The 55,634-nt window shown below is 70.9% G+C and carries 50 protein-coding genes and 15 pseudogenes (1 of these 65 running past the window's edge); 26 read left to right on the forward strand and 39 right to left on the reverse strand.

Annotated elements, in window-relative coordinates; genetic code table 11:
- The 3 genes and pseudogenes from WJ438_RS00870 to WJ438_RS00880 form a co-directional block, all read left to right on the forward strand.
- On the forward strand, positions 1–2,016 hold the 3' portion of the coding sequence (locus WJ438_RS00870; protein ID WP_406723521.1) for a heavy metal translocating P-type ATPase. The gene continues 255 nt to the left of window position 1, outside the view; only the last 2,016 of its 2,271 coding nucleotides appear in the window; its start codon lies beyond the left edge, outside the window; its stop codon occupies positions 2,014–2,016.
- 85 nt (positions 2,017–2,101) lie between these two features.
- Positions 2,102–2,239, forward strand: coding sequence for a hypothetical protein (locus tag WJ438_RS00875; RefSeq protein ID WP_406723522.1), 138 nt, complete (start codon positions 2,102–2,104; stop codon positions 2,237–2,239).
- Between the two features lie 74 nt (positions 2,240–2,313).
- Positions 2,314–2,463: pseudogene (locus tag WJ438_RS00880) on the forward strand (helix-turn-helix domain-containing protein); the annotation flags it as partial.
- A gap of 35 nt (positions 2,464–2,498) precedes the next feature.
- On the opposite strand, the gene WJ438_RS00885 reads toward WJ438_RS00880, so the two are convergent.
- The 11 genes and pseudogenes from WJ438_RS00885 to WJ438_RS00935 form a co-directional block, all read right to left on the reverse strand.
- Entirely contained in the window at positions 2,499–3,014 is a 516-nt protein-coding gene (locus WJ438_RS00885; RefSeq protein WP_406729965.1) for a hypothetical protein, read from the reverse strand.
- Positions 3,011–3,679 carry an ATP-binding cassette domain-containing protein gene (locus WJ438_RS00890; RefSeq protein ID WP_406723523.1) on the reverse strand — a complete coding sequence of 223 codons (669 nt, stop codon included), beginning with the start codon at positions 3,677–3,679 and terminating at the stop codon, positions 3,011–3,013. Before WJ438_RS00890 ends, WJ438_RS00885 begins: the two co-directional genes overlap by 4 nt.
- A 35-nt stretch (positions 3,680–3,714) precedes the next feature.
- A complete protein-coding gene (gene pspAB / locus WJ438_RS00895; protein WP_406723524.1) occupies positions 3,715–4,293 on the reverse strand; it encodes a PspA-associated protein PspAB in 579 nt (192 codons plus the stop codon).
- A 17-nt stretch (positions 4,294–4,310) separates the two neighbouring features.
- On the reverse strand, positions 4,311–5,225 hold the full coding sequence (gene htpX / locus WJ438_RS00900) for a zinc metalloprotease HtpX (protein WP_406723525.1): 915 nt from the start codon (positions 5,223–5,225) through the stop codon (positions 4,311–4,313).
- A gap of 7 nt (positions 5,226–5,232) precedes the next feature.
- Entirely contained in the window at positions 5,233–5,511 is a 279-nt protein-coding gene (gene pspAA / locus WJ438_RS00905) for a PspA-associated protein PspAA (RefSeq protein WP_406723526.1), read from the reverse strand.
- A pseudogene (locus WJ438_RS00910) lies at positions 5,508–6,284 on the reverse strand (PspA/IM30 family protein). The gene pspAA and the pseudogene WJ438_RS00910 overlap by 4 nt, the downstream one beginning before the upstream one ends.
- Before the next feature lie 361 nt (positions 6,285–6,645).
- Positions 6,646–6,792 carry a hypothetical protein gene (locus WJ438_RS00915; RefSeq protein ID WP_406723527.1) on the reverse strand — a complete coding sequence of 49 codons (147 nt, stop codon included), beginning with the start codon at positions 6,790–6,792 and terminating at the stop codon, positions 6,646–6,648.
- 5 nt (positions 6,793–6,797) lie between these two features.
- Complete coding sequence (locus WJ438_RS00920; RefSeq protein WP_406723528.1) at positions 6,798–6,923, reverse strand: hypothetical protein; 126 nt, start codon at positions 6,921–6,923, stop codon at positions 6,798–6,800.
- Positions 6,924–7,081: 158 nt separating this feature from the next.
- Entirely contained in the window at positions 7,082–7,363 is a 282-nt protein-coding gene (locus WJ438_RS00925; protein ID WP_406723529.1) for a hypothetical protein, read from the reverse strand.
- A gap of 31 nt (positions 7,364–7,394) precedes the next feature.
- Positions 7,395–7,679 carry a DUF2933 domain-containing protein gene (locus WJ438_RS00930; RefSeq protein ID WP_406723530.1) on the reverse strand — a complete coding sequence of 95 codons (285 nt, stop codon included), beginning with the start codon at positions 7,677–7,679 and terminating at the stop codon, positions 7,395–7,397.
- A 55-nt stretch (positions 7,680–7,734) separates the two neighbouring features.
- Complete coding sequence (locus WJ438_RS00935) at positions 7,735–7,998, reverse strand: SHOCT domain-containing protein (RefSeq protein WP_406723531.1); 264 nt, start codon at positions 7,996–7,998, stop codon at positions 7,735–7,737.
- A 207-nt stretch (positions 7,999–8,205) separates the two neighbouring features.
- On the opposite strand from WJ438_RS00935, the gene WJ438_RS00940 reads away from it, so the two are divergent.
- Positions 8,206–11,022: a heavy metal translocating P-type ATPase gene (locus WJ438_RS00940; RefSeq protein WP_406723532.1), complete on the forward strand. Its 2,817-nt coding sequence runs from the start codon at positions 8,206–8,208 to the stop codon at positions 11,020–11,022.
- Positions 11,019–11,342, forward strand: coding sequence for a metal-sensitive transcriptional regulator (locus WJ438_RS00945; RefSeq protein ID WP_406723533.1), 324 nt, complete (start codon positions 11,019–11,021; stop codon positions 11,340–11,342). Before WJ438_RS00940 ends, WJ438_RS00945 begins: the two co-directional genes overlap by 4 nt.
- A 528-nt stretch (positions 11,343–11,870) precedes the next feature.
- Here WJ438_RS00945 and WJ438_RS00950 read toward each other — a convergent pair.
- The 5 genes and pseudogenes from WJ438_RS00950 to WJ438_RS00970 form a co-directional block, all read right to left on the reverse strand.
- Positions 11,871–12,014: pseudogene (locus WJ438_RS00950) on the reverse strand (IS5/IS1182 family transposase); the annotation flags it as partial.
- A 172-nt stretch (positions 12,015–12,186) separates the two neighbouring features.
- Entirely contained in the window at positions 12,187–12,942 is a 756-nt protein-coding gene (locus tag WJ438_RS00955) for a cytochrome c biogenesis CcdA family protein (RefSeq protein ID WP_406723534.1), read from the reverse strand.
- 3 nt (positions 12,943–12,945) lie between these two features.
- On the reverse strand, positions 12,946–13,485 hold the full coding sequence (locus WJ438_RS00960; protein ID WP_406723535.1) for a TlpA family protein disulfide reductase: 540 nt from the start codon (positions 13,483–13,485) through the stop codon (positions 12,946–12,948).
- A gap of 213 nt (positions 13,486–13,698) precedes the next feature.
- Positions 13,699–15,279 (reverse strand): multicopper oxidase family protein, encoded by a 1,581-nt coding sequence (locus WJ438_RS00965; RefSeq protein ID WP_406723536.1) that lies wholly within the window; start codon positions 15,277–15,279, stop codon positions 13,699–13,701.
- A gap of 81 nt (positions 15,280–15,360) precedes the next feature.
- A complete protein-coding gene (locus WJ438_RS00970; RefSeq protein ID WP_406723537.1) occupies positions 15,361–15,768 on the reverse strand; it encodes a hypothetical protein in 408 nt (135 codons plus the stop codon).
- Between the two features lie 823 nt (positions 15,769–16,591).
- On the opposite strand from WJ438_RS00970, the gene WJ438_RS00975 reads away from it, so the two are divergent.
- Together WJ438_RS00975 and WJ438_RS00980 are read left to right on the forward strand one after the other, a co-directional pair.
- Complete coding sequence (locus tag WJ438_RS00975) at positions 16,592–17,002, forward strand: four-helix bundle copper-binding protein (protein WP_406723538.1); 411 nt, start codon at positions 16,592–16,594, stop codon at positions 17,000–17,002.
- Between the two features lie 738 nt (positions 17,003–17,740).
- Complete coding sequence (locus tag WJ438_RS00980; RefSeq protein WP_406723539.1) at positions 17,741–18,619, forward strand: F510_1955 family glycosylhydrolase; 879 nt, start codon at positions 17,741–17,743, stop codon at positions 18,617–18,619.
- 133 nt (positions 18,620–18,752) lie between these two features.
- On the opposite strand, the gene WJ438_RS00985 is transcribed toward WJ438_RS00980, so the two are convergent.
- From WJ438_RS00985 to WJ438_RS01005, 5 genes and pseudogenes are all read right to left on the reverse strand, one after another.
- The gene (locus WJ438_RS00985) at positions 18,753–19,034 is read right to left on the reverse strand and encodes a DUF305 domain-containing protein (protein ID WP_406729549.1); all 282 of its coding nucleotides are present in this window, start codon (positions 19,032–19,034) and stop codon (positions 18,753–18,755) included.
- A gap of 582 nt (positions 19,035–19,616) precedes the next feature.
- A pseudogene (locus WJ438_RS00990) lies at positions 19,617–21,552 on the reverse strand (phosphoketolase); the annotation flags it as partial.
- A 21-nt stretch (positions 21,553–21,573) separates the two neighbouring features.
- Positions 21,574–22,790 (reverse strand): IS3 family transposase gene (locus WJ438_RS00995; RefSeq protein ID WP_406729550.1). Its coding sequence is split into 2 segments (ribosomal slippage): positions 21,574–22,475 and positions 22,475–22,790, totalling 1,218 coding nucleotides; the frame shifts between segments, so codons are not numbered across the junction.
- Between the two features lie 72 nt (positions 22,791–22,862).
- Positions 22,863–23,315: pseudogene (locus tag WJ438_RS01000) on the reverse strand (phosphoketolase); the annotation flags it as partial.
- Positions 23,316–23,562: 247 nt separating this feature from the next.
- On the reverse strand, positions 23,563–25,644 hold the full coding sequence (locus WJ438_RS01005; RefSeq protein ID WP_406723540.1) for a copper-translocating P-type ATPase: 2,082 nt from the start codon (positions 25,642–25,644) through the stop codon (positions 23,563–23,565).
- On the opposite strand from WJ438_RS01005, the gene WJ438_RS01010 reads away from it, so the two are divergent.
- On the forward strand, positions 25,636–25,887 hold the full coding sequence (locus WJ438_RS01010; protein WP_406729966.1) for a hypothetical protein: 252 nt from the start codon (positions 25,636–25,638) through the stop codon (positions 25,885–25,887). The genes WJ438_RS01005 and WJ438_RS01010 overlap by 9 nt on opposite strands.
- Before the next feature lie 53 nt (positions 25,888–25,940).
- On the opposite strand, the pseudogene WJ438_RS01015 reads toward WJ438_RS01010, so the two are convergent.
- From WJ438_RS01015 to WJ438_RS01025, 3 genes and pseudogenes are all read right to left on the reverse strand, one after another.
- Positions 25,941–26,048 (reverse strand): annotated as a pseudogene (locus WJ438_RS01015) (hypothetical protein); the annotation flags it as partial.
- A gap of 331 nt (positions 26,049–26,379) precedes the next feature.
- Entirely contained in the window at positions 26,380–27,297 is a 918-nt protein-coding gene (locus tag WJ438_RS01020) for a M56 family metallopeptidase (protein ID WP_406723541.1), read from the reverse strand.
- On the reverse strand, positions 27,294–27,662 hold the full coding sequence (locus WJ438_RS01025; protein ID WP_384669769.1) for a BlaI/MecI/CopY family transcriptional regulator: 369 nt from the start codon (positions 27,660–27,662) through the stop codon (positions 27,294–27,296). Before WJ438_RS01025 ends, WJ438_RS01020 begins: the two co-directional genes overlap by 4 nt.
- 386 nt (positions 27,663–28,048) lie before the next feature.
- Between WJ438_RS01025 and WJ438_RS01030 the strand changes: the two genes are divergently transcribed.
- Both WJ438_RS01030 and WJ438_RS01035 read left to right on the forward strand, forming a co-directional pair.
- Positions 28,049–29,086: an NlpC/P60 family protein gene (locus WJ438_RS01030; protein ID WP_406723542.1), complete on the forward strand. Its 1,038-nt coding sequence runs from the start codon at positions 28,049–28,051 to the stop codon at positions 29,084–29,086.
- Between the two features lie 542 nt (positions 29,087–29,628).
- Positions 29,629–29,919, forward strand: coding sequence for a hypothetical protein (locus WJ438_RS01035; RefSeq protein ID WP_406723543.1), 291 nt, complete (start codon positions 29,629–29,631; stop codon positions 29,917–29,919).
- Between the two features lie 45 nt (positions 29,920–29,964).
- Here the strand turns inward: WJ438_RS01035 and WJ438_RS01040 are convergent, their stop codons facing one another.
- The 5 genes from WJ438_RS01040 to WJ438_RS01060 all read right to left on the reverse strand — a co-directional run bounded on the left by WJ438_RS01040 (position 29,965) and on the right by WJ438_RS01060 (position 32,874).
- On the reverse strand, positions 29,965–30,396 hold the full coding sequence (locus WJ438_RS01040) for a WD40/YVTN/BNR-like repeat-containing protein (RefSeq protein WP_406723544.1): 432 nt from the start codon (positions 30,394–30,396) through the stop codon (positions 29,965–29,967).
- Between the two features lie 119 nt (positions 30,397–30,515).
- Entirely contained in the window at positions 30,516–30,860 is a 345-nt protein-coding gene (locus WJ438_RS01045; protein ID WP_406723545.1) for a hypothetical protein, read from the reverse strand.
- Positions 30,861–30,952: 92 nt separating this feature from the next.
- Positions 30,953–31,594: a DUF305 domain-containing protein gene (locus tag WJ438_RS01050; protein ID WP_406723546.1), complete on the reverse strand. Its 642-nt coding sequence runs from the start codon at positions 31,592–31,594 to the stop codon at positions 30,953–30,955.
- Positions 31,595–31,717: 123 nt separating this feature from the next.
- On the reverse strand, positions 31,718–32,119 hold the full coding sequence (locus WJ438_RS01055) for a DUF6153 family protein (RefSeq protein ID WP_406723547.1): 402 nt from the start codon (positions 32,117–32,119) through the stop codon (positions 31,718–31,720).
- 146 nt (positions 32,120–32,265) lie between these two features.
- Positions 32,266–32,874 (reverse strand): TetR/AcrR family transcriptional regulator, encoded by a 609-nt coding sequence (locus tag WJ438_RS01060; protein ID WP_406723548.1) that lies wholly within the window; start codon positions 32,872–32,874, stop codon positions 32,266–32,268.
- Between the two features lie 105 nt (positions 32,875–32,979).
- Between WJ438_RS01060 and WJ438_RS01065 the strand changes: the two genes are divergently transcribed.
- The 3 genes and pseudogenes from WJ438_RS01065 to WJ438_RS01075 form a co-directional block, all read left to right on the forward strand.
- Positions 32,980–33,657: an MFS transporter gene (locus WJ438_RS01065; protein ID WP_406723549.1), complete on the forward strand. Its 678-nt coding sequence runs from the start codon at positions 32,980–32,982 to the stop codon at positions 33,655–33,657.
- A complete protein-coding gene (locus WJ438_RS01070; RefSeq protein WP_406723550.1) occupies positions 33,603–34,376 on the forward strand; it encodes an MFS transporter in 774 nt (257 codons plus the stop codon). The genes WJ438_RS01065 and WJ438_RS01070 overlap by 55 nt, the downstream gene beginning before the upstream one ends.
- A gap of 153 nt (positions 34,377–34,529) precedes the next feature.
- Positions 34,530–34,769: pseudogene (locus WJ438_RS01075) on the forward strand (transposase); the annotation flags it as partial.
- 76 nt (positions 34,770–34,845) lie between these two features.
- Here the strand turns inward: WJ438_RS01075 and WJ438_RS01080 are convergent.
- Positions 34,846–35,565: an IS6 family transposase gene (locus WJ438_RS01080; protein WP_406723551.1), complete on the reverse strand. Its 720-nt coding sequence runs from the start codon at positions 35,563–35,565 to the stop codon at positions 34,846–34,848.
- A gap of 283 nt (positions 35,566–35,848) precedes the next feature.
- On the opposite strand from WJ438_RS01080, the gene WJ438_RS01085 reads away from it, so the two are divergent.
- Positions 35,849–36,313: a transposase gene (locus WJ438_RS01085; protein ID WP_406723552.1), complete on the forward strand. Its 465-nt coding sequence runs from the start codon at positions 35,849–35,851 to the stop codon at positions 36,311–36,313.
- A 279-nt stretch (positions 36,314–36,592) separates the two neighbouring features.
- Positions 36,593–36,958, forward strand: a pseudogene (locus tag WJ438_RS01090) (transposase); the annotation flags it as partial.
- Positions 36,959–37,131: 173 nt separating this feature from the next.
- Here WJ438_RS01090 and WJ438_RS01095 read toward each other — a convergent pair.
- The 4 genes and pseudogenes from WJ438_RS01095 to tpg form a co-directional block, all read right to left on the reverse strand.
- Entirely contained in the window at positions 37,132–38,001 is an 870-nt protein-coding gene (locus tag WJ438_RS01095) for an alpha/beta fold hydrolase (RefSeq protein ID WP_406723553.1), read from the reverse strand.
- A gap of 234 nt (positions 38,002–38,235) precedes the next feature.
- Entirely contained in the window at positions 38,236–38,499 is a 264-nt protein-coding gene (locus WJ438_RS01100; RefSeq protein ID WP_406723554.1) for a hypothetical protein, read from the reverse strand.
- On the reverse strand, positions 38,496–38,801 hold the full coding sequence (locus WJ438_RS01105; protein WP_406723555.1) for a DUF6247 family protein: 306 nt from the start codon (positions 38,799–38,801) through the stop codon (positions 38,496–38,498). The genes WJ438_RS01100 and WJ438_RS01105 overlap by 4 nt, the downstream gene beginning before the upstream one ends.
- A gap of 163 nt (positions 38,802–38,964) precedes the next feature.
- Positions 38,965–39,186 (reverse strand): annotated as a pseudogene (gene tpg / locus WJ438_RS01110) (telomere-protecting terminal protein Tpg); the annotation flags it as partial.
- 11 nt (positions 39,187–39,197) lie between these two features.
- On the opposite strand from tpg, the gene WJ438_RS01115 reads away from it, so the two are divergent.
- The 3 genes from WJ438_RS01115 to WJ438_RS01125 are packed head-to-tail and all read left to right on the forward strand — an operon-like array spanning position 39,198 to position 41,021.
- Positions 39,198–40,031 carry a transposase gene (locus tag WJ438_RS01115; protein ID WP_406723556.1) on the forward strand — a complete coding sequence of 278 codons (834 nt, stop codon included), beginning with the start codon at positions 39,198–39,200 and terminating at the stop codon, positions 40,029–40,031.
- Between the two features lie 54 nt (positions 40,032–40,085).
- A complete protein-coding gene (locus WJ438_RS01120; RefSeq protein WP_406729551.1) occupies positions 40,086–40,448 on the forward strand; it encodes a transposase in 363 nt (120 codons plus the stop codon).
- Between the two features lie 42 nt (positions 40,449–40,490).
- Entirely contained in the window at positions 40,491–41,021 is a 531-nt protein-coding gene (locus tag WJ438_RS01125; protein ID WP_406723557.1) for a transposase, read from the forward strand.
- 403 nt (positions 41,022–41,424) lie between these two features.
- Here WJ438_RS01125 and WJ438_RS01130 read toward each other — a convergent pair whose 3' ends face one another.
- Positions 41,425–42,552, reverse strand: a complete 1,128-nt coding sequence (locus tag WJ438_RS01130; RefSeq protein ID WP_406723558.1) for a TerC family protein — start codon at positions 42,550–42,552, stop codon at positions 41,425–41,427.
- Positions 42,553–42,753: 201 nt separating this feature from the next.
- Positions 42,754–43,297: pseudogene (locus tag WJ438_RS01135) on the reverse strand (Tn3 family transposase); the annotation flags it as partial.
- Positions 43,298–43,390: 93 nt separating this feature from the next.
- On the opposite strand from WJ438_RS01135, the gene WJ438_RS01140 reads away from it, so the two are divergent.
- The 7 genes and pseudogenes from WJ438_RS01140 to WJ438_RS01170 all read left to right on the forward strand — a co-directional run bounded on the left by WJ438_RS01140 (position 43,391) and on the right by WJ438_RS01170 (position 52,346).
- Entirely contained in the window at positions 43,391–44,899 is a 1,509-nt protein-coding gene (locus WJ438_RS01140) for an ISL3 family transposase (protein ID WP_406729552.1), read from the forward strand.
- Between the two features lie 164 nt (positions 44,900–45,063).
- A pseudogene (locus WJ438_RS01145) lies at positions 45,064–45,567 on the forward strand (transposase); the annotation flags it as partial.
- 217 nt (positions 45,568–45,784) lie between these two features.
- Positions 45,785–47,191: pseudogene (locus WJ438_RS01150) on the forward strand (ISL3 family transposase); the annotation flags it as partial.
- A gap of 88 nt (positions 47,192–47,279) precedes the next feature.
- A protein-coding gene (locus tag WJ438_RS01155; RefSeq protein ID WP_406723559.1) for an IS3 family transposase occupies positions 47,280–48,511 on the forward strand; the annotation gives its coding sequence in 2 pieces (ribosomal slippage) (positions 47,280–47,601 and positions 47,601–48,511; 1,233 coding nt in all).
- 227 nt (positions 48,512–48,738) lie between these two features.
- Positions 48,739–49,935, forward strand: coding sequence for an IS110 family transposase (locus WJ438_RS01160; RefSeq protein WP_406723560.1), 1,197 nt, complete (start codon positions 48,739–48,741; stop codon positions 49,933–49,935).
- Positions 49,936–49,951: 16 nt separating this feature from the next.
- A pseudogene (locus WJ438_RS01165) lies at positions 49,952–50,317 on the forward strand (IS6 family transposase); the annotation flags it as partial.
- Positions 50,318–50,735: 418 nt separating this feature from the next.
- Positions 50,736–52,346, forward strand: a complete 1,611-nt coding sequence (locus WJ438_RS01170) for a metallophosphoesterase family protein (RefSeq protein WP_406723561.1) — start codon at positions 50,736–50,738, stop codon at positions 52,344–52,346.
- A 244-nt stretch (positions 52,347–52,590) separates the two neighbouring features.
- On the opposite strand, the pseudogene WJ438_RS01175 reads toward WJ438_RS01170, so the two are convergent.
- Positions 52,591–53,309 (reverse strand): annotated as a pseudogene (locus WJ438_RS01175) (IS6 family transposase).
- Between the two features lie 67 nt (positions 53,310–53,376).
- On the opposite strand from WJ438_RS01175, the pseudogene WJ438_RS01180 reads away from it, so the two are divergent.
- Positions 53,377–53,874 (forward strand): annotated as a pseudogene (locus WJ438_RS01180) (hypothetical protein); the annotation flags it as partial.
- Positions 53,875–53,950: 76 nt separating this feature from the next.
- Here the strand turns inward: WJ438_RS01180 and WJ438_RS01185 are convergent.
- Entirely contained in the window at positions 53,951–55,051 is a 1,101-nt protein-coding gene (locus WJ438_RS01185; RefSeq protein WP_406723562.1) for an NAD(P)-dependent alcohol dehydrogenase, read from the reverse strand.
- Between the two features lie 64 nt (positions 55,052–55,115).
- Positions 55,116–55,295 carry a hypothetical protein gene (locus tag WJ438_RS01190; protein WP_406723563.1) on the reverse strand — a complete coding sequence of 60 codons (180 nt, stop codon included), beginning with the start codon at positions 55,293–55,295 and terminating at the stop codon, positions 55,116–55,118.
- Between the last annotated feature and the right edge of the window lie 339 nt (positions 55,296–55,634).

Below are 55,634 nucleotides of genomic sequence, written 5' to 3' on the forward strand. Positions count from 1 at the left end.
GGCGGTCAGGGCGGCGCGCCGGGCCAGGAGACGCAAGGCGATGAGCTGCGGCCGCTGCGGCAGCGGCTGGTCACGGCCGTGGTGCTCGCCGTCCCGGTGATCGCGATGGCGATGGTGCCGGCCTGGCAGTTCGAGTACTGGCAGTGGCTCTCGCTCACCCTGGCGGCGCCCGTGGTGACGTACGCCGCCTGGCCCTTCCACCGTGCCGCGTTCACCAACGCGCGGCACGGCGCGGCCACCATGGACACGCTGATCTCGGTCGGTACGTCGGCGGCGTTCCTGTGGTCGCTGTGGGCGCTGTTCTTCGGCACCGCCGGCACCCCCGGCATGACCCACCCGTTCGAGCTGACCATCGCCCGCAGCGACGGCGCGGGCAACATCTACCTCGAGGCCGCCGCCGGCGTGACCGCCTTCATCCTGGCCGGCCGCTACTTCGAGGCCCGTTCCAAGCGCAAGGCCGGCGCCGCCCTGCGGGCCCTGCTCCAGCTGGGTGCGAAGGACGTCACCGTCCTGCGGGGCGGCCGGGAGGAGCAGATCCCGGTGGGCGAGCTGAGGGTCGGGGACCTGTTCCTGGTCCGGCCGGGCGAGAAGATCGCCACCGACGGCGCCGTCGTCGAGGGCACCTCCGCCGTGGACGCCTCCATGCTCACCGGCGAGTCCGTCCCCGTCGAGGTCGGCGCCGGGGACGCCGTCACCGGGGCGACCGTGAACGCCGGCGGCCGCCTGGTCGTGAAGGCCACCCGGGTCGGCGCCGACACCCAGCTCGCCCGCATGGCCAAGCTGGTCGAGGACGCGCAGAACGGCAAGGCCGCCGCCCAGCGGCTCGCCGACCGCATCTCCGGCGTTTTCGTCCCGGTCGTCATCGCCCTGGCGCTGGGCACCCTGGGCTTCTGGCTGGGCAACGGCGCCGGGCTGACGGCCGCGTTCACCGCCGCCGTCGCCGTCCTGATCATCGCCTGCCCCTGCGCCCTCGGCCTGGCCACCCCGACCGCGCTGATGGTCGGCACCGGGCGCGGCGCCCAGCTCGGCATCCTCATCAAGGGCCCGGAGGTTCTGGAGTCCACCCGCAAGGTCGACACCGTCGTCCTGGACAAGACCGGCACCGTCACCACCGGGAAGATGACCCTGCTCGCCGTCCACACCGCCGACGGCACCGACGAGACGGAAGTGCTGCGCCTGGCGGGCGCCCTGGAGCACGCCTCCGAGCACCCCATCGCCCAGGCGGTGGCCGCCGGCGCCGCCGACCGGGTCGGCGCCCTGCCGGCACCGGAGGATTTCGCCAACGTGCCCGGCCTGGGCGTGCAGGGCGTGGTCGACGGTCATGCGGTCCTGGTGGGCCGGACCAAGCTGCTCGCCGAGTGGACCATGGAACTGCCGGACGGCCTGGCGCGCGCCAAGGCGGACGCCGAGGCCGCGGGCCGCACCGCGATCGCGGTCGCCTGGGACGGTGAGGCAAGGGCGGTCCTGGAGGTCGCCGACGCGGTCAAAACCACCAGCGCCGAGGCCATCACCCGGCTGCGTGCCCTGGGCCTGACGCCGATCCTGCTCACCGGGGACAACAAGGCCGTCGCCGAGGCGGTGGCCGCCGAGGTCGGCATCGACGAGGTGATCGCCGAGGTCATGCCGCAGGACAAGGTCGATGTCGTCAAGCGGCTGCAGGGCGAGGGCCGTTCGGTGGCGATGGTCGGTGACGGCGTCAACGACGCCGCCGCGCTGGCCCAGGCCGACCTCGGGCTGGCCATGGGCACCGGCACCGACGCCGCCATCGAGGCCGGCGACCTCACCCTGGTCCGCGGCGACCTGCGTGCCGCGGCCGATGCGATCCGGCTGGCCCGCAGGACGCTGGGCACCATCAAGTCCAATTTGTTCTGGGCCTTCGCCTACAACGTCGCCGCCCTTCCGCTCGCCGCGGCCGGCCTGCTCAACCCGATGATCGCCGGCGCCGCGATGGCGTTCTCCTCGGTCTTCGTCGTCGGCAACAGCCTGCGCCTGCGCGGTTTCAAGGCCGCAAGCTGACACCATGCCCTCGCCGCACAGACGGGGGGCGGGCTCGGTGGCCCGCCCCCCGTTACGGCTTCCCCGTCCCCAGGAGCAGCCGTTCATGACATACGAGGGAGGCCGCATGCGCGGCTTCGCCTACCGCGGCAGCGACGGCTGCCGGCTGCGCGCGGAACGGGCGAAGATGCGTGCTGAGCGCCGCCGCGAGCGGGCACAGCAGAAGAAGGGGGCCGAACGGTGAGCGGTCTGCATTTTGCCGCGGTGAACGCGGAAGGCGTCGTCGCCGACCTGGGCCTGCTGCCCGCGGCCTACCGTGTGCTGCTGAAGCTGCGCGCCCACAGCGAGCCGGGCGGCCGCATCAAGATCGACCAGGTCACCCTCGCGCAGATGCTCGGCCTGAGCCGGCCGACCGTGAACGCGGCCCTGCGTGACCTGGACCTGGCGCGGCTGGTGAGGAAGAAGCGCGCCGGTGTCTACCAGCTCAACCCCATGCTCGCCGCCTACCTCTCCCCCGAGGACGCCATCGCGGCCGCCAAGGTGATGCCGAACGTCGGCGTACAGGCGACGAGGGCACCGATCAGGGTGCCGATCGCCAGGTGGATCAGCGCGTACATCACCGTCCCGGCCACCACCCGTCCCGGCTGGTCACCCAGTCCGGTGCGCGCGGCGAGCGCCACCAGGGCCGCGGCGGCGAGCAGCGCCAGGGTCAGGCCGGTGGCCATGCGGGCGGCCACCAGCCGGGCGGGGGCGAGGCCGGCCAGGACCAGGCGGCGGTCGGCTGCGCGCGCGGCGCGCAGCCGGAAGTACATGGCGATGGCTGCGATGAAACCGGCGGCCCAGCCGGCGGTGGCGGTCTGCACCGCGGGGCCGCCTTCTCCGCCCAGCAGCTCTGCGGTGTCGGCCAGGGGGCGGGAGGCCACCACGACGAACACCACCGGCACCAGCACGAGCACCAGCAGGTTCACCGGGGTGCGCATGGCGTCGGTGAGGAAACGCCGGGTGAGCAGCACGGTCATCGGGGCACCGCCCGTCCATCGCGGAGCTGGACGATGCGGTCGAAGCGTTCCTCCTCGGTGACGAAGTGACTGATGATCAGCACCGACCGGCCCGCCTGGCGGCGCTGGGCGACCAGGTCCCAGAACTTCAGATATGTGTCGAAGTCGAAGTCGGCGTACGGCTCGTCCAGCAGCACGTCCGGGTCGGCCAGCGATGCCAGGCCCAGGTTCAGCTTGGACAGGATGCCTCCGGAGAGCCGGTCGGCGCGGGTGGTGGCGTAGCGGTCGAAGCCGGGCTGGGAGTAGATGCGGGCGCGGCGCTCGACCTGGTCGGTCAGGCCGCAGGCGCGGCCGAACAGTCCGAAGTGCTCGTCGCAGGTGAGGCGTTCGTAGACGACGGGCTCCTGTGGGCAGTAGCCGATCCGCCCGCTGCGGGTGATGGTGCCGGCGTCGGCGGACAGGGCCCCGACCAGGATCTTCATCAGGGTGCTCTTGCCGGACCCGTTCTCCCCGACCAGGCCGACCACCTCGCCGGGGGCGAGCGCCAGGTCAACGCCGTGCAGCACCCGCACCCGCCGCTGGGCGGGCCACACACCGCGCCGGTAGGACTTCTCTACCCCGGCCGCCACCAGCACCGCCCGGTCGCCAGGCGGCCCGTCGGCACGACGGGCGCCGACTGCCGCCACATGCCACCTCCCGGACCGGATGACGTCGCGCCCCTTCACAGGCCGGGGGCGCTCCACAGCGGGAACCAGCGGCTCAGGTCCTGCTCGATGCGCAGGTCGTCCTTGACCGCTGCCTTGACCTGGAATTCCAGCGGGTTGTCGCGTTTCTCGCCGGGCAGCGGAGCGAAGGGGTAGAAGGTGCCGCGCTTGTAGAGGTAGACCATCGCCATGGGGCGCAGCTCGGCGTCGCGGAAGGAGACCAGGGAGCACAGGAGTTGTGGTCCGAAGCCGCTGTCCTGCAGGGCGGTGTTCACCGCGTGCAGATCGCCGGCCAGCGCGGGCAGGCTGTCGGGATCGCGGCGAGAGAGCAGCCATGAGTATCCGTAGTCGTCACGGCCGAACTCCACGGGCACACCCGTCCGTTCGGAGTCCGCGTCCAGCAGCGCCCGTGCCTCCTGCTGGACTTGCGCAAAGGCCCCGCCCTCGATGGAGGCGAAGCACACCGAGCCCGCACCGGTCGGGGTGAAGCCGATGGCCGCCTGGAGGGTGATCGCCGCGGAGGGCAGGCCGAAGAGCTGGTCCAGGTCGGGCTTGACCGGCTTGGACCGGCCGAGCAGGGAGTCCAGGAAACCCACGGGGTCTCAGCTCCTTCTCATGGCGTCCGGCTGCCCGGTTCGCCCAGCTCGGCGGAGATCTCCGCGAGGGCCTCCAGGCGGCGTTCCAGGCTGGGGTGGGTGGAGAACAGGTTGGCCACCGCGGTGCCGGGGCCGAGGGCGGGGGTGAAGAAGAACGCGTTGAACGCCTGGGCGGTGCGCAGGTCCTGGGTGGGGATCCGGGCGATGTCGCCACTGACCTTGGTGAGAGCCGAGGCCAGAGCGGAGGGCTTTGCGGTCAGCATGGCTGCGGCGCGGTCGGCGGCCAGTTCGCGGTAGCGCGAGAGCGCGCGGATGAGCAGGAAACTGAGCGCGTAGACGAGGGCGGAGACCGCCATGACTGCTGCGAGTGCGAGGGCGGTGTTCTGGTCGCGCTGGCGTCCGCCGAACAGCTGGGAGTAGAAGGCGAAGCGGACGACGAGGCCAGCGATCACGCCCAGGAACGAGGCGATGGTGATCACCGCCACGTCGCGGTGCGCGACATGGGAGAGCTCGTGGGCGAGGACGCCTTCGAGCTCCTCGGTCGTCAGGCAGCGCTGCAGTCCGGTGGTGACGCAGACGACGGCGTGGTCGGCGTTGCGGCCGGTGGCGAACGCGTTGGGCAGGTCCATCTCGGAGATGGCCACCCGGGGTTTGGGCATGTCCGCGGCGGCGCACAGCCGGTCGATGACGCCGTGCAGTTGAGGTTGTTCCTCAGCTGTGACGAGGCGGCCGTGCATCGCGTAGAGGGCGATCCGATCCGAATACCAGTACTGCGCAGCCAGCAGCCCGGCGGCGATGACGACCACCAGGACTGTGGACTTGAGCAGCACGATCAGCGCGGCGATGAATGCCACGTACACCAGCCCGAGCAGGAACATGGTGACCGCCATGCGGGTGGTCAGCTGCCGATCGGGCTCAAAGCGGCTGCGCATCGCGTCCTCACCCCGGGATCAAGCCCTCGTCGGACAGCAGTTGCCGCACCTGCGTGAGGCTGGTGCCCTCGTCGGGCAGCACCAGGTCGGACGGCGTGATCTCCTCGTCCGGCAGCGGGGTGCCCAGGCTGCGTACCGCGTCCAGCAGGGCCGACAGGGCAGAGGTGAACGCCGCCTCGTCGCCCGCGTCGGCGGCCGACTGCAGCGCGGAGTCCAGCTCGTTGAGCCGGTCCAGGTGCTCGTCGGCGATCTCGTACTGCCCCTCGCCGAGAATCCGCATGATCATGACGTCGCCTCCCGGTCCGACGGGTTCTTCGGGGCGTCAGGGCCCTCCACGGCCGCCGGGGCGGGAGCGGCGGGCAGTTGTGCCTTCATCCGGGCCAGCTCGATCTCCACGTCCTGACCCGCGCTCACGCGCTCGAGCTCGGCCTGGATGTCGTCTCGCCCGGCCGGCAGAGTGGCGTCCTCCAGCGCCCCGGAGGCGATCAGCTCATCGAGTGCACCGGCGCGGGCCTGCATCTGCTCGGTCTTGTCCTGGGCCCGCTGCATGGCCAGGCCGACGTCGCCCAGCTCCTCGCCGATGCCGGTGACGGCCTCGGTGATGCGGGTCTGGGCCTCGGCCGCGGTGTAGGTGGCCTTGATCGTCTCCTTGCGGGTACGGAACGAGTCGACCTTCGCCTGCAGGCGCTGTGCGGCCAGGGTCAGCTTCTCCTCCTGCGCCTGCAACGACGTCTACTGATCCTGCAGATCGGTGATCTGCGAGGCGACGGCCGTCCGGCGGGTGAGCGCCTCGCGGGCCAGGTCCTCCCGGCCGGCCGCGAGCGCCTGCTGTGCCTGGTCCTGCAGCTTGCCCGTGGACTGCCGCAACTGGTTCACCTGCAGTTCGACGCGCTTGCGGCTGGTCGCCACATCGGCCACCCCGCGGCGTACCTTCTGCAGCATCTGCAGCTGCTGCTCGTAGGAGTAGTCCAGGACCTCCCGCGGGTCCTCGGCCCGGTCCAGTGCCTTGTTGGCCTTGATCCGGAACAGGGCGGCGATACGGTGAGTGATGCTGGTCATGACGACCGCCTTCCTCTCGCCTCTCGGATTCTGGGTGACGCGGGAGAGACCGGCCGGGCCGTTTGCGGGCACGTGCGCGACGGCGCCTGCCACCGCAGGTCACAGCCCCGACCATGGTTCTTCCATTGTCCGGGCACACTCCCGGCCCGGCAGCTCCACCCGCCCCGGGCCGGTGCGTGCCTCGGGCTGGCCACGGGATCCTCCCGGCCGGATCCGCGCTCTGGGCGGCGCGGGTGTCGCGGAGTGTATCGGCGGAGGCGTAGACGAGGGCTGCGGCGATGTCGCCGGCACCCCACAGCCCCAAGGCACCAGCGGGTGCGTCGGTGGCGAGCAGGGCGGGAAGGGGCAAGTACCCCGGCGATCAGGAGAGCGGGGGCAGTGCGGCGAATGCTGCGGCCCAGGCACGGGGCGTCGCGTTTACCGCGCCGGGCGAGGAGCCCCCACCGGCGGCAGTGGTCAGGACCTGGAGCGCGAGAAGAAGCCAGGTCAGCAGGCCGGCAGCGGCCATCTCGGTCACCTCCGGCCGGGTCGGCGTGGTCGGCGGTGGCGCTCTGCCCGGGCAAGCGCGGCGAGCAGCAGCATGGCGAGGGTGCCGCGGACGATCACGGCCTGCGGGGCCACGGGAATCCCCCCGGTCATCGGCTCCTCCCGGTGTGGGAGTGGTGGAGCCGGCCGTGCGCGACGGCTGCCGCTGCTGCCCGGATGCGGCGTGGGGGCCCGGCGGGGGCGTGGTGCTGGCGAACACGATGAACAGCAGAGTGTTGAGAACCACCAGCGGCCACAGGCCGTATGCGGCGTCAGCCATGACGTCCTCCCGCGCGGTCGATCGGGCGGGCAGGGGTGCGGCGCTGTCCGCGGGCGATGCCGCTCATGCGGCGCTGGTAGGTGGCCGTGTCGATGCGCTCGTGGAGCCGCAGGCCCACCAGCCACCGTTCCGCTTCCTCCAGGGCGGCACGCCGTCCGCGCAGGCGGGCCAGCGGCGGACGCCGCGGCTCCTGCGGCGTGACCAGGCGGGCGATGTCGTAGCCGATGATGGCCAGGATCAGTGCCCCGGCCAGCGAGGCGATGACGGCTGCCATGGCACTCGCCCCCTTCCCGGGGCCCGGGCGGTCAGGCCCGGCCGGGCCCGGAATGGTGATCGTGCTTGCGCATGGGGTCTCCCCTGCTCGAAGAGCTTGGGGAAGGGTCCGCATCGCGGTCCGCAGGACGGTCATCGTGACCGCCGTGCATGCCCTGGCCGTGCATGCCGCGCATCATGAAGAACATCATCAGCGGGCACGCTGCCACGAGGGCGAGCCAGACCAGGCTTTCCAGCGACGCGCCGACGATCAGGGCGCCGACGACGACGATCGCGGCGGCCAGCGCGTACATCCCGTAGTTGCGCCTGTCGTTCATCACGGGCCTCCTTCGGCGGAGGGCAGAGGCCGCCATCGAATGCGGCCGGGATTGGTCAGGGTTTGCGGGGAGAGCCGGTGTGCAGGGCGTTCAGGCGGCGCCGGTACTCCTCCTCGTCGATCTCCCCACGGGCCAGCCGCTCACGGAGGATGTCCTCCGGCGCAGGCGCGAGCGGGGTGTGGGTGTGTTCGTGGGGCCGGTCGAGGGCGCGGAAGAGCAGCACGGCGACTGTAATGATCAACGCCCAGAACAGGATCATGCCGGCCGACATCGCGAACCAGCCCCATCCGCTGACGTCGTGGTCGTACCAGAACATCATCGCCACTCACCTGCTTCGGCCGTTTCTGGTGACCGGGGCGCGGACGGGCGCCCAGACACTTCATTGCCTTACCTCTGCATCGTCTCTCCGGCCGGGGTGAGGGTCTGGGGCCGGATGGCCCAGGACCAGTGGGCCGTTCAGCCCCTACCTCGTAGGGGTACCTGGGCACAGGCTGGAGAGTGATCCGCCGAGGGAGGCGAGAAGTTCATGGGTGCCCTCGAAATCGTCGTCGTCCTGGCCACGGCCGTGCTGATCGGCGCGCTGGGCTGGTACTTCTTCGGACCGCGCCGTGCCGGTGCCGCCCGGCTGGAAGGCGGGGTGCAGCGGGTGGAGGTGACGGTGCGGGGCGGCTACAGCCCCAATGTGATCCAAGTCCGGCAAGGTGCTCCGGTGGAGTTGGTGTTCGACCGGCAGGAGGCCGGCGAGTGCACCTCCCGCGTGGTCTTCCCCGATCTCAAGGTCGGCGCGGGCCTGCCCGCGCACACCCGCACCACCGTGCGGCTGAACCCGGACCGGCCGGGCTCGTTCGGCTTCGCCTGCGGCATGAACATGATCCACGGCACGCTGCTGGTCGAACCCGCAGAAGGCTCCGCACCGCCACCGCCCACCCCGGACGGCGCCAGCGCCACGGCCGCTCCTCTTCCTGCCCCTGCTGCTTCGGCCGGCGGGCCGCCGGCGGGTGAGGAGCAAACGGCGGCCGAGGCGGAGGCCGCGGACGCCGCCGAGCGGCAAGCGGAGATCAGGGACCTCACCCGACGCGTACTGCTCGGCGCGGTGCTCACCGCCCCGGTGCTGTTCGCGGTGATGGCGCACGAACTGTTCGGCGCCGACTGGGTGCCCGGTTGGATGCTGAACCACTGGCTGCAGCTGGCCCTGATCACGCCGGTGATGTCCTACACCGGCCGGCCGATCCACGCGACGGGCTGGCTGACGCTGCGCCACCGGGCCGCGGACATGAACTCCCTGATCACCCTGGGCACGTCTGCGGCCTACGGCTACAGCCTGCTGGTCACCCTGGCCCCCGGTCTGCTGCCCCAGGACGTGCGAGAGGTGTACTTCGAGGCCGTCGGCGTCATCCTGACCCTGATCCTGCTCGGGCGGCTGCTGGAGGCCCGGGCGAAGGCCGGCACCGGCGAGGCCATCCGGGCCCTGCTGGGCTTGCAGGCCCGCACCGCCCGCGTCGTGCGGGACGGCACCGAGAGCGAGATCCCGGTCGAAGACGTGAGGGTGGGCGACGAACTCGTCATCCGACCCGGGGAGAAGATTCCCGTCGACGCCGAAGTTCTCTCCGGCTCCTCCGCGGTGGACGAGTCGATGGTCACCGGCGAGCCGATGCCGGTCACCAAGCACGCCGGGGCCACGGTCATCGGGGCCACCGTCAACGGCACCGGCAGCTTGCGGGTACGGGCGGACAAGGTCGGCGCGGACACCATGCTGGCCCAGATCATCCGCCTGGTGCAGCAGGCCCAGGCGTCGAAGGCCCCCATCCAGCGGCTCGCCGACGCCGTGTCGGCGTACTTCGTGCCGGCGGTGATCGCCATCGCGATCGGCACCTTCGCCGTCTGGTTCACCCTCGGCCCGTCCCCCGCGCTGACCCTGGCGCTGGTGTCCGCGGTCGCGGTGCTGATCATCGCCTGCCCGTGCGCCCTGGGTCTGGCCACGCCGCTGTCGGTGATGGTCGGCACGGGCAAGGGCGCTCAGGCCGGCATCCTGATCCGCTCCGCCGAAGCCCTGGAGACCGCGCACCAGCTGGACACCGTCGTGCTGGACAAGACCGGCACCGTCACCGAGGGAAAGCCCGTCCTGACCGACGTCCAACCCCTCGGCGGATTCGACGAGACCGTGCTGCTGCAGCTGGTGGCGGGAGCCGAGGCCGACAGCGAGCACCCGCTCGCGCAGGCCATCACCGCCGGCGTCCGCGACCGCGGCCTCAACCCGCTCACCGCGACGGGCTTCGACTCGGTCACCGGCAAGGGCGTTCAGGCCACCGTCGCCGGGCGCGCCGTCCTGGTGGGCACCGCCCGGCTGCTGGGTGACGTCGGCATCGACACCACCGCCCTGACCTCCGTCGCGGCCGCCCTGGCCGCCGAGGGCAAGACCCCCGTCCTGGCCGCAGTGGACGGGCGGCCCGCCGGCGTGCTCGCCGTCGCCGACACCGTCAAGCACGACTCTGCCGCCGCCATCGCCGCCCTCCAGCGGCTCGGCGTCGAGGTCGTGATGCTCACCGGCGACAACGCCCGCACCGCCGCCGCCATCGCCGCCCAGGTGGGCGTTACCCGGGTGCTGGCCGAGGTGCTGCCCGAGCACAAGGCGGATGAGATCCGGCGTCTGCAGGGCGAGGGCCGCACCGTGGGCATGGTCGGCGACGGCATCAACGACGCGCCCGCGCTGGCCGCCGCCGACGTCGGCCTGGCCATCGGCACCGGCACCGACGTGGCCATCGAGGCCGCCGACATCACCCTGATCTCCGGCTCGCTCGGCGGTGTCGTGACCGCGATCCGGCTGTCGCGGGCCACGATGCGCAACATCCGGCAGAACCTGTTCTTCGCCCTGGTCTACAACGCCGTCGGCGTCCCCCTCGCCGCCGGGGCCCTGTATCCGCTGTGGGGCATCCGCCTCAGCCCGGTCATCGCCGCCGCGGCCATGGCACTCAGCTCGCTGTCGGTCGTCACCAACGCCTCCCGGCTGCGCCGCTGGCACCCCCAACCGCTACCCGATGCCCACCCGGCGCGTGTGCAGCCCCGTGTCGAGTCCGCCGCCGACCGCGCCCGAGCCGACAGCACGGCAACCACAGCAGACCACGGGCACCACCACCCCGCCTCCCAGAACGACAGCGACAGCACGGTCACGGACCCGGTCTGCGGCATGCAACTGGCCAAGGCAACCGCCGCCGAGTACCGGCACACCGAGCACGGCACCTACGCCTTCTGCTCCGCCCACTGCGCCACCACCTTCGACGCCGCCCCGGACCGCTACACCGCCCCCACGACCGGCGGCACGAGCGAGGGAGACGACATGCGATGACCACCGCCACCCCACACCACGAACACGAGCACATCCCGGTACCGGGATACGCCGACCACAAGGCCGACCGCCTGGCCCGTCTGAACAAGATCGAGGGCCAGGTCCGCGGCATCGCCCGCATGGTCACCGACGACCGCTCCTGCATCGACGTCCTCACCCAGATCAGCGCCGCCACCCGAGCCCTTCAGCAAGTAGCCCTCGGCCTCCTCGACGACCACGTACGCGGCTGCGTCACCACCGCCGCCCGCACCGGCCCCGCCCAGGCCGAGGAGAAGCACGCCGAACTCACCGACACCCTGCGCCGTGCCCTGCGGCTGTGAAGGTTGCCGAACCGGCCCAAGAATGGCCAACGCTCCACGCCCACGCGCAGGGCGGCCGCAGTGGCCTGGCGGCAGCGAAGTGCGGACGCACAGAAACGGCCCCGTCCCTGTGGGCGAAGCGCCTGCGGGCTCGGCGGGTCAGCGATCGAGAACCCTCAGGGGCCGACCCATACTCGGCACGTGCTGGTCAAAGCGGCGTCACCTGCTCAAAGGCCATAAAAGACGATCGCCCTGCGCATGGACTCCACCGGTCCGGGGTGCTGGTACGCGTCGCCGCCCGCACCCCCGTGGCATTTCCGGTTGCGGCCCTCTTTCCCACTGTTCCCTCCGGGCGTGGCTCAAGCACATGAGGAGGAAAGTGAGGAGTCGGCGGTGCTGGTGGAGCGGGCCCTCGCGCTGATCGCCAACGACGCCGACCGCGATCAGGTGGCCGAGCGTACTGGAAACGCCTTGGAGGCCCCGCACAAGGGTGCAGGAGGCTGTCGGGGTAGGGAGCCGGGTCTCCTGTGGTGGGCGAGGAGGGAGTCATCGCCACGGGGAACGCGGTGCACGCCTTCGTGCGTAGAGGAGCCAGGAGACGTGCTCGACCAGCTCGTGGGGGACGCCGAGCATGGCAGGGTACGGAACCAACAGGACCCCTCTGGTCGCCGACGGGCTGAGGGGAATCACCACGTCAACGATGAGGGGCCCTGCCTCGTCACCGTCCCTGTTGACCAGCTCGTTTCACTCCTGCGGCACAGGATGAAAGAGACTCAGTCACCTTCACGATCCTTCACATCGATCACGGTCCTTCACGTCGATCGGGCGGGGAACGGCTGCGGTGGTACCGGCGCACCCGGTGGGTTCAGATGCCGATGGTGTAGTCGGCCGTCCAGGACTGCATATAGCTGATGAAGTAGCTCCAGACGCCGGTGACCATCAGCACACCGGTGGCGACCATCATGCCGCCGCCAGCCCACATGACCCACCGGTAGTGGGCCTTGACCCAGGCAAAGACGCCCATCGCCTTGCGGAAGGCCAGCCCCGCCGCCAGAAACGGCACGCCCAGCCCCAGGCAGTAAGCCACTGTCAAAAGCGCCCCACGCTCGGCGCTTGCCTCGCTGAACGCCAACACTTGCACGGCGGCCAGGGTCGGGCCGATGCACGGGGTCCAGCCCAGCCCGAACAGCACCCCCAGCATCGGCGCGCCCACCAGCCCGGCAGCCGGCCTGGTGTGAATGCGGAACTCGCGCCGGGTCAGCCACGGTATGACGCCCATGAAGGCCAGGCCCATCACGATGGTCACCGCGCCCAGCGCCCGGATGAGAAGGTCCTGGTGTTCCAGCAGGGCGTTCCCGGCGTAGCCGAAGGCGGCGCCGAAGGAGACGAACACGCCGGTGAACCCGGCCAGGAACAGCAGCGTACCGACCAGGATGCGGCCGCGCCGGGCCTCGGCGAGATCTGCCCCGGTCATGCCGGTGACGTAGGACAGGTAGCCGGGCACCAGCGGCAGCACGCAGGGGGAGAAGAAGGACACCAGCCCGGCCAGCGCGGCGATCGGGATGGCCAGCAGCACCGAGCCGGTCAGCACGGTGCCGTTGAGATCGAGGGCCAACAGCATGCCTCAGCCTTCCTTGAGGACGGGGTCGGTCAGCGAGCGCAGCTCCGTCTCCGACAGGCCCTGCAGCCTCCGGGCCGCAACGCGGCCCGGGTGGTCGATCACCAGCGTGGTGGGGGTGGCGGGGGGAGGCAGGGTGCCCTTGACCTTCGGCAGCTGCCGCCCGTTGCGGTCCCCCAGGCTGGGGCAGGTGAGGCCGTAGGTGTCCTTGAACCGGTGGGCGACGTCCTTGGTGGCGTCGTGGGTGTTGGTTTTGAGGAAGGCCGTGTCCTGATCGCGCAGGTCTTCGGAGACCTTCCGCGGGTGCGGGGCTTCGGCCGCGCACCACGAGCCCCGCACGTTGGTCGCCAGGGTCTTGCCGCGGTGGTCGGCGAGATTGATCGGCTTGCCGGTCAGCGTCTCGCCCCGGTTCTCCGGCGCCGCCGTGCGGTCTTCCACCGCCGGGTGCGTCAGGCGCTGGTGGTCGGGCGATGCGGCCGCCGGGGCGGCAACGGCGGCGCGCCGCGGTATGCCGGGACAGCCGGAAGTGAGTGGGAAATTCGGCATGACAGGCACCTGTGCAGATCTGGTGGGAAACGGGGAAGCGGACGGTCACTGCAGCGGGGTGGTCCGGTACAGCCAGAACCGTTGAAGGCCCGGCACGACAATCGCCACCTCGTAGTGGTGGGTTGGCACCGAGGTGACGTGACGCAGCCGGGCCGGGCAGGTGCTGGTGCTGGTGGGTGGGTGGGTGCGTGCAGCATTCCGTCCGGGGCGTCGCTACCTTCGGTAGCCGAGGACGGTCATCATGCCTGCCTCGGCGTGGTAGACGTTGTGGCAGTGGACCATCCACAGGCCGGGGTTGTCCGCGTCGAAGTCGACGGTGAGGGTCTCGTCCGGCAGGACGATGGCGGTGTCCTTGCGGGGGCCGCCGCCTGCGAGGGCGAATGTGTGGCCGTGCAGGTGGACGGGGTGCCACATCGTCGTGGTGTTGGTGAAGACCAGGCGGACCCGCTCGCCGGCGCGGACCGGGTGGCGCTGCGAGGGGTCGTACCTCTTGCCGTCGAAGCCCCAGTCGTACTTCGCCATGCCACCCGTCAGGCGCAGTTTCACCGTCCGGTCCGGCTTGCGCTCGGACAGGCGCACGCTTTTGTCGGCCTTGAGCCGGTCGGCCGTGAGTACCTTCCCGGACAGCTCGGCCGGGCGGACGGACGGCTTCGGTGCGGAGCCGCCGCCGGTGCGCAGCAGTGCCATCGCCGTCTTCTTCTTGCCCTCGGCGAGGGCGACCAGCGGGAAGACGCCGTCCCGGGCGGTGACCAGGACGTCGTAGCGCTCGCCCATGCCGAGCAGCAGCGCGTCCGTCGTCGCGTGCTCGATGGGGAAGCCGTCGGTGTGCGTCACGGTCATCTCGTGGCCGCCGAGCGCGACCCGGAACGCCGTGTCGCCGCCCGCGTTGACGATCCGGATCCGGATGCGGTCGCCGGGCTTGGCTCGGAAGCTTTCCGGAGCCTCGGCGGTACGGCCGTTGACCAGGTAGTAGGGGTATGCGACATCGCCCGCGTCCTCTCCCAGCAGATCGCTGTGCGAGCCCATCAGCATCCGAGACGGGCCGGAAGCTCCGGGGGACGGCGACTTCTCGCCGGATGCCGACATACCGCTCGTGCCGTGGCTGTCATGGCCGCCGTGGTCCATGTCGCCCATGCCCTGGCTGAGCTCGGCGAGCACGGCGTCCGGGGTGCTGCCGTCCACCCCGTCGACCCAGTCGTCCAGGACGACGACCCACTCCTTGTCGTACCGCAGCGGCTCCCTGGGGTCCTCCACGATCAGCGGCGCGTACAACCCGCGGTCCTGCTGCACTCCGGAGTGCGGGTGGAACCAGTGGGTGCCCGGGTGCGGGACGGCGAAGCGGTACTCGAAGGAGGCCCCGGCCTTGATCGGCCGCTGGGTCAGGTCGGGTACGCCGTCCATGTCGTTGCGCAGCGCCAGCCCGTGCCAGTGCACGGAGGTCGGCTCGGGCAGGTGGTTGGCGAGGGTGAGGGCGAGGGTGTCCCCGGCGGTGACGCGGACCTCCCGCCCCGGCAGCCGGTCGCCGTAGGCCCAGGTGCTGACCGTGCGGCCGCCCAGGTCGAGCCGGGTGCGGGCCGCGGTGAGCTTCACCTTCCGTTCGGGGCCGGGGTTGCGCTTGGCCTCGGCGTCGGCGACCTCCCGGTCGTTTGGCGAGACGTAGTCGCCCCCGGGCGCGGACGAGGGCTTGGTGTCGCGGCCGGCGTGGTTGGAGGAGCCGCTGCAGGCGGTGAGCAGGCCGCTGCCGGCAATGGCGATTCCCGTGCCGAGCACGGCGCGGCGGGTGGTTGTGCGCATGGGTGAGTGCACCTCGTGTCGATGTCGATGCGTGAGGAGGACGCGGAGGCCGCCCTTGATGGGGAGCGGCGGGGCGCGCTCCTACAGGCGCAGTACCGACAACCGGGCGAGGAGTATCCGGCCTCCGGGAGGAGGTACCGGCCACAGGGCGCGCAGGAGGCGCGTGCGGGCAGCGCCCAGACGGTCGGCGGCCCGGCGCGAGAGGCATGCGGCGGTCAGCAGGGCGACGGTCCACCCGGCGAGCACCGCCAGGCACACCGACAGCGGGTCCAGCACCATGCCGGGGGCCGGGTCACCCGCTGTCGGCATGCCGGCGGAGGTGTTCGATGTCGCCTGGGCGACGTGGCCGGCGGAGATGTCGGACACCGGCTCGGCGGAAGACACGGAGCTGTGCGAGGGGGTCTGCTGGGTGGGGTGGCCGAAGGAGTGCATCGTGACCACACCGAACAGGACGGCGGACAACAGGGCCAGACGGACGGCCCAGGCCACGCACCTCTGCCTCCCCGTCCTCACCACGTGCCTCCCTTTTTGCGGCTTTCTGCCCGGAGGATACCCCGGCGGGGTAGACCCGCCGGGACCGGCCCTGGTTGTGCCGGGAGAAGTCGGGGCCTGTCCCCCGGCCGCGGGCGGCATCACGTGGCGGGCGGTGCCCGCGGACTCCCCGGCGGGATCGCGTCCACGCCGTCCACCGGCGCCGATGGGACAGGGGCCTGGTCACCGAGTTGCACGACCGGCTGCACGGGAAGGCCCGCCCCGTCGACGCCGTCCGCATCACGCGGGTGGGGCGGCGGGAAGAAGGTCCACGGCCGCAAGCGGCACATCGGGGCCGACACCCTGCGCCTGCTGCCGGCTGTGATGGTCGCCGCCGCGTCCGGCACCGCCGGGAGGCGGGCAGGAGCCTGCTGGAACGGCTGCGGACGCCTCGCTTCCGGCTGCCGCGGACACCGCCCGGCCCTGATACGGAGGTCGTCGAGAACGCCACCATGCTCGCCAACTCCCCGAGATGGTGCAGCAGGCCCGGCCGGTCGGCTGTTCCGGGGCGTCCTGGCCTTCGCTCCGCCTGTGGCCCTCGTGCTCGCTGGGTGCCGACCAACCGCTGTCCGATCGCCCACGGCTGCGGCCATGCGGCCGTCCACGCCCATCGCCACTGGCCCGTCCCGGTTCCCGGAGCCCGGGGACGGCCGTATCCGCCGCCGAAGCGGGGTGGCCGTCGGTTTGCAGTGGCCCTGTCAGGGTTACCTGCCACAACCACGGCGCGGCCCCGGGCCCGCGCCGGCAGAGAAAGAGAAAACACACGGAGAGGATGATCACCATGACCACGATGGTCAGGGACATGCTGCGGACCTACCCGGCCGACCTCGGCGGCGTCAACCGCGAGGCACTGGAGCGCTGCATCGCCGCGTGCTTCGACTGCGCGCAGGCCTGCACGGCCTGCGCGGACGCCTGCCTGTCCGAGGACATGATCGCCGAGTTGCGCAAGTGCATCCGCACCGACCTGGACTGCTCGGACATCTGCGAGGTCACCGGCAAGATCCTCTCCCGGCACACCGGCTACGACGCCAACATCACCCGCGCCCAGCTCCAGGCCTGCGCCATGGTCTGCAAGTCCTGTGCGGAGGAGTGCGAGCGCCACGCCGACATGCACGAGCACTGCCGGATCTGCGCCGAGGCGTGCCGCCGCTGCGAGCAGGCCTGCAACGAACTCCTCGCCACCCTGGGCTGATCTCTTGCTGGTCCCCGGTTCGGCAGTGGGGGTGGGCTGCCGCGACGGAAGCGTTGCGGCGGTCCACCCCGTGGCCGTGCGGGAAACCGTCGGGACGAGCAGGCTTCTTCCGGGCAGGGGTTCGGGGCGGGTGCTGCGCCCGGCGCGCCATGGCGGTGAACAGGCAGGCCAGTAGGCAGCGAGTGGCCGGATGGTTCGCCACGCGGCGCAGGTCGGCGACGGTCAAAGCGGCCTTCACGGCGTCCCTCCCTTGTGTGCGCTCTTCTGTTCGGCTTCGTTCGCGGTGGTGAGGTGGTCGCGGAGCTGGTCGTCGATGGGCTCGACGAGGGCGGTGCCGCCGGCCAGGACGAGGGTGGGGACGCGGCGGGTGCCGCGGAAACTCGCCGAGGCGGACGAGACCCGGCTCCGGCCGAGCCTCGGTTACACAGGTGCTGCTCCGGATGCTCGGCGAGGCAGCGAGGGCCATCGGGGCAGCGGAGAACCACCAGGCGGTACGGGCCAAGGCCAATGCCCTCGTCGCCGAACTGAGCAGCTCGACGAGGGCGGGACACCGATTCCCGCAGTGGCACCACGGCGGGACGGGTCCGGTGTCGGCGGTCCAGCAGGCCGTCTGCGGCACCCTCCGCACAAACCCGGACAACGAGCCGTTTAGGTTGGCCTCAGACGCGAACCCGCCCCGACCCGGCCGTACCGGCATACCTCGGCCGGTCTCACACCGCACCAACGCGAGGATCTTTGATGTCTGTCCGCTTCCGTTCCACGATCGCCGCGGCGACCCTGCTGGCGGCCGTCCTGACCGGCTGCTCCGCCGACTCGGACACCCCCGAAGGTTCCTCCACCGAGCAGTCCCCCACGTCCGGCATCGAGATCAGCCACGTCCACGGTCTGGGCATCAACCCCGGCGACGGGAAGCTCTACGTCGCCACCCACCACGGCGTCATCGCCGTGAACGGCAACGGATCGGCCAAACGCATGGGGGACACCGCCGACTACATGGGCTTCACCATCACCGGGGCCGACACCTTCCTCGGCAGCGGCCACCCCGCCGCGGGCAGCGACGACCACGCCAACCGCGGCCTGATCAAGAGCACCGACGCCGGGAAGACCTGGCAGACCCTCTCCCTCGCCGGCAAGGCCGACTTCCACGCCCTGGAGCGGGCGCACGGCACCATCTACGGCTACGACAGCACCAATGGACTGCTGCGCGCCAGCAAGGACGGCAAGAACTGGGAGGACCGCGCCGAACTGGCCGCCCTGGACATCGCCGTCAGCCCCGAGGCCCCCGGCACCGTCCTGGCCACCACCGAGAACGGCGTCGCGCAGAGCACCGACGGCGGCAAGACCTTCACAGGCGGCGCCGGGCCGGTCATGGCCTACCTGTCCTGGGCCGAGCAGGGCGAGCTGTACGGGATCGACCTCGACGGCGCGCTGCACCGCAGCACTGACGGCGGCGAGAGCTGGATCAAAACCGGCACCGTGCCCGGCGGGCAGCCCCAGGCCCTGACCGCGGTCGGCTCCGACCATGTTCTGACCGCCACCGCCGACGGCGTCTACGAGTCCGAGGACGGCGGCAAGACCTTCACCCGGCGCCTGGCGATGTCGGACGGCAGCCACTAGCCCGGGCGGGGCGCCCCCGTCACCCGGCACGCTCTACGCGGCAGCCGTCTGCTCGGGACTCCACGGACAGCATCAGGGGCGGCCCGGCACGAAAGGCGCCGGCCCGCCCCCGGTTTCCTCGCGGTCCGGTACGTCACCGCGCCTGTCCGGACAGCCAGGTGCGGAAGTCCGCGCTCTGCGCCTCCTGGCTGACGATCCCCGTAGTCGCCGCCACCTTCAGCTGGGGATGGTCGGCCCGTGGCTGCGCCTCGAGGAGCTCGATGATCCCCGAGTTGTGGTGGGAAATGATCCGCCGCGCGAACTCGATGTCGAACTGCTTCCCCGCGGGCACCTCGCGCAGCTCGGCCATCGTGCGGCGCGACTCCTCCTCCATGGCCGCGATCTCCTTCCGCGCCTCCTCCGGAGCCTGCTGCAGGGCCTGCTCCGGGGGTCAGGCCGCACCATGCGGCGTGCACCGTGCCCCTCGTCCCGCGGCCTATTCGCCCGGCAGCCCGCTGACCCCGGGCGCCCGGCGCGCCTCAGGGCGATCCCGGGGTCCTCGCCGGCCGTGACCACCGGTGTCCGCCCACCGGCCCCGCCGGACACGTCGGCATCGGCGGTCGCGGCACGGTTGGCGTCGCCGCCGACGGACACGCCCAAGAACCCGAGACCCCATGCCACCGCGGCGTGGACCCGGGCCGGTGCTCGCCCGCCCCTCCGGTGAGCGCCAGCACACGGAGACCGCCCAGGGCAGCAGCCCATGGCTGCGACATCGCGGCGGAGACGGTGGAGGCACCCCTCGAAAGGGCAGGCGGCCGGCCGACCAGGGCCGCGGACCGCGTAGCGGTGCGGCACGGCCGGTCCGGGGTGTTCGTAGGTGCGTGAGCCCCGTGGTGGTGTCTTCGAGGCCGGCGCGTCGCTGTCCGCCGCCTGCCGGCCGGCCCCGCGTCCCCGGCTCTGCCTCCGCTCGGCCCATTCATCGCCGCCCGGTAGGGGCCGGGGCCTGCGGCCGGCTGCATCAGGCGGGCCAGCTCCAGTCGGCCACCTCTGGGATGTCCTCGCCGTGGTCGCGGGTGTGGGCGCGGGCGATGAGCCGCTGGTCCACCATCCGCTGGCGGACGCCTGCGGCCCGCTGGCCGAGCCCTGGCACCCGGTCGATGACGTCCATGACCAGGTGGTAGCGGTCCATGTCGTTGAGCATCACCATGTCGAAGGGCGTGGTGGTGGTGCCCTCCTCCTTGTAGCCCCGCACGTGAAGGTTGTCGTGGTTGGTGCGCCGGTAGGTCAGCCGGTGGATGAGCCACGGGTAGCCGTGGTAGGCGAAGACGACCGGCCGGTCGACCGTGAACAGCGTGTCGAACTCGTGGTCCGTCAGCCCGTGGGGGTGCTCGCTCCGGGGTTGCAGGCGCATCAGGTCCACCACATTGACCAGCCGCACCTTGAGCTCCGGGAGGTGCTGGCGCAACAGGTCGACCGCGGCCAGGGTCTCCAGGGTGGGGACGTCGCCGGCGCAGGCCAGCACCACATCGGGGTCACCGTCGTGGTCGCTGCTGGCCCAGTCCCACACGCCTACTCCCCGGGCGCAGTGCAGGGCGGCGGCGTCGGCGTCGAGCCAGTCGAGGCTGGGCTGCTTGCCGGCAACGATCACGTTGACATAGCCGCGGCTGGCCAGGCAGTGGTCGGCGACCGACAGCAGCGTGTTGGTGTCCGGCGGCAAGTAGACGCGGATGATGTCGGCCTTCTTGTTGACGACGTGGTCGATGAACCCGGGGTCCTGGTGGGAGAACCCGTTGTGGTCCTGGCGCCACACGTGAGAGGTGAGCAGGTAGTTGAGCGACGCGATCGGCGGGCGCCAGCCAAGGTCCCGTGACACCTTCAGCCACTTGGCGTGCTGGTTGAACATCGAGTCGACGATGTGGATGAACGCCTCGTAGCAGGAGAACAGGCCGTGCCGGCCGGTGAGCAGGTAGCCCTCCAACCAGCCCTGGCACAGGTGCTCGCTGAGCACCTCCATCACCCGCCCCCCGCGGGACAGGCGCTCCTCGCCGGGCCACAGTTCCGCTGTCCACGCCTTGTCGGTCGCCTCGTACACCGCGCCGAGGCGGTTCGACGCGGTCTCGTCCGGGCCGAACAGCCGAAAGTTGCGGGGCTCGGCGTTGGCCGCCATGACGTCGCGGAGCAGTTCGCCGAGACGCCGGGTGGGTTCGGTGCGGGTCGCCCCGGGGGGCGTGCACCTCGGCCGCGTAGCCGCGCCAGTCGGGCAGCTCAAGGGGGCGGAGCAGGCGGCCGCCGTTGGCGTGGGGGTTGGCGCTCATGCGGCGGTCGCCGGCCGGGGCCAGCGCGTTGATCGCCGGGATCGGTCGGCCGTCGGCGTCGAACAGCTCGGTGGGCCGGTAGCTGCGGAGCCACGCCTCGAGTTGGGCGAGGTGATCGGGGTTGGTTCGCACCTCGGCCAGGGGCACTTGGTGGGATCGCCATGTCCCCTCGACCCGCATGCCGTCCACCTCGGCCGGGCCGGTCCAGCCCTTCGGTGAGCGCAGCACGAGCACCGGCCAGCGGGGCCGCTGGCCGGTGGCTCCCCGGCGGGCGGTGTCCTGGATCTCATCGATGTGGTCGAAGACCCGGTCGAGGGTTGCGGCCATGTGCTGGTGCATCGCCTCGGGGTCGTCGCCCTCGACGGTGTACACGGTGTGGCCGTAGCCTTCGAGCAGCTTGGTGAGCTCGTCCTCGGGGATGTGGGACAGGACCGTCGGGTTGGCGATCTTGTAGCCGTTGAGGTGCAGCACGGGCAGCACCGCGCCGTCATGCACCGGGTCGAGGAACTTGGTGGCGTGCCAGCTGGCCGCCAGCGCCCCCGTCTCGGCCTCGCCGTCGCCGATCACGCACGCCGCCACGAGGCCGGGGTTGTCGAATGCGGCGCCGTAGGCGTGGGAGAGGGAGTAGGGGACTTGACCCCGGATCGTGGACACCGTTTGCTATGCGGCAGCGGTCAGCGTAATCGATCGTTGTTCGTAGGTGATCGGGCTGATCTGGCCGAGTGCGGAGTGTCTCCTTCTTGTGTTGTAACGAGTGACCCACCGAAACACCGCGAGGCGGGCCTCACGCGCCCCTGACCAGCGTTTCCTTCTCTGCAGGGTCTCCCGCTTCAGGCTTGCGTTGAAGGATTCGGCGGCGGCGTTGTCCGCCGAGGTTCCGACCGCCCCACGTGATCTGGTCACGCCGAGTTCGCGGCACACGTCCGCGAACTCCTTCGACGCGTACTGGGCGCCGTTGTCGCTGTGGAATATCGCCCCGTCAAGGGTTCCGCCGCGGGTACGGGCCGCAGCCCGGAGCGCATCGGTGACCAGCTCGGTGCGCATGTGGTCGGCGATCGACCAGCCCGCCAGCCGTTTCGAGCAAAGGTCCAACACCGTTGCCAAATACAGGAATTGGCCGTCGCCGATGGGCAGGTAAGTGATGTCGCCGACGTACTTGGTGTTCGGCTCGCTCGCGGTGAAGTCACGCCGCAGCAGATCGGGCACCGGCGTCGCGGACGGCTCGGGGACGGTGGTGCGAACCTTCTTACGCAGGTGCACGCCCTGCAGGCCGATCCGGGCCATCACACGCGCGACCCGCTTGTGGTTCACCTCGATCCCGGCGTCCCACAACTCGGCCGTGATCCGCGGGACGCCGTAGGTACCGTCGGACTCCTTGTGGATCTCCCGGATCCGCCGGGCCAGGCGGGCGTCGGACCGCGCCCGCTCGATGCGGGCCGGGGCGCCCTTCAGCCACCGGTAGAACCCGGACCGGGAGACCTCCAGGACCCGGCACAGCCGCTTGACGCCGAACGCGCCGCGATGATCATCAACGAACTGGAAACGGCTCACCAGTTGGTCTCGCCGGCGAAATACTTCGCGGCCCTCCGCAGGATCTCCCGCTCGGTCTCCAGCTCCCGGATCCGAGCCCTGAGCTGCTTGTTCTCCTCTTTCAGCACGTCGTCGGAGGGTACATCGACGGCCTGTACCGCCCGCGGCGAGCGACTCGCGGCCGCCGCGCGGCCCTGCCGGGTGCGCTCGACCCGCACCCAGTTCCGCAGCGTCTCCCGGCTGACTCCCAGGTCCTTGCTCACGCCCTCGAACGTGTTCTTGGGGTCCGACAGGTACAGCGCGACAGCATCCGCCTTGAACTCCGCCGAGTACACCTTCATCACCATCGGGAACATCTCTTCCTCTGGACCCTCAAGGTCCAGTGTCCAAGGTGTCCACGATCCGGGGTGAAGCCCCTAGCCCAGCTCGCCGCCCTCGTTGATCGACCCCGGGGTCTCCGGTGCGGCATGGCTGGGGATGCCCCCGGGGAACGAGAACTGGCGGAACAGCCGCCTCATGCCGCGGGCATCGCGGCTGACGCTGGGGTAGATCTCGCTGTAGGTGCCGTCGAGCCACGCGCTCGCCACTGCTGCCGGCCCGCCGTGTCCGGGCCCGATGACGAAGATGATGTCGCGGTCGCGGGCGGTGATGATCCGGTTCAGGTGGGCGTACACGAAGTTGAGGCCCGGTGTGGTCCCCCAATGACCGAGCAGCCTTGCTTTGAGGTGTTCAGGCCGCAAGGGCTCGGCCAGCAGCGGGTTGTCGAGCAGGTAGATCTGCCCGACCGACAAGTAGTTGGCCGCCCGCCACCACGTGTCGAGCTTGGCCAGGGCGGCGGCGTCGAGGGCGGCCGGTGCGGTTTGGGTTGTCATTCTCCGTGTCCTCCTCGCGTCTGTGGGGCGTCGGCGAGATCGGCGGCGCTCTCGCTGGTCATCCTCGGTCGCGCCGCGTCGCGCCGCTCGGCGCGGCCGTTAAAGGGCGAGCGCGGCACGTCCGGGGCCGCCAAGGGGCCGGGTACTCGGCCCCGCGCCGGCACTCGCCCGGCGGCCACGGTGACAAGGGCGCAGCAGCCGCTGCGGCCCGGGGTGCAGACGGCACTGCGGTCGGCGGCGGCGCGTCTCACCGTGCGCCGCCAAAGGGGCTCCCCGCGGTGACCGGGCGGGCCGGGGCCTTCTGCGGCGGTGCGGCGGGCGGGGGCGGGGTCTCGGGCAGGCGGAGGCGTTTGAGGGCGAGGGCGTTGAGGGCGACGATGACGCTGGAGCCGGACATCGACAGGGCGGCGATCTCGGGGCGGAGGACCAGGCCGAGGGCGGGTTCGAAGACGCCCGCGGCGATCGGCAGGGCGAGGGCGTTGTAGCCGATGGCCCAGCCGAGGTTCTGCCGCATCTTGCGCAGGGTGCCGCGGCCGATGCGCAGGGCGGTGGGGACGTCGAGGGGGTCGGAGCGCATCAGGACGAGGCCGGCGGTCTCGATGGCGACGTCGGTGCCGGTGCCGATGGCGATGCCCAGGTCGGCCTGGGCGAGTGCCGGGGCGTCGTTGACGCCGTCGCCGACCATGGCGACCCTGCGGCCGTCCCGCTGGAGTTCGGCGATCTCGGCCGCCTTGTCGCCGGGCAGGACCTCGGCGATGGCGGTGTCGATGCCCAGCCGGGCGGCGATGTGCTCGGCGGTGGCCTGGTTGTCGCCGGTGAGCATGACGGTCTCCACGCCCAGGGCGTGCAGTTCGGCCACCGCCTGGGCCGAGGTCTGGCGGGGTGCGTCGGCGAGGCCGATCAGGCCCGCCGCCCGGCCGTCGACGGCGGCGATGACGGCGGTGCGTCCGCCGGCGGCCAGCTCGTCCCGGCGGGCGGCCAGCGGGCCGAGCTCGACGCCCTCCCGCTCCAGCAGGCGGCGGTTGCCGACCGCGACCCGGTGCCCGTCGACGACGGCGGTCGCGCCGTGGCCGGGAACGTTGACGAACTCCTGGGCGCTCGCCGGGGCCATCGAGCGCGCCTGGGCGTGACGGACAATGGCTGCCGCCAGCGGGTGCTCGGACTCGCGTTCCACCGCGGCGACCAGCCGCAGCAGTTCGTCCTCCTGCTGGCCCCCGGCGGTGAGCACGTCGGTGGCCTCGGGTTCGCCCCGGGTGAGGGTGCCGGTCTTGTCCATCACCACGGTGTGGATGCTTGCGGCGGTCTCCAGGGCGGCGGCGTTCTTGAACAGCACGCCCCGCTTGGCGCCCAGGCCGGTGCCCACCATGATCGCGGTCGGGGTGGCCAGGCCCAGCGCGTCCGGGCAGGTGATCACCACGACGGTGATGGCGAACAGCATCGCGGTGCCGAAGGAGCGGTCGGTGGCCAGCAGCCAGACGGTCAGCGTCGCCGCGCCGCCGATCAGGGCGACGAAGACCAGCCAGAAGGCGGCCCGGTCCGCCAGCCGCTGGCCTGGGGCCTTGGAGTTCTGGGCCTGCTGGACGAGTTTGACGATCTGCGCCAGCGCGGTGTCGGAGCCGACCTTGGTGGCGCGGACCCGCAGCGTGCCGTGGGTGTTGATGGTCGCGCCCACCACCTGGTCGCCGGGTGCCTTGTGCACCGGCAGGCTCTCGCCGGTGACCATCGACTCGTCGACCTCGCTCTCGCCCTCCTCGACCACGCCGTCGACGGCGACCTTGGCGCCGGGGCGGACCAGCAGCAGGTCGCCGGCGGCGATCTCGGCGGTGGGCACCTCCACCGGCTCCCCGTCGCGGACGACCAGCGCCTTGGGCGGGGCCAGGTCGAGCAGGGTGCGCACCGCGTCGTTGGCGCCGCCGCGGGCGCGCATCTCCACCCAGTGGCCGAGCAGCACGAAGGCGGCCAGGACGGTGGCCGCCTCGTAGAAGACCTCCCCGCCCCCGGTGAGGGTGATGACCAGGGAGTACAGCCAGCCGGCGCCGATGGCGACCGCGACCAGCACCATCATGTCCAGGGTGCGGTTGCGCAGGGCCCGCACCGCGCCGTCGAAGAAGATCGTGCACGAGTAGAAGATCACCGGCAGGCTCAGCAGCAGCGCCCACACGTCCTGCCGCAGGCCGAAGGGCACCGGCACGTGCAGGCCCAGCACGTCCTCGCCGATCGGCGACCAGAGCACGATGGGGAGGGAGAAGACCAGCGCCACCAGGAAGCGGTTGCGCATGTCGGCCACCATCGCCGCCATGGACATCCCGCCGTGGCCGCCGTGGCCCATCGCCTCGTGCGGCGCGAGCTCTCCCTTTGGCCCGGCGTGGCCCTCGTGCTCCGCGTGCCGCTCAGGCCGTTCGTGGTCGACGCGCTCGGCCGGCCCGGCGCCGTGCCCGGCGTGTTCCGCCGGCCGGGTGCCACGGCCGTCCCCGTGCCACGACTCGCGTGTCCGGCGTGCTCGCCGGGCGGATCGGGCTCCTCCATCGGGTCGCAGACGTGGGCGGGCACCGACTGGCCCGCGCAGTGGTAGCCGCACTCGGTCACCCACCGGCGCAGCTCGGCCAGCGAGGTGCGCCGCGGGTCGTAGACCACCGTGGCCGACTGCGCCACCGGGTTGGCCTCCACCTCCAGCACGCCCGGACGCCGTCCCAGCGCAGCGGCGACCGTGCTCTGCTGGGACGCCCGCACCATGCCGCGCACGTCCAGCACCGCCGTGCTGCGCTCCTTGTCCGCAGTGGCCGGAGGGTGCGAGGGGTGGTGGGCGTCCGCCGAGTGAGACACGGCCGTTCCTCCTCAGGCAGAAAAGCGCTGCGTGGAACGAGATGTCCTCGGTACCCAGTCCTCATGGAGCCACACACGAAAGCGCGGCTATAGGGGCACGGCGCCCGGACCAGCGGGTGGCTGACGGGCGCACCGGGAGCCGCCGCCCGGGCCCCGCGGCGGCTCGAAACCGGCCGGCTCCGGCCCGGTGCCCGTGCGAGGGTCGGGCGGGAGGAGCTGCGGCGACGGAACTCGGCCCCGGTCAGCCCACGAGCAGCCCGCAGGCGATGAGCAGCGGCAGCAGGGGTGCGGCGACGGAGCAGCCGACGATTGCCAGCCGCGTCGCACGGTGCGGCGTGGCTTTCGGGGCGAGGAGGCGGTGCAGCCGGACGGCCGCGCTGGGCCCGCCTGCGCCGAAGGCCGCCCGGGGCGTCTGGCCCGCCGCGACCTCGCACATCGCGGTGGCCAGGGTCTCCCGGGAGTGGGAGCGCAGTGCCTGGTCGTCCGCGGCCATCTCCAGCAGCAGGGCGGTCTGCTCGCGGGCGTGCCGGGCGAGCGGCAGTTTCGGGAAGGCGTGTGCGAATGCCTCGGCGGCCGCGTGGCACAGGTGGTGCCGGCCGGTGATATGGGCTCGCTCGTGTGCGAGCACGGCCCGGAGTTGTTCGCGGGAGAGGGTCTTGATCGCTCCTTCGGTCACGACCACCTGGCGGGAGCGTCCGGGCAGGCAGTAGACGGCCGGGGTGTCGTGGTCGACGACGACGGCATCGTGCTCGAAGGAGGGGCGGCCCACCAGGGCGAGCATGGCCAGGTGGCGGCGCTGGGCGCGCCGGGTGCGCCAGACCGTGCGCAGAAACCAGCCGCCGGGGAGAAGCACGGCGAGGGTCGGCAGCAGGGCGGCAGGGTCGGCGGCGGTGTGCGGCGCCGGGCCGAAGACTGCGGCGCCGGGGAGCAGGCCGCAGGCGGTGAGCAGGCCGAGCAGCCCGTCGTGGACGTGCGGCTCTCTCAGGGCGACGTGGTAGAGGATCAGTGCGACGGTGATGACGAACGTCGCCATCAGTCCGTGCCAGGTGAGGATCGCCAGCCGGGGGGCCTGGTGGGTCCACCGGGCCCGGGCCAGCGCGGTGGGGGCGATGGCACCGATCAGGAGGGCGTAGCCGGCGAGCACCAGGGCCGCTGTCACGTCTGGTTCCTCCGCTGTGCCGCCCGCAGGGCCGAGCGCAGCGCCTCCACCTCGTCCGGCGACATCCGCTCGACGAAGCTCAGGAGTGTGCCGGCGGGGTCGGGGTTGTCGCCCAGCGCGTCGCGCATCAGCGCCGCGGTGTACTGCTGGCGGGTGCAGGTGGGCTCGTACCGCCAGGCCCGCCCTTCTTTCTGCCGCCGGAGCATGCCCTTGCGGTACAGGATCTCGGCGACGGTCTTGACGGTGCTGTAGGCGAGGGGGCGGGTCCTGGTGAGGTCCGCGAGGAGGTCGCGCGCGGTGGCCGGGCGCCCCCAGGCCCACAGGCGGGTCATGATCTCCGCCTCCAGCTCACCCAGTGGCCGCACGCGTGTTCCTCCGCCCCGGACTGCCGACGGTGCCGGACCGGCACGGGTTCATCGTAGTGGCCCGGCCGGCCGTGGCCGTCGTCCCGCCGGGTCCACGGCCGGCACATGGCCGCTAAGCAGTTTAGCGATAAAAGTGGACCTGGGCACCTGCCTGACAGGCAGTTGCACCGGGAGGAGTTCCTTCTTTGGCGTTGCCTGGTGATCCACTGCCCCGTGACCCACCAGATTGCAGCTAAGTTGATTAGCTGAGTAATATCCGCCTCCGAGCCTTCGCACGGTCGGCCGCCCATCCGGGGTGGCGGCGGGGGTACCGCCGAGTCCGCGGAGGTCACGCGGAGCCGGGCCCCATGTCCGGCAGGCGGCCGAGGAAGAAGGAGCTCGCCCCCGTGGCGTCCCACCGTCGTCCCAAGCAGCCCAACCGCGCCCGTGCGACCGTGCTCACTACCACCGCCGCGGCGGTAGTGGCCCTCACCGCGCAGTCGGCTCAGGCCGATCCCCTGCCGGACCCCAACAAGAAAGGGGTGAAGGCGGAGGTCGACCGGCTCTACGAGCAGGCCACCCAGGCGACCGAGAAGTACAACGGCGCCAAAGAGAAGCACGACAAACTGCAGAAGCAGGTCGACAACCTGCAGGACACGGTGGCCCGCGGCCAGGACGAGCTCAACACACTGCGGGACGGCCTGGGGTCGCTGGCCACCGCGCAGTACCGCAGCGGCGGGGTGGACCCCTCCGTGCAGCTCTTCCTCTCCTCCGACCCCGACAGCTACCTGGACAAGGCCGCCGTCCTGGACCAGCTCAGCAGTCGGCAGCTCAGCACGCTCAAGAAGATCCAGGCCAAGCAGCGCACGCTCGCCCAGCAGCGCGAGGAGGCCTCGCAGAAGCTCGCGGACCTCGGGAGCACCCGCAAGGAGCTGAAGGACAAGAAGCAGGAGATCCAGGGCAAGCTCGCCCAGGCCCAGAAGCTCCTCAACACGCTGACGGCGAAGGAGCGCGCGAAGATCGCCGCCGAGGAGGAGCGGGCCAACCGTGCCAGCGCGCGGGTCGAGCTGGGCAACGAGGCCAGCGGCTCGCAGCGCGCGGCCTCCGCCTTCGAGGCGGCCAAGTCCCGGGTCGGCATGCCCTACGTCTGGGGCGCCACCGGGCCGAACTCCTTCGACTGCTCCGGGCTGACCTCCTGGGCCTTCAACCAGGCGGGCATCTCCATCCCCCGCACCTCCCAGGCCCAGGCCAACATCGGCACCCGGATCAATTCCCTGAGCGAGCTGAAACCCGGCGACCTCATCCTCATGCGCACTGACCTCAGCCACGTCGGCTTCTACGCGGGCAACGGGCAGATCCTCCACGCCCCCAAGCCGGGCGCCGTCGTGCGCTATGAGCCGATCAGCACCAGCGGCATGCCGTTCATGTGGGGCGTCCGGGTCTGAGCACCGCCTTGGTGACCGGGGACCCGCACAGGGACCCGCTCCGGCACCGTGAAGGCGGTGCCGGAGCGGGTCAGCCGTGCGGAAGAACGGCCGCTTGAGGATGCCGGGCGGCGCGGAAGCCGTGCAGCCGCAGGCTGTCACCGACGACGAAGACCGACGAGAACGCCAGGGCGATGCCGACGAGCATCGGGCTGAGTACCCCCGGGCGGCCTGGCAAGAACCGCCGCGCCCGCCGTCCGCTCAGGCGCCGGCCGGACAGTGCGCCGGGTTTCCTCGACGGCCAGGCGCTGCGGCGCGGCGTGCGGCTGGGCGTTTTCTTCGCCGTCGTCTCGCCCTCGTCGCCCACTGCGCCGCCGCCCTCGACGCCGCCCCGGACCGCTGCACCGCCCCCGCGACCGGCGGCACGCAGGAGGGGGGCGAAACCCGATGGCCACCGCTCCCGCCACCGCACGCCACGCCCACGGGCACACCAGGCGCCCGGTCACGCCGACCGTCTGGCCCGCCTGAACAGGATCGAAGGCCAGAGACGCGGCATCGCCCGCATGGTCACCGACGACCGCTCCTGCATCGACGTCCTCACCCAGATCAGCGCCGCCGGCCGCGCCCCCGCAGGAAGTCGCCCTCGGCCTCCTCGACGACCACGTACGCGGCTGCGTCACCGATGCCGCCCGCACCGGCCCCGCCCGGGCCGAGGAGAGGTACGCCGAACTCAGCGACCCCCTGCGCCGCGCCCCGCGTCTGTGAGGGTGGCCGAACCGGCCGGTACGGGCAGCGTCGTTGGGGCGTGCCCGGCGGCATGCATTGCGCAGCACCGCCCCGGCCATGGGGGGTGAGCGCAGCTGCGGGCTCGGCGGGTCTCATGGGCCGGCCATCTCCCTTCAGGGGCGTTCCGCTTGGCTGTACGGCCGGTGGAGCGCGGTCCAGGTGCGGCCGCCATCGGTGGATTGGTAGATGGCGTCGGTGCTGTCGGCGGCCAGCAGATGCCGGGCGGTTGCGGCGGTGAGCACGGCGGGCTCGCCGCCGGTGGGCAGGCGGCCCTGTTCGGTCCATGTCTGGCCGCCGCGGCTGGTGACCACGCGGCCGTCCGCGGCCAGGGCGACCAGCAGCCCGGACTCCGGTTCGTCGACCGCCACCAGGGCCGGGGCGCCGGGGACGGCCCGGAAGCTGCGCGCGCCGTCGGTGCTGTGGACGAGGCCCTTGCCGGTGGCCGCCCACACCGTCGCGGGGCTGTCGGCGTGGGCGGCGAGGTCGAGCAGCGGCAGGCCGGCGCGTACATCCCAGGTGCGGCCGCCGTCGGTGCTGGCCCACACCTTTGCGCTCTGACTGTCGAAGCCGTAGAGGGTGCCGCCCGCCTGCTGGAGGGCGTGGAAGTCGGCGCGGCCCTCGGCGGAGAGCGTCTGCCACGTCCGGCCGGCGTCCGTGCTGCGGATCAGGCCCAGGTGGGGGAGCGGGCGTCGGGGTCGGCCGGGGCGGGGTGGCCGCTGGCCAGGAAGGTGGAGGGGCCGGTGACGGTGAAGCCCATGGTGTCCTGGTAGCGGTCGGCGACGCGGACCGCCGTGCCGCCGCCGAGGCGGAAGACGCCGTGGTGGCCGGCGGCGTAGACGGCGCCGTCGGCCGGGTCGACACCCAGGCCGTGCAGGTGCCCGGTCCCCGGATCGGGCACGGCCGCGTGCTGATCCGTGGCGGGAGCGGAGCAGGCCGCCAGCAACAGCCCCGTGGCGGCCAGGAAGTACACGGCGCGCCGGGCGCGTCGCCGTATGCGGACGGAAGTCATGGTGGTGTCCAAGCTGGAGGAGAAAGGCGGTGGGCGCGGCGAGTGGGGCGGGCGCGCTTGCCTGGCGCCCGCCCCGTGCTGTCAGCCGCAGGTCAGTCCTTGCCGAGCAGCTCGTTCATCTGCTCGATCTCCGCGCTCTGCGAGGCGATGATGGCGTCGGCCATCTTTGTGGCGGGGGCGTAGGCACCGTCGGCCTGCTCGGTCTTCGCCATCTCGACCGCGCCCTCGTGATGCTTGATCATCATCTCCAGGAAGGCGGTGTCGAACGCCTGGCCCGAGGCGTTCTCGAGCTCGGTCATCTCCTCGTCCGTCATCATGCCCTCCATGCCGCCGTGCATGGAGTGGTCCATGGCGCCCTCGGCGGGCACCTCCTCGCCCCAGGAGGTCAGCCAGCCGGACAGCGTCTTGATCTCCGGGTCCTGGGCCTTCTTGATGTCGGCGGCGAGCTTCTTCACCTCCGGTGACTGAGCCCGGCCGGGGGCCAGGTCGGCCATCTCGACGGCCTGGCGGTGGTGGGGGATCATCCCCTTCGCGAAGGCCACGTCGGCCGCGTTGTGCTGCCCCTGCGACGCCGGGGCCGAGGCGGACGAGGAAGCGGTGGCGTTGTGGCCGCCGTGCCCGGCGGCCGAGCTGCCGTCGTCGTCGTTGCCGCCGCAGGCGGCCAGGACGAGCGCTGCCGCACCGGCGGCGGCGACGGCGGCGGTGCGGCGGGCGAGGGAACGCTTGCGGATCATGGTGGTGCAACTCCTTCACGCGCGCCGGTCAGGGCGCGCGGTGTCACGGATTTTTGAGGGCGCGCGGGAGCACGGCACCCGTCGCCGGGCAGCGCCGGGCACAGGGGTGCCGAGCGGGCCGCTCTATATCCGCAGGAGCTGCAGCTGGAAGAGGTCGGGCGGGGCCCGCCCGACATGGGATGAGCCGAGGATTGCCGTCCTGGGGGCAGAGACTGCGGGCGCGTCCAGCACCGTGCCGGCCAGCGTCGGCGGCGTGTACGCCGAAGCGGTCCCGGCGGCCGCACACGTCGCGTCGGCATGATCGAGGTGGCCCGATCCGCCATCGGTGGGCGCGCATCCCCCGTCCGCGTGTGGCACACCGTCCGCCGCGGCCATCACCGTCTCGTGACCGGCCCCCGGCTGCGCCGCCACCACCGCCCCCGGCGCCAGGCCGTGCATGCCCAGCACGCCGGCCAGCACCGCCAAAAGCAGCAGCACAAATAGCCGCCCGGCCGGGCGGCTGTGTGAACGGGTGCTGGCGGTCATGAAACTCATCGTACGGGGAGGTCCGCAGCGGGCGGATGCAGCCATCCGCCGAATGTGCACCGTCTCACCCACGGCCGATATGTCAGCAGCCGTCGCCCTCGGTGGCTTCCGCTGCCGTGCGCTGCGTTTTCTCCGGACTGTCGGTGTCACGCGCCCGCGCCGGGTTCCGGCACCGGCTTTCCCGGCGGGGTGAAGGCGGCCAGCACCGTGGCGGTGATGTGGGCGGCGGCGCGGTCGGAGGTGAGACGGCCGGCGCGGATCTCGTCGGTGGCGCTGTGCATCACCGCGTGCAGGACATTGACCAGCCACACGATCGGCAGGTCCGTGCGGAAGACCCCCTCGGCGCGGCCGCGGGCGACCAGCGTCTCCACCCGGGCGGCGGGGCCGTTGTGCAGCTCGCGGATGCGCCCCGCGGGCAGCTCCCGCTGGGCGGCGACGAGCAGAGCACGCGCCTCATCCACCAGATGCCAGCCGGCCTCGACGTAACGCGCCAGCGCGACGAGCGGATCCCCGGTCAGATCGACCGCGTCCAGCGCCTGGTTGCCCCGGTCGAGGGCGCGGCTCATCGCCGCATCGACGACCTCCGCCCGGGAGGCGAAGTACGCGTACAGCGTTACCCGGCCCACGCCCGCGGCGCGGGCGATCTCGCTGAGGCTCGCCTCCGGGTTCCGCCCCAGGCACTCGGCTGCGGCCTGGACGATCGCGTCGATGCTCCGCAGGGCGTCGGCGCGCTTGGCGGTGCTTCTACTGCCCATGACCCACAGCCTACCCGAAGAAATCGAACAGCATTGTTTGGCTTATATCCTAGGCGGGGCTAACCTGAACACAACTGTATGGGTTATCGGTGAGGGGTGAGCGTCATGAGCGACACGGAAACCACCAGCACACACGCACCGGGAGCGCCCCATTCGCAGCGCTGGCCGGTCCTGGGCCTGCTGGGGCTGGCCCAGCTGATGCTGATCCTCGACATCACCGTGGTGGCCATCGCGCTCCCCCACATGGGCGCCGAACTGGACCTGGGCCGCGCCGCCCTGACCTGGGTGGTCAGCGGGTACGCCCTCACCTTCGGCAGCCTGATGCTGCTCGGCGGCCGGGCCGCCGACCTGTTCGGCGCCAAGCGGATCGTCCTGGCCGGCCTCACCGTGTTCACCGCCGCCTCCCTGGCCGCCGGACTGGCCACCGGCGCGCCCCTGCTGCTGGCCGCCCGGATCGCCCAGGGGGCGGGCGCCGCGCTGCTCTCGCCCGCCGCGCTGTCGGTGGTGGTGCGGCTGTTCGACGGCGACGAACGCAACCGGGCACTGGGCATCTGGTCGGCGCTCGGCGGCGGCGGCGCGGCCCTCGGCGTACTGCTGGGCGGGCTGATCACGGCCGGGCCGGGCTGGGCCTGGGTCTTCTTCGTCAACGTCCCCGTCGGCCTCTTGATCCTGGTCGCGCTCGCCCGGATACTGCCCCGCCTGCCCCGGGCGGCCGCCGGCTCCTCGACGTGGTCGGCGCCGCTCTGGTCGCCGCGGCGACCGGCGCCCTCATCTACGCCCTGATCCGTGCCGGCGACCACGGCTGGCTCGACCCCGTCTCCCTCGCCCTGTTCGCCTTCGCCGCCGCCGCCTACGCCGCCTTCGCCGCCTGGCAGCGCCGGGCGGCGGCACCGCTGATGGACCTCCGCTTGCTCGGCCGGCGCCCGGTGGTGGCGGGCATCTTCGTGATCGCGGTGGCCACGGCTCTGATGGTGGGGGTCTTCTTCCTCGGCTCCTTCTACCTTCAGAACCATCAGGGCCACGGCGCCCTGATGACCGGTGTGCTGTTCCTGCCGGTGGCGTTGCTGACCATGGCCGCCGCCACCGCGGCCGGCCGCGTGATCGGCCGCTTCGGGGCCCGGTCGCTGGCAGCGGTGGCCCTGGTCGTTGCGGCCGCCGGATTCCTCGTCCCCGTGCTCTGGTCCGGCGCCACCGCCATGGTCGCCGGGGTGAGCGTCGCGGCGGCCGGCCTGGGCGCCCTGTTCGTGGTCGCCTCGGCCACCGCACTGGGCAGCGTCGCCCCGCACGAAGCCGGCGTGACCTCCGGAATCGTCAGCACCTTCCACGAGTTCGGCGCCTCGGCCGGCGCCGCGGCCGTCTCCAGCGCCGCAGCCGCGAGCATCGCCGGCCACACCGGCGCCACCACGGCCGCCGGCTTCGACGACGCGTTCCTCGTGGCCACCGGTGTGGCCGCGGTCTCCGCCGTCATCGTCATGGGGCTGATCCCGTCCAAGAGCGAGTAAGAACTCCTAATACTCCAGTCTGACTTCGCGATCTTGTCGCGGACCCGGCTGGGAACGGGTACGGCCACCGCGTGATCATCGGGGGTTGTGTGGACTCCTGAGGATCGTGCGGTGGCCGCAGGCCATAGCGTAGACCCTGCCCGCTGGCGGGCAATGTTCGACCAGGTCATGGCCCGGATCGCGGGCCGGTTCGGGCGAGTTGAACCCCGGGCCACGGCCCGCGCCTACCTGCTCGGACTACTGTCGAGCGTCGAACGGAAGAACTGCTGGCAACTGGCCGAACAGGCCGGCCATGCCCGGCCCGGGCCGATGCAGCGCCTGCTGCGCTACGCCCGCTGGGACGCCGATGCGGTCCGCGACGATGTACGCGCGTACGCCGCCGAACACCTCGGCGGGCGTTGTCAGGTTAAGCGAGTGCTCGAGGGTGTGAGCCGGTTCAGCGCGTTTCGGCTTCGGTGGTGACAGCGGCTCAGGCTACGGCGGGCAGGCCGGCGACGCCGGTGATCTGGTCCCAGATCGCGAAGCGAATGTTCATCTCGGCGCGGTATTCGGGAGCGGTCATCAGGTGGCGGCGGGGCCGGAAGTAGGGCGAGATGCCGCTGAACGCGGCCAGGAACCGTTGTGCGGCACCCACCGATCGGAAGCCTTTCATCGCGCGCTCGAGTTGCCTCGTCGGCTGGTGCGAGTTCTCGGCCCGGTTGTTGAGGTACTTCGACTGCCGGTGCTCGACGGAGGGCATGACCTGGCGGTGGGCTGCGCCGTAGGAGCGGAGCTTGTCGGTGACCACCACCCGCGGCGTGTACTCCAGATCCTTCAGGAGCCGGCGGAAGAACCGGACAGCCGCCTGCGTGTCGCGTCGGGGCCGGACCAGGATGTCGAGGACGTTGCCGTTCTGGTCCACGGCCCGCCACAGGTAGTGCAACCGGCCGTTGATCCTGATGAAGACCTCGTCCAGGTGCCACGTGTCCCCGGGCCTCGGCCGTCGCCGGCGCAGGAGGTTGGCGTACTGCTGCCCGAACTTGCCGCACCAGCGGCGGACCGTCTCGTGGGAGACGAGCACGCCGCGCTCGAGCATGAGCTCCTCGACCTCGCGGTACGACAGCGGGAAACGGAAGTACAGCCACACGCAGTGCGCGATCACCTCGGCCGGATACCGGTGCCCCTGGTACGACGGCGGCGCACTCTCCACGGTAATCCCCTCCCCGCACGGCCAACCCCAAGATCATCCCACGCGCCAGCCAACGTGACTGTGAGGATGATCGGGTGCCGCTCCGGGCGGTGGCCTGACTCGCAACGTGACTGGCCGTGTGCCTTGGCATTGATCTGTCGGCCACCTGCTCGGTGCGGTGCGTGCTGCCGCCGGGCAGGGGACGTGTCCCGATAGGGGCCTTCGCGACAGGCACCGTCACAGTCTTGACCGCCCCGGCCCGGCGACGGCCACCAGCACCCAAGGCGATCAGGAGAAGGCGACCTTGCCCAGCATCACGCAATCCGCTGCCCCGTGTCACCTCCCGGCCGACGCCGCCGAGGAGGTCCTGCTCGGCGTGGACACCCACAAGGACGTGCACGCCGCGGCCGTCACCACCATGCCCGGTGCCGCCCCGGACGGCCGGAGCTTCCCGGCGACCGCGCAGGGATACCGCCAGCTCGTCGCCTGGGCCCGCTCGTTCGCAGTGGTGCGACGTGCCGGCGTCGAGTGCACCGGCTCCTACGGGGCGGCCTTGGCCCGCCACCTGCACGCCGAGGGAATCGAGGTCACGGAGGTCAACCAGCCGGACAAGGCCGCCCGCCGGCGCCACGGCCAGACCGACGCCGTCGACGCCGAGGCCGCCGCCCGCGCCGTGCCGTCCGGGCGCGCCACCGCCACGGCCAAGACGAGCGACGGCCCGGTGGAGATGCTGCGGCCGTTCAAAATCGCCAAGGGATCCGCGATCTAGTCCCGCGCCCAGGCCCTCAACCAGCTCAAGAGCGTCCTGGTCTGCGCCGACTCCGCCCTGCGCGAGGCCCTGGCCGGCCTGACCGACCCGCACCTGATCAAGCGGTGCGCCGCACTGGAAGCTCTGGACGCGACCGGGCCTGCTACGGCTGCCCGGCACACCCTGCGTCTGCCGGCCCGCCGCATCCAGCACCTGACCGAAGAGATCGACGACCTGAACCAGCGGATGGCCGAGGCCGTCAAGGCGAGTTCGCCCGGTCTGCTCGACGTACGCGGCGTCGGCCCGGACAGCGCCGCGGCCCTGCTCATCGCCGCAGGTGACACCCCTGAACGCCTCACCAGCGAGGCGTCTTTCGCTGCCTTGTGCGGCACCAGCCCGGTCGAAGCGTCCTCCGGCAAGACCCAGCGCCGCAGACTCAACCGCGGCGGCGACCGCCAGGCCAACGCCGCCCTCTACCGGATCGTCCTCAGCCGCCTGCGCTGGGACGACCGCACCCGGAACTACCTGCAGCGACGCCTTGCCGAGGGCAAGACGCGCCGAGAAGTCATCCGCTGCCTCAAGCGCTACATCGCACGGGAGGTCTACCGGCTCATCGCCACTCCGAGCCCCGCAGCCGGCCGCGCACGTGCCGCAACCGCTACTTGACATCCATAGGGGCATCAACGCCCTATGAACTTCCACCGCCTCAACGCCTGGTGGACCGGCACCCCAAGGGCCTGCACCCGCACTTCCCATCTGGCAGCCCTGCGGCCGGCTGGGTAGAGCTCGTACGCTGAGCACTCCCTACGTTCTTCCGCGGGCGGCAGCCCAGAAGCTCCTTACTCATGCCGCCCGGCGAAGAAGCCCGCAAGGGAAGACGCGAGCGCTTCTGGAGCCTCTTCGGCCACGTGGTGCCCGGCATCGATGCCGTGGCCGCGTACGTTCGGGGCCCACTGACGCCAGATCTTCACCGGGTCCCCGTACAGGTCCTCGAGGTCGTCTCGGAGCGACCAGAGGATCAGCGCCGGGCACTGGATCCGTGTCCCGGCGGCGCGGTCGTCCTCCTCGTGTCGCCGGTCGATGGTGAGGCCGGCCCGGTAGTCCTCCAGCATCGCCCGCACCACGTCGGGGTTTCTCGTGGCCGAACGCCACTCGTCGTAATTCTCCTGCCCCATGCCCTGGGGATCGCCGCGGTACCAGCTATCCGGATCGGCGTTGATGACCCGCTCGGGGATGTCCGGCTGGGCGAAGAAGAACCAGTGCCACCACTGCGTGGCGAACTCGGTCGTGATGCGGGACAGGTGCTCGGTGAGGGGCAGACAGTCGATCAGCGCCACCCGCGAGACCGCGTCGGGATGATCGAGTGCGAGACGCAGCGCGACACTGCCTCCGCGGTCGTGCCCGGCGAGCGCGAACCGGGCATGGCCGAGGGAGCGCATCACCTCGACCACGTCACCAGCGACGGCCCGCTTGGAGTATCCCGCGTGGTCTGCGGTAGGCGCCGGGCCGGTGGACCGGCCGTACCCCCGGAGATCGGAGCAGACCACGGTGAAACCGCTCCGGACCAGGAGCGGGGCGACGCGATGCCAGGTCGCAGATGTCCGGGGGTGGCCGTGCAGCAGCACCACCGGCGGCCCTTCCCCGCCGTAGCGAACGAAAATCGATGCTTCATCGACCTGAACCCGCTTGGTCTCAAAGCCCTCGAACAAGGCCCGAACCTCCCGCCCTCGTTGGTACACCGTCCACGGCACCTACCGGTCCAGGGCAACCCCTCACTCGCCCACGAGAACCGCCGGGCCAACAGGCTGCGCAAGCCGCCCCCTCGTCGGCGAGTGCTAAACCGACACAGCCTTCCTCTTGCCCCCGCGGGTGCCGTGGACACAACTACCTGATTCGCCAACAGTGTCGTTGCAATGCCGGGGTCAGGGCGTTGTCACGGGTGGCTATCCGAGCCAGACAATGTCCAGGACGGACAGGTGGCGCAGGGCGCGGTTGGCGAAGTAGATGACGGAGAGCTGGCCGACGGAGGCGATGCGCACGTCCTCGCCCTCCGGGTCACCGACGTCCCACTGCGGGAAGCCCCAGGGGTTCGCGACCGCGGCGTCCAGGACGTCCCAGACCATCTGCTCCGCGGACTCGGGCAGGGCGGCGAGAACCTTCGCGGCCGGTGGGGAGAGCCGCACCGCGTAGGGCTGCTGTCCGCTCACCGGCGCCTGCTCCAGATCTCCTCCAGGTCCACGAAGCCGGTCTCGTCGCGGCCGGAGGCGAGGAACGCGTCGACTGCCGGGGCGGAGGCGACGCGGGCCTGCCAGACCTGGACGACCTCGTACAGCCCGGCGAGGGAGAACGTCCGGCGGGACTCCTCCAGGGCCGCCGCCCACTCCTGCACGAAGGCCGGCACCCACCGGTCCGCGCGATCGCTGGCGCGCAGCTGCGCGAGCAGTTCGGCCGGAGCCCCGGGTGCGGGGGCGTACGGGGTGACGGGTACGTGGTCGGGCTGCGCGCTCATCGGCACCTCCTGGCGGGTCGTACCGCCACGGTACGCGCGCCATGGGCGGGCAGATGCAGGCATGGATTGATTCCTTCCGTCAGAAGGCGGTGCGGGTGTCGCTTCTTGCATCGCCAGTGACGACGTGGCTGTCGTACAGGCCCGCTCGTGCGATCCGATGTGGCTACAGGTCGAACTCCACGTGCTCGACGTCCGTGAACTGCACCTCCAGGCCGGTCGCGCGGCGGCCCCCGTCGCGGAAGTAGACCTCGCCGAGCGCTTCGGCCGCCAGGGCGCGCAGCTGCTGTTCTGTGGCCCCGGTGTCCTGGGCATCGAAGAGGCGGGCCGCGTGGTGCGGAGGCAGGGCGAGGGTGAGGTGGCGGATCCGGGCGTCGCACGGCCGCCCTCGCCGAGATCGTGCAGCCGATCGCTCTGGCCCTGGCGGGGCGGGCCGGTGCCCGGCTCGCGGCCGTCCTGCGCGTCCCGATCAGCCGGACCACCTTGCTCAACGTGGTGATGGCAATGCCGGATCCGCCCCGGCCTGCACTGCGCGTGCTCGGCGTCGACGATTTCGCGACCCGCCGGGGCCGACGCTACGGGACCGTGCTCGTCGACCTGGACTCGCATCGCGTCGTGGATCTGCTGCCCGGCCGCGAGAAAGCACCCCTGGTGGCCTGGCTGGCCGATCACCCCGGCATCGAGATGATCTGCCGGGACCGGGCCGGCGCCTACGCGGAGGCAGCAAGCGCCGGAGCGCCCCAGGCCCGGCAGGTCGCCGACGCGTGGCACCTGTGGGACAACCTGGCCCACACGGTCGAACGCACCGTGATCGCCCATCGGTCCTGCCTGACACCGCCGCCACCGGAACCATCCGAGCTCGCATCGGCAAAAGCGCCCGACCCCGCCCTCACCCCGGACACCGGCGCCGAGAAGTGGCTGGTCACCCGCACCCGGGAGCGCTACCGGGCCGTCCAGGACCTGCTGGCCCAGGGATGGACGATCAGCGCGATCGGACGTGAACTCGGGCTGGCCCGCCACACTGCCCGCCGCTACGCACGCTGCGAGAGCCCCGAGGCCCTCGCCGACCGCGCCATCCGTACCACCCGGCTGGACGCCTGGCGGCCCTATCTGATCGGCCGCTGGAACCAGGGCTGCACCAATGCCTCCGCCCTCTTCCGCGAGATCCAGGCCCAAGGGCTACCCGGGCCGCACACCGCAAGCCGTCCGCCGCTTCCTGCGCCCACTGCGTGATACCGCGAAGGCGGCGCCCGCACCGCCGCCCAAGCCCCAGGACCTCACCACTGGATCACTCGTCACCCCGGCCGCTTACGAGCCGAGGAGGAGCAACAACTCGACGACGTCCTCTCCCGCTGCCCCGAGCTGGCCGCACTGCGCACCCACGTCCACGCCTTCGCCCGCATGATCTGCGACCGCACCGGCACCGACCTTCCTGCCTGGATCTGCGCGGTCCGTGCCGACGACCTACCGCAGCTGCACGCCTTCGCTGACGGACTCGAACGCGACTGGGATGCTGTCCTGGCCGGCCTCACCCTGCCCTGGAGCAGCGGGCCGGTCGAAGGTCACGTCAACCGGATCAAGATGCTCAAACGACAGATGTATGGACGCGCGGCCCTTCCGCTCCTACGCAAGCGCGTCCTCCTCGCGTGACGTTCCGTCAGAGCTTCACGAAAATCTTGACTGAGCCTCTCCATGACGCCGCCGCACGCGAAGACGTGGTCGCAGCGAGGACGCACCCCGGTGGTGCGGGTCCGCGGCCGCTCCCGCAGACGCATCTCCATCGCCGCGCTGACCTGCTACAAACCCGGCCACCGCTCGAGGCTGATCTACCGGCCCCGCCGCGACGACGGCCAGCGCGACGGCCGCAAGAGCTTCTCCTGGCGTGACTACCGGGACCTGCTCATCGCGGCCCACACCCAGCTCGGCGGCCCGATTGTCCTCGTCTGGGACAACCTCAACGTCCACCAGGCCGCAGGACTACGGGAGTTCGCCGCGACCCGGGACTGGCTGACCATCTACTACCTGCCGCCCTACGCCCCCGACCTCAACCCCGTCGAGGGCATCTGGTCCCTGCTGCGAAGCGGATGGCTCTCCCACGTCGCCTTCACCACGCCCGAACACCTCATGCAGCGCATCCGAAGCGGTCTCCGCCACATCCAGTACCGCAGCCACCTCATAGACGGCTGCCTCACCGAGACAGGACTGACGATCAACCCCCGATAACCAGAGGCGACATCACGAGTTCAACCTCAGTAACAGTCACGCGGCGTCCGGCCGTGGCCTCTGCTCGCCCCGAAGGGAAGCCGTGGTCGAAGGCGCCGGTCGAGCTGGCCGACGATCCCGGCCGGGATCCGGTGGGCCGCCTGATGTGATGGGCAGGGGCGAATCCCCGCTGGCCCAGGCCGGCAGCCCATCGCCGGGCTGCCAGTTTCGTCACCGGGCCGAAGAGTGCTTGCCGCCGGGAGTCAGCCGAAAGTCGGGACAGTCGCGGTTTTGACATGCGCCCGGGCCCCACGCGGGAACGAAGACGCCGAGGGTCTTGTGGCGGTGGACCGCGGCCGGCACGGCCTTCTTGCAGGTCGGGCACACGTACGCTTCGGGCTTGCGCTTCGTTTTAACCATATTTTTACGATATGCCCGTACTGGTGCATCGGGAAGTGCCCCGCTTCCTTGCCAGGCCCGCGTGCGGGTGGGCTTCACCGTCTTGGCCTGGTGAACCGGCTGAGGGCTCAGGGTCCATCACGGGCAGTGCGCTGGGCGTCTGGGACTGCTCGGTGGCCGCGGCGGCATTCTGTTCGTCAGCCTGTTCCAGAACACCTAGAGGGGTCGGCCTTCTGATGCTGAGCAGCACGGATCCTGTCAGGACGACGACGATGACGGCGAGGCTGATCGGTGAAGGGATTTCCGGGATGCCAGGGCTGAACATCTTGTGGGATGCCTGGAGGATGAGCTTGACCCCGATGAAGGCGAGGATGATTGCCAGGCCCTTGCTCAGGTAGTGGAAGCGGTCCAGCAGGCCGGCGAGCATGAAGTAGAGGGCCCGCAGCCCGAGGATGGCGAACGCGTTGCTGGTGTAGACGATAAAGGCGTCGTCGCTGACCGCGAGGACGGCGGGCACGCTGTCGACGGCGAAGATCAGGTCGGCGGCCTCGATCGCGGCGACCACCGCCAGCAGCGGGGTCGCCACCCGCTTGCCGGCCTCCTTGACGAAGAACTTCGCCCCCGCGTACTCGTCCCGCACCGGGATGATCTTGCGGAGCATCCGTACGGCGAAGCTCTTGCCCGGGTCGAAGCTCTCCTCCTCGTCCTTGAGGAGTTTGTAGGTGCTGTAGAAGAGGACCGCCGCGAAGGCGAACAGCACCGCGGTGAAGCGGCTGACCACGGCCACGCCGAGGGAGAGGAAGATCCCGCGGAAGACGAGGGCGCCGATGACGCCGAAGAACAGCACGCGGTGCTGGTAGGCGCGGGGCAACTTGAAGTACGCGAAGATCACGGCGAAGACGAACAGGTTGTCGACCGACAGGCTCTTCTCCAACAGCCAGGCCGTCGTGTACTCGGTGCCGGCGGTGGTGCCGAGGACGAGGAAGACGACCGCGCCGAAGATCAGGGCGAGGCTCACCCACAGGCCGCTCCAGGCGGCGGCCTCCTTGAAGCCGATGACGTGCGCGGTGCGGTGGGACAGCAGGTCCACCGCCAGCGACACCACCACCGTCACGGCGAACGCCCCCCATAGCCAGAGCGGGACCTCAAGCACACCGAATCCCCTCGCCATGGCCCGCGCGAAAAACGCCGACCCCTCTACAGGAGTGTCCGGCATTACGCCTCCGGGAGCACGCGGAGCGGGTGAGGCCGGCCAGTGCCGTCTACACCGCCTCGTGCCGCGCCTGCGGCGGTTCGTACGACAAGCCGTGGCGCCGCGCCCGGTCCTGACCTGTCCCGGATGCCCAAGTCCCGGTCAGCCTTCGGTGTCCTCGTCGTCGGAGTCGGCCGCGACCGGGTCGCGCAGCGGGCGCAGGCCGCCGTCGGCCGGAACCGAAGCGCGGATGCTGTAGCGGCCCAGCACGTTGAGGTTGGCGTGCTTGAGCGGGGAGAGCCGGGCGACATCGGCGTCCAGGACCTCGTGCTCGCGCTCGTCGGCGGGCAGCGCCCGCAGGTGGGCCACGGCGGCGTCCAGGTAGCGGGTCGTCCAGAGCACGGCCGCGTTCAGGACCAGGCCGAGCGCGCCGAGCTGGTCCTCCTGGCCCTCGCGGTACGCCTGCATGATCTGCCCGCGCTTGCCGTGGCATGTCCCGGGCCAGCTTGTGGCGGGACTCCTGCACCGTGAGCTGCCGGTTCATCTGCCTGCGGTAGGTATCGTCCACCGGGTCGACCACCCGCAGCATGTCCGGCCAGTGCGTGATCACCTTGCCCAGGTTGACCTTGTTACGGGCCAGCGGCTCCAGCGGCCCGTACCCGCCCGCGTCCACGCCGGGCATCTCCGCCCGCCAGAAGGGAGTGTCTAATCAACGGGTCTGGCCCGTAGTCGGTGGTGACGGCGGGTAGCCATCAGCGATCATGATCTTGTGATGGATGTCAACTCGCTTGTCGCGACGGTGTTTTCCGGGCTCTCGGGGGTGGTGATCGAGGGTGTTACGGACGACGGGGACGCGGTCGTGGTCACGGCCCGTACCCGGGGTGTCGCGGTGCCGTGCCCGGTGTGCGGGACGCCGACGATGAAGGTGCACGGGTATCACGGCCGGACGGTGGCGGACGTGCCGGTCGACGGCCGGCAGGTCGTCGTCCGGCTGCGGGTGCGGCGGCTGGTCTGTCCGGTGCTGGGCTGTGTGCGGCAGACCTTCCGTGAGCAGGTTCCCGGACTGCTGGAGCGTCATCAGCGCCGGACGGTGCGGCTGGCCGGGCAGATAGCCGAGGTGGCACGGGAGTTATGCGGCCGGGCGGCCGCCCGTCTGGCCGGCCTGCTGGCCGTGCCGGCCTCCCGCAGCACCGTGCTGAGGTGGCTGTGGCGTCTGCCGGTGCCCCAGGCGCCGATCCCACGGGTGATCGGGGTGGACGATTTCGCGCTGCGGCGCCGTCGCCGCTACGCCACGATCATTACCGATGCCGTCACCGGCCGGCGCATAGAGGTCCTGCCCGGCCGGGACGCCGATCCCCTGGAAGCCTGGCTGCGCGAGCATCCCGGCATCGAGGTCGTATGCCGGGACGGCTCGGCCACCTATGCCGAGGCCATCCGTCGCGCCCTGCCCGACGCGGTGCAGGTCAGCGACCGCTGGCACCTGTGGCGCAACCTGTGCGACAAGGTCCAGCTCGAGGTCCGCGCCCACGCCGGCTGCTGGGCCGCCGTCCTCAACCCGCCGCTGCCCGGCGGCATCCGCGAACAGACAACCCGTGAACGCTGGAACAAGGTCCACACCCTGCTCGGCCAGGGCGTCGGCCTGCTGGACTGCTCCCGCCGCCTCGGCCTCGCGTTGAACACTGTCAAACGCTACGCCCGCATGCCCGAGCCCACCGGTCTGCGCATCGCGCCGGCCTACCGGCCCACCCTCGTCGACCCCTACCGCGAACACCTGCGCCGGCGCCGGACCGAGGAGCCGGGCGTCCCCGTCCTCCACCTCTTCCACGAGATCAAGGAACTCGGCTACACCGGCAGCCTCAACGGCCTGCACAAATACCTCAACCAGGGCCGCGCCGACGGCGACCGGCCCGTCACCACCCCACGCCGCGCCGCGCGGCTCCTCCTCACGGATCCGGAGAACCTGCGGCCGAAGGAGGCCCCCCTGCTGGAGAAGATCACTGCGGCCTGCCCGGAGATGACCGAACTCGCCGATCTCGTGCGCGGCTTCGCCGCCCTGCTCACACCGGCCCAGGGCAACGATCTGAAGCTCACCGAGTGGATCACCGCCACCCGCGCCGCGGCCCTGCCTCACCTGCACAGTTTCGCCAACGGCCTCGAACTCGACCGCTCAGCCGTCGACGCCGGCCTCACCCTGCCTTACCACAACGGCCGCACCGAAGGCGTCAACACCAGAACGAAACGGATCATGAGACAGATGCACGGCCGTGCCGGATTCGACCTCCTCCGCCACCGTATCCTCCTGCGCTGATGGCTACCCGCCGTCACCACCGACTACGGGCCAGACCCTAATCAACGGCGGATCTGATGATCAAGGAGACGCCAGAGATGACCGACACCGTCGTTGAGCCTGAGCCCGCTGAGCAGCCGGTCCAGGCGCCGTCGAGTACGGCGACGGACGAGCAGCTGATCGCGATGCTGGTGGACCGCGCCCGTACGGACGGGCTGCAGCTGACCGGCGAGGGCGGGCTGCTGCAGCAGCTGACCAAGCGGGTGCTGGAGTCCGCCCTGGAGGGCGAGATCACCGATCACCTCGGCTACGAGAAGCACGATCCGGCCGGGAAGAACAGCGGCAACAGTCGCAACGGCACCCGGGCGAAGACCGTGCTGACCGACGTCGGCCCCGTCGAGGTCAGGGTGCCCCGGGATGTGGCCGGCACGTTCGAGCCGCAGATCGTCAAGAAGCGGCAGCGGCGCCTGACCGGCGTCGATGAGATGGTGCTGTCGCTGTCCGCGAAGGGCCTCACGCACGGGGAGATCTCCGCCCACCTGGCCGAGGTCTACGGTGCCGAGGTGTCCAAGCAGACCATCTCGACGATCACCGACAAGGTGATGGAGGGCATGGCGGAATGGTCCAACCGCCCGCTGGACCGCGTCTATCCGGTCCTGTTCGTGGACGCCATCAACGTCAAGATCAGGGTTCTGGCGACGATCTTGTGATCCGGACGCGTGAGCGGGCCGTGTCAGCTGTTCGCGATCATGCATCGCGTGCTCTCGTGATGTGCTCCCGGAGCTGTTTCCGCACCTGTCCGCGTTGCTGATCGAGGAGGTCCAGCGGCGGCCGGACCAGGTGGTGCTGAGGACGCGGGCGCGAGCGACGACCGCGGTCTGCCGGTGCGGCCAGGGCTCGGCCCGGGTGCACGGCCGGTACGTACGCCGGCTGCGTGACGTCGCCGTGGGCGGGCTCGGCGTCGTGATCGAGTTGTGCGTACGCCGCTTCCGCTGTGAGAATCTCGCCTGCTCGGCGGTGACGTTCGCCGAGCAGGTCATGGGACTGACCACCCCGCACAGCCGCCATACCCCGCTGCTGCGCGGGGTGCTGACGCAGATCGGCCTGGCCCTGGCCGGCCGGGCCGGAGCCCGCCTGGCGGCCGCGGTCGGCATCCGTGGGGGCCGGGACACGCTGTTGCGGCTGGTCAGGGCCTTGCCCGAGCCCGATGTCGGCCCCGTGGAAGTGCTGGGCGTGGACGACTTCGCCTTCCGCAGGGGACGCCACTACGGCACGATCCTGATCGACATGGCCACCCACCGTCCGCTGCATCTCTTCGACGGCCGTGAGGGCGAGGACCTGGCCGCCTGGCTCCGCGAGCACCCCGAGGTGAAGGTCATCTGCCGGGACCGCTCCAGCGGTTACGGGGAGGGCGCGCGGGCCGGGGCGCCCCAGGCCGAGCAGGTTGCCGACCGCTATCACCTGTGGGCCAACCTCGGCCAGGCGGTCGAGAAGACGGTGAACGCCCATCGCGCCCGCCTGGCCGAACCGCCTCCTGGACCTGCCGGCACGCCCGACGAGCCGGAGGCGGAGCCGCCGGTGGTCCAGCCACCACGGGAACTGAAAGTCGTGACCCGGCTGCGTGAGCAGCACGCCGCCGCCCACGAGCTGTGGGAACAGGGGATGTCGAAGGCGGCGATCGGCCGCAAGCTCGGGCTGCACCAGGCCACCGTCCGCAAACTGGTGGGCGCCCGCTCCGCCGACGACGTCGTGGCCAAGAGCCTGCAGCGGGCGCACATCGTCGACCCGTACGTCGGCTACCTGCACCAGCGCTGGAACGAAGGCGTCAGAAACGCCGCCCAGCTTTACCGCGAGATCAAACAACTTGGCTATCCAGGGGGTGAGTTGGCGGTTCAGCGCCATCTGCGGCGCTACCGGGCCGGGCGCGGACACGCACCCGCCCCAGGGCCGAAGCCTCCCTCGGTCCGCGAGGTCACTTCCTGGATCATGGCCCACCCGGAACACCTACGGGACGAGGACGCGGACAGGCTGCACCGGCTGCGTGAGCGCGACCCCGAACTGGACCGGCTCACCCTGCATGTCAGGAGGTTCGCCGCGATGATGACCGGGCGTCACGGCGACCGCCTCGAGAACTGGATCGCCGACGCCGAACGGGACACCCTGGCCCCGCTGGCGTCCTTCGCCCGCAACCTCCGCCGGGACTTCGACGCTGTCCGCAACGGGCTGTCTCTGCCCCATAGTTCCGGCGCTGTCGAGGGCAACATCAACCGGCTGAAGATGCTCAAACGCCAGATGTTCGGCCGGGCCGGCCTCGATCTCCTTCGCAAACGCGGGACCTGTCCCCGAGCGGTGGACACCTCTGAGCCCGGCCCCGGCAGGGGCCGGGGAGGAGGGATCTCTTATGGTGATGAAGGTCTATTCGCCCGAGTTCAAGGCGGACGCTGTCGCGCTGTACCTGTCGGATCCGAGCCACACCCTCGAGGGCATCGGCAAGGACCTGGGGATCAGCCGGGAGACGCTGCGCAACTGGGTGCGGGCCGAGCGGGCCCGCCGCGGCAAGAGCGGCGCCATGATCAAGAGCACGAAGGACGTCCCGGTGAGCGAGGCCACGAAGGAAGAGCTGGAGGCCGAGATAGCGGCCCTGCGCGCGGAGAACAAGGACCTGCGCAAGCAGAACGCGACCCTGGCCACCGAACGGGACATCCTGTGCAAGGCGACGAAGTTTTTCGCCACCGAGATGAACTGGTGAACCGCTTCAAGTTCATCGAGGACCACCACCGCGCCTGGGGCGTGAAGCGGTTGTGTCACGTGCTGGAGGTCGCCCGCTCCAGCTTCTACAAATGGCGGGCCGGCCGTGCGGCCCGCGCCGCGCGTGAGCGGGCGGACGCCGCGCTCGCCGAGCGGATCAGGGCCGTGCACGCCGAGTGGGACGGCACCTACGGCCGGCCCCGGATCACCGCCGAGCTGCGCGACGACGGTGAGCGCGTGAACCACAAGCGCGTCGGACGGGTCATGCGCAAGTACGGCATCGCCGGGCTGCGGCTGCGCAGGCGCCAGGTCACCACCGTGCCCGAGCCGTCCGCCACGCCCGTGCCGGACCTGCTCGGGCGCGACTTCACCGCCACGGCGGCGAACACCAAGTACGTCGGCGACATCACCTACCTGCCGGTGGGTGACGGCGAGTTCCTGTATCTGGCGACCGTGATCGACTGCTTCTCGCGCCGCCTGGTGGGCTGGTCGATCGCCGCTCACATGCGCACCTCGCTGGTCGCCGACGCGCTCCGGGCAGCCGCCGCGACCCGCGGCAGCCTGGCCGGAGCCGTCTTCCACAGCGATCACGGAGCGCAGTACACCTCCCGCCAATTCGCCGATATATGCGCCGAGTTGGGGGTGCGGCAGTCCATGGGCGCGGTCGGCACGAGCGCGGACAACGCGCTCGCCGAGAGCTTCAACGCGGCCCTCAAACGCGAGACGCTCCGCGGCGCCCGCCGCTTCGGCGGGGCCCGGGCCTGCCGCCTGGCCGTCTTCCGCTGGACCACCCGCTACCACACCCGCCGACGACACTCGGCGAACGGACAGCAGGCACCGATCGCCTACGAGCAACAGTCGGCTACCCTGACACTCGCCGCATAACGACACGAACAGGTGTCCACCCCTCGGGGACAAGGCCCGGGTTGTGGTGCCCAGGGGAGCCGGGTGTGGCTGACAAGTGGCTGCCGTCTGTGGCTTCAGATGCTTGGCCGCCCGGCTTCCCACGACGACTCGGCCGCCGATTGGGAAGTGCGAGAAGGTCGCTGTGTAGAGCAATGCCGGCGAGGTCGTCCGTGGTACGAATTGCAGGCACGACCTGATGGAGCACGATGAGCCGGATATGGGCGGGGACCGACTGCGGCAAGACCCACCACCACACCCTGGTCATGGACGCCGAGGGCGACACGCTGCTGTCGCGGCGGGTGGCGAACGACGAGCCGGAGCTGCTCCAGCTGATCGGCGACGTCCTGGACCTCGCCGACGGCCGCACGGTGATCTGGGCGATGGACATGACGGGCGGTGAACCCGGCCTGCTGATTAACCTCTTGGCCAACCACGGCCAAGAACTCGTCTACATCCCTGGTGTCGCGGTCAACCGCGCTACCGACAGCTACCGCGGGCAAGGCAAGACCGATGCCCGCGACGCGCGGGTGATCGCTGACCAGGCCAGGATGCGGCGGGACCTGCTGCCCATCCATCTCGACGACGAGGCCATCATCGAACTTCGCCTGTTGACCGAGCGCCGCACGGATCTCGTCGCCGACCGCACCCGAGTCACCAACAGGCTCCGCTCCCTGCTGAACAGCATGTTCCCCGCCCTGGAACGGGCTCTGGATCTCGGGAACGCCGGGCCGCTGCGCCGGCTCACGGGCTATCGGACCCCGGCGGCAATCCGACGCGTCGGCACCAAGCGGCTGACGACGTGGCTGCGCAACCGCCAGGTCCGCAGCGCCGAGAACCTGGCGGCGAAGGCCGTCGAGGCCGCAGAACGGCAGCACATCGCCGTCGCCGGGGAGAAGGCCGTCGCCAAGATGGTCCACACCCTGGCCGAGGAGGTGATAACCCTCAACGAGAAGATCGCCGAGATCGACAAGCTCATCGAGGGCCGGTTTCGCGAGCACGACCTCGCCGAAGTAATCACCTCCATGCCCGGCATCGGCGCGATTCTTGGCGCCGAGTTCCTCACCGCTGTGGGCGGCAGTCTGGACGCCTTCCCCACCGCCGACCGACTCGCCGCTTTCGCCGGTGTCTCCCCGGCCCCTCGGGACTCGGGAAGGGTCAGCGGCAACCTCCACCGCCCCCAGCGATACCACCGGCGCTTGCAGCGCGTCTTCTACACATCCGCGCTGATCAGCGTTCAGAAAGACCCCAACTCCCGCGCGTTCTACGACCGCAAGAGAGCAGAAGGAAAGCGGCACACACAGGCCGTCCTCGCGCTCGCCCGTCGTCGTGTGAATGTGCTGTGGGCCCTCATCCGTGACGGACGGTGCTACCAAGTCACACCTCCAGTCACTCACGCCGCTTGACTTCCAGATTGGGAAGCATCTGGACGAGGTCTTCATCAAGATCAACGGGGAGCCGAAGTACCTGTGGCGGGCCGTGGACCAGCACGGCAACGTGCCCGGCATCCTGGTCCAGAACCGGCGGGACACCGCTGCGGCCCGGCGTTTCTTCCGCACACTGCTCAAGAAGACCCGCACGGTGCCCCGGGTGGTGGTCACCGACCAGCTGCGCTCCTACGGCGCAGCCCACCGCGAGGTCATGCCGAGCGTGGAGCACCGCGCCTCGAAGTACCTCAACAACCGGGCGGAGAACTCGCACCAGTCGACCCGCCAGCGCGAACGGGCGATGAAACGCTTCACCTCGCCCGGCCACGCGCAGCGGTTCCTGTCCGCGTTCAGCAGCGTCAGGGTGTCCATTCCAAGGGACCAGCGCTCGCGAGGTACTACGAGCAGCAGGAGTTCAGGCTCATCCGCAAGGTGTCATCGCCCGGCGAACTCACTTCATTCGCCTTACAGCAGGGAACATAACCCGCCGCGCGGCCACAGGTCGTCTGATTTTCGTTCCACCCGCGTGGCTACAGCGCATCGGCGAGGCGTGGGGACCAGCGCTGGGGGCGCCAACGGCCCGGTCGGTCCCTGCTGTTCGCGCCATCGCACGCGCACGTGACAGCCACGTCCTCTGGGGGCACGGAAGGGGGCTCCGTTTCCGGAATGCGAAGCTCCAGTTGTTCATTCGGAGACCCGGAACCGGACCTCTCGTGATCACCTTGTCGGGGCATCGTGCAGATCGTCACCATTTCTGCCCGAGACAAGGTAAGCCCCCCATGGCACTCCCCGCGAGAAAGTCCGTCACCGTCCTCACCTGCGCCCTGGCCGTCACCCTTGGCATCACCGCCGCAGGGATGTCCGGCGTCTCATCCGCCCAGGGCTCGGACCGCGCCGCGCAGCAGAGCAAGGCCGGCAAGTCGTACGTCAACCAGGCGCTCACCGAGACCGTTCTCTGGAGCGAAGACTTCGACTCGGTCCCCACGCCCACGGACTTCACGCACACGCTCCCCAAGGGCTGGTCCAAGGAGAACGCCGGATTCACCACCGGCGAGGCGCGCTGGGCGGGCTGGGCGATCACCAACATCCGTGACTGGACCTGGGCGGTGGGCACCGACAAGCGCCACTACTTCACCCGGGCGCACGACAAGCTCGCCGTCGTCGAGAGCCAGCACCAGCGCCTCAACGGCACCGACCGGCTGAACACCGCGCTGACGTCGCCGGCCATCGACGTCAAGAAGCACGACCGGATCTTCCTCGGCTTCGACTCCCACTACCGCCAGGGTGACGCTCCGCAGCACGCGACCGTGAGCGTCTCCTTCGACGGCGGCAAGCCGGTGGAACTGCGGCGCTACGACGCCGACAAGCTCAGCTCCCACGAGGCGATCACCGTCGACGTGCCCGAGGGGGCCCGCAAGGCCGTCTTCACCTGGAGCTACAAGGACGGCCACAACGACTGGTTCTGGGCCATCGACAACGCCCGGGTGTCGCTGCCCATGGGCGAGGTCGAGGGCAAGCCGTCCGCCGTCATCGACGTCATCAGCAACATCCAGGGCGGCATCGACAACTACAAGTCCGCCGTCAAGCAGCTCAACGACATGCCGGACCCGGCCGGAGCCATGTTCGTCAACGGCGACTTCGTCGACCTGGGCACGCAGGAGCTCTACGACGAGTTCGAGGCCGCCACCAAGGAGGTCCCGCACGCCTCCGGACGCAACTACTACACCATCGGCAACCACGAGATGTACGGCCCGGAGGGCTCCGAGGCCTACATCAACCGGTTCCTCGACTTCACCGGCCAGGACAAGGTCTGGCGTGAAGAGATCGTCGACGGCATCCCCAACATCACGATCAACACCGAGTACTACAGCGATGTGGACCGCAAGGGCGTCGAGCCGTACGTGAAGCTGTCCGACGAACAGCTGCGCTGGCTGGACTCCCGTCTCGCGCACTGGGCGAAGCAGGGCAAGCCGGTCATGCTCTACAACCACCAGGTGATCCCTGACAGCGTCTCGGGAAGCCACAGCGCCTGGAACGGGAACGACTTCTACGACCTCGAGGCGTTCACCGAGGTCGTCGGCAAGTACTCGAACATCATCCTGTTCACCAGCCACACGCACCACTCCCTGGAGTTGGAGGACTGGTGGGGCCGCTACCGGGCCGACGCCACCGGCAACATGCGCGGATTCCCCGTGGTCAACACGGGCGCGATCAAGAACGCCACTGTGCCCAACGGTGACCACCAGGGCCGGCGCCTGGAGGGCAACCACTCCTCCGGCCTGCGGGTGAAGGTGTCCGAGGACCGGGTGCGTGTGGAGGCCTGGGACTTCGTCGCCGGGAAGAAGATCAAGCACGTGGACTTCCCCGTTCCCGTCAAGCGCAAGGGCTGACCCCCTGGTTCACGCCGCCGGCTCCCTGCCTCCTCCGCCACGTCCGTGCGGGGAGTCGGCGGCGCGGCCTCACCGGTGACCTCCAGCGGGGACGTACGGCTGCCCACTCCGGCACCCGCTATGTCCATGTGGTCGCCTTGGCGGCTCACGGGCCCGGTGCGGTACGAGGGCGTTGCCACGTTGGTGGGGGTGTGACCGGCTGATGGCGTGTCACGGCGTGGTGGGGCCGGGTGGCAGTTTCGGGTCAGGCCGCAGTGGGCATGGCGGCGGCACCGGTGATCTGGTCCCAGATCGCGAAGCGGACGGTCATCTCGGCGCGGTGTTCGGTGGCGGTCATCAGGTGGCGGCGGGGCCGGAAGTGGGGTGAGATGCCGCTGAAGGCGGACAGGAATCCTTGTGCGGCGCCGGCGGTGCGGAAGCCTTCATCGCGCGTTCGCGCTGCCTCGTCGGCTGGTGGGAGTTCTCGACCCGGTTGTTCAGGCCCTTGTGCGAGCGGTGCTCGACCGAGGGCATGACCTCGCGGTGGGCCGCGCCGTAGGAGCGGGGCTGGTCCGTGACGATCACCCGCGGCACCGAGCAGGTTCTCTTGAGCAGTGTGCGGAAGAACCGTCGGGCCGCGGCGGTGTCCCGGCGGCTCTGCAGGAGGATGTCCAGGACGGTGCCGTCGGCGTCGACGGCCCGCCACAGGTACTTCCGCTCCCCGTTGATCTTGACGAAGACCTCGTCCAGGTGCCATTTGTCGCCGGGCCGGGGCCGCCTCCGGCGCAGCCCGGCGGCGTAGGCCTGCCCGAACTTCGCACACCAACGCCGGACGGTCTCGTGGGAGACGAGCACGCCGCGCTGGAGCATCAGCTCCCCGGCCTCGCGGTACGACAGCGGGAAGCGGAAGTACAGCCACACGCAGTGGGAGATGATCTCGACCGGGTACCGGTGCCCCCTGTACGACGGTGGCGCGCTGTCCACGGACGCCCCCTCCCAGCATGACCAACCAGAAGATCATCCCACCCGGTCAGCCAACGTGACAGTGCCCTTCGAAAGGGTGCGGCGCCGTCAGGTGCGCGTCCTGGCCGTACCGGTCTTCCTCGGCGCGCTGGTCATGGCGCACTGGGCCGTGACGCGGATGAACTACGCCTGGTTCTTCCACAACTCCAGTGCCGAGGACCTCGCGGCGCCCGCCTGGCACGGGCCGGTCATGACGCTGGCGATCTTCGGCTGCTCGACGGTCCTGGTCGCCTGCTTCCTCGCCCTCGTTCCGCGGCACCGGACGTGGTACACCGCGCTCGGCGCCGGCACGCTGTACGGCTACCTGCTGCACGGCTTCGTCATCCAGGCCGCCAACCACTGGCACTGGTCCCACAACGACTGGTTCCACCGCCCGCTCGGCTGGATCACCGTCACCGTCGTCGCCGCCGTGGTCGTGACCGTCCTGTGCACGGCACCGGTGCGGCGGGTCTTCCGGGCCGTGTTCGAGCCGAGAATGGACTGGGCCTTCCGGCGGCGGGAACCGGCACCACCGAGATCCGGATGAAGCCCGAGGGGCGCACGAACTCGACAGCTCGTGCGCCCCTCGTGTTCGGGCGTCCCGCGGGCTCCGCGCCCGAACGTCAGAAGACGACGACCGGCTTGACCGCCGCCCCGCTGGCCGAGTCGGCGAACGCCTCGTTGATCGCCTTGAGTTCGTAGGTCTGCACGAGTTCGTCGAAGGGGAAGCGGCCCTGCTGCCACAGCTCGACGAGACGGGGGATGAAGACCTGCGGGACCGCGCTGCCCTCGAGGACGGTCTTGAACGTCCAGCCCTTCATGAGGGACTCGCCGATCTCGAAGGGAACCGTCGTACCGGACGCCGCGGCTCCGACGAGCACGATGGTGCCCCGGATCGCCAGGGCGTCCAGCGCCTGGGTGAGCAGGGCCGGTACGGCGGTGGTGTCCACGGCGTAGTCCACGCCCTTGCCGCCTGTGATCTTCTTCAGGTCGGACACGACGTCGGCGCTGCCGGAGTTGATGGTGTGGGTGGCGCCGATCTGCCGGGCCAGCTCCAGCCTGGAGTCGTGCAGGTCCACGGCGACGATCGTGGTGCAGCCGGCGACCTTGGCCGCCATGACGGCCGCCGAGCCCACCGCGCCGGCCCCGAAGACCACCAGGGACGTGCCCGCGGCAGGCTGCAGCTCGTTGAGCACCGCTCCGGCGCCGGTCTGCAGGCCGCAGCCCAGCGGGCCGAGCTTCTCCAGCGGCGCGTCGGCCGGAACCTTGACCACGCTTCGCTCCACGACGTTGGCGTGGGTCGCGAAGGAGGACTGGCCGAAGAAGTGGGAGGACACCTGCTCCCCGTCCGAGGACAGGGCGGTGGTGCCGTCGGAGCGTCGGCCGCCGAAGCACTGCTCATAGACGTTTTCGCAGTAGGTCGGGCTCCCGCTCATGCACTGTGAGCAGACCCCGCAGGAGGCGGCCGACAGGACCACGTGATCCCCGGGCACCACACTGGTGACCGCACTGCCGACCGCTTCCACGACGCCGGATCCCTCGTGGCCGAGGACGGCGGGCAGCGGCGTCGGGTACACCTGGTCCCGCACGATCGCGTCCGTGTGGCACACACCCGTGGCGACCATGCGGACCCGGACCTCGCCCGGCCGGAGGTCGTCCAGTTCGAGCTCCTCGATCGTCAGCGGCTCCGACTTGCCCCGGGCGACAGCGGCGGTGACGTTCATGGCACAAACCATCCTTTCGTTTCTGTATAGATAGTTGAACCGTAAACCACTTTCGCGGTGAAGGTCAATGTCGCGCGGTGGCGACGCGAGCGCGGCGGGCTCGGGCGCGCAGTACGGCCTCGAGCACTTCGCTGGTCCAAAGGGTGACGGAGCCGACGGCCGCACAGGCCGGCCACTGGCCGGGGGTGAGGTCGGTCGTGGTGAAGAAGCCGTGCGGGGCGTCCGTCTCGACGCCCAGGGGCATGACGGCAGACCGTCCATGACCTGGCTGTCGCGGATCGCGGCGTCGGTGCACAGGGCCATCGCGGTCAGCGCGTGGTCCAGGGTCGTCGGCAAGGGCTGCCCGTCGGTGGTGCGGACCCGCCCCTCGGTGGAGCACCCCTCGCCGGAGAGGGTGAGCCGACGGCCGGCCAGCAGCACTACCCGCGCCGTCATCTGGTTCAGCGTCAGCGTGCCGGTCTTGTCCGTGCAGGTCTGGTGGTGCCGCCGAGGGTCAGGTGCTCGGCCCTGCCGCTGCCCGCCCGATGCCGCCCCAGGGCCTGTCTGCGGCGCCCCTTGTCCGACCCATGACCGGGATTGGCGC

Origin of the sequence: Streptomyces sp. GD-15H (genome assembly GCF_045291515.1) — a bacterium.
In the GTDB taxonomy this organism is placed as follows: Bacteria; Actinomycetota; Actinomycetes; order Streptomycetales; family Streptomycetaceae; genus Streptomyces.

Coding starts and splice junctions, on each gene's coding strand:
- WJ438_RS00875 (WP_406723522.1), top strand. CDS start 2,102: ATGACATACGAGGGAGGCCGCATGCGCGGCTTCGCCTACCGCGGCAGC.
- WJ438_RS00885 (WP_406729965.1), bottom strand. CDS start 3,014: ATGACCGTGCTGCTCACCCGGCGTTTCCTCACCGACGCCATGCGCACC.
- htpX (WP_406723525.1), bottom strand. CDS start 5,225: ATGCGCAGCCGCTTTGAGCCCGATCGGCAGCTGACCACCCGCATGGCG.
- pspAA (WP_406723526.1), bottom strand. CDS start 5,511: ATGATCATGCGGATTCTCGGCGAGGGGCAGTACGAGATCGCCGACGAG.
- WJ438_RS00915 (WP_406723527.1), bottom strand. CDS start 6,792: ATGGCCGCTGCCGGCCTGCTGACCTGGCTTCTTCTCGCGCTCCAGGTC.
- WJ438_RS00920 (WP_406723528.1), bottom strand. CDS start 6,923: ATGACCGGGGGGATTCCCGTGGCCCCGCAGGCCGTGATCGTCCGCGGC.
- WJ438_RS00925 (WP_406723529.1), bottom strand. CDS start 7,363: ATGGCAGCCGTCATCGCCTCGCTGGCCGGGGCACTGATCCTGGCCATC.
- WJ438_RS00930 (WP_406723530.1), bottom strand. CDS start 7,679: ATGAACGACAGGCGCAACTACGGGATGTACGCGCTGGCCGCCGCGATC.
- WJ438_RS00935 (WP_406723531.1), bottom strand. CDS start 7,998: ATGATGTTCTGGTACGACCACGACGTCAGCGGATGGGGCTGGTTCGCG.
- WJ438_RS00940 (WP_406723532.1), top strand. CDS start 8,206: ATGGGTGCCCTCGAAATCGTCGTCGTCCTGGCCACGGCCGTGCTGATC.
- WJ438_RS00945 (WP_406723533.1), top strand. CDS start 11,019: ATGACCACCGCCACCCCACACCACGAACACGAGCACATCCCGGTACCG.
- WJ438_RS00955 (WP_406723534.1), bottom strand. CDS start 12,942: ATGCTGTTGGCCCTCGATCTCAACGGCACCGTGCTGACCGGCTCGGTG.
- WJ438_RS00960 (WP_406723535.1), bottom strand. CDS start 13,485: ATGCCGAATTTCCCACTCACTTCCGGCTGTCCCGGCATACCGCGGCGC.
- WJ438_RS00965 (WP_406723536.1), bottom strand. CDS start 15,279: ATGCGCACAACCACCCGCCGCGCCGTGCTCGGCACGGGAATCGCCATT.
- WJ438_RS00975 (WP_406723538.1), top strand. CDS start 16,592: ATGACCACGATGGTCAGGGACATGCTGCGGACCTACCCGGCCGACCTC.
- WJ438_RS00980 (WP_406723539.1), top strand. CDS start 17,741: ATGTCTGTCCGCTTCCGTTCCACGATCGCCGCGGCGACCCTGCTGGCG.
- WJ438_RS01005 (WP_406723540.1), bottom strand. CDS start 25,644: ATGGGCCACGGCGGCCACGGCGGGATGTCCATGGCGGCGATGGTGGCC.
- WJ438_RS01035 (WP_406723543.1), top strand. CDS start 29,629: ATGGTCACCGACGACCGCTCCTGCATCGACGTCCTCACCCAGATCAGC.
- WJ438_RS01045 (WP_406723545.1), bottom strand. CDS start 30,860: ATGACTTCCGTCCGCATACGGCGACGCGCCCGGCGCGCCGTGTACTTC.
- WJ438_RS01050 (WP_406723546.1), bottom strand. CDS start 31,594: ATGATCCGCAAGCGTTCCCTCGCCCGCCGCACCGCCGCCGTCGCCGCC.
- WJ438_RS01055 (WP_406723547.1), bottom strand. CDS start 32,119: ATGACCGCCAGCACCCGTTCACACAGCCGCCCGGCCGGGCGGCTATTT.
- WJ438_RS01060 (WP_406723548.1), bottom strand. CDS start 32,874: ATGGGCAGTAGAAGCACCGCCAAGCGCGCCGACGCCCTGCGGAGCATC.
- WJ438_RS01065 (WP_406723549.1), top strand. CDS start 32,980: ATGAGCGACACGGAAACCACCAGCACACACGCACCGGGAGCGCCCCAT.
- WJ438_RS01105 (WP_406723555.1), bottom strand. CDS start 38,801: ATGAGCGCGCAGCCCGACCACGTACCCGTCACCCCGTACGCCCCCGCA.
- WJ438_RS01125 (WP_406723557.1), top strand. CDS start 40,491: ATGACGCCGCCGCACGCGAAGACGTGGTCGCAGCGAGGACGCACCCCG.
- WJ438_RS01160 (WP_406723560.1), top strand. CDS start 48,739: ATGAGCCGGATATGGGCGGGGACCGACTGCGGCAAGACCCACCACCAC.
- WJ438_RS01170 (WP_406723561.1), top strand. CDS start 50,736: ATGGCACTCCCCGCGAGAAAGTCCGTCACCGTCCTCACCTGCGCCCTG.
- WJ438_RS01185 (WP_406723562.1), bottom strand. CDS start 55,051: ATGAACGTCACCGCCGCTGTCGCCCGGGGCAAGTCGGAGCCGCTGACG.
- WJ438_RS01190 (WP_406723563.1), bottom strand. CDS start 55,295: ATGCCCCTGGGCGTCGAGACGGACGCCCCGCACGGCTTCTTCACCACG.